Source organism: Micromonospora sp. NPDC005205, assembly GCF_040608275.1.
GTDB lineage: Bacteria > Actinomycetota > Actinomycetes > Mycobacteriales > Micromonosporaceae > Micromonospora.
This window is the reverse complement of the sequence record NZ_JBEXHV010000005.1, coordinates 286,378-344,048: the sequence shown is the minus strand read 5'-3', so window position 1 is coordinate 344,048 and position 57,671 is coordinate 286,378. Positions and strand designations below refer to the sequence as shown.

General features: G+C 71.6%; 47 protein-coding genes and 1 pseudogene (2 of these 48 only partly in view). 17 read left to right on the top strand and 31 right to left on the bottom strand.

Annotated features, from left to right (window positions below; translation table 11 throughout):
- The 3 genes from ABZU43_RS13165 to ABZU43_RS13155 all read right to left on the bottom strand — a co-directional run.
- Positions 1-21: the start of a lysine N(6)-hydroxylase/L-ornithine N(5)-oxygenase family protein gene (locus tag ABZU43_RS13165; protein WP_355006787.1), read on the bottom strand. The gene continues 1,257 nt to the left of window position 1, outside the view; the window shows 21 of its 1,278 coding nt (coding positions 1-21); the start codon lies at positions 19-21; its stop codon lies beyond the left edge, outside the window.
- A 35-nt stretch (positions 22-56) separates the two neighbouring features.
- Positions 57-1,595 carry an aspartate aminotransferase family protein gene (locus tag ABZU43_RS13160; protein WP_355006743.1) on the bottom strand — a complete coding sequence of 513 codons (1,539 nt, stop codon included), beginning with the start codon at positions 1,593-1,595 and terminating at the stop codon, positions 57-59.
- Positions 1,596-1,675: 80 nt separating this feature from the next.
- Entirely contained in the window at positions 1,676-2,707 is a 1,032-nt protein-coding gene (locus ABZU43_RS13155; RefSeq protein ID WP_355006742.1) for an ABC transporter substrate-binding protein, read from the bottom strand.
- A gap of 157 nt (positions 2,708-2,864) precedes the next feature.
- On the opposite strand from ABZU43_RS13155, the gene ABZU43_RS13150 reads away from it, so the two are divergent.
- From ABZU43_RS13150 to ABZU43_RS13135, 4 genes are read left to right on the top strand one after another with little or no spacing between them, the layout of a single operon-like run.
- Entirely contained in the window at positions 2,865-3,893 is a 1,029-nt protein-coding gene (locus ABZU43_RS13150) for an iron chelate uptake ABC transporter family permease subunit (RefSeq protein ID WP_355006786.1), read from the top strand.
- The gene (locus ABZU43_RS13145; RefSeq protein ID WP_355006741.1) at positions 3,890-4,918 is read left to right on the top strand and encodes an iron chelate uptake ABC transporter family permease subunit; all 1,029 of its coding nucleotides are present in this window, start codon (positions 3,890-3,892) and stop codon (positions 4,916-4,918) included. The genes ABZU43_RS13150 and ABZU43_RS13145 overlap by 4 nt, the downstream gene beginning before the upstream one ends.
- 29 nt (positions 4,919-4,947) lie before the next feature.
- Positions 4,948-5,772 (top strand): ABC transporter ATP-binding protein, encoded by an 825-nt coding sequence (locus ABZU43_RS13140; protein ID WP_355006740.1) that lies wholly within the window; start codon positions 4,948-4,950, stop codon positions 5,770-5,772.
- A complete protein-coding gene (locus ABZU43_RS13135; protein WP_355006739.1) occupies positions 5,769-7,817 on the top strand; it encodes a penicillin acylase family protein in 2,049 nt (682 codons plus the stop codon). The genes ABZU43_RS13140 and ABZU43_RS13135 overlap by 4 nt, the downstream gene beginning before the upstream one ends.
- A gap of 61 nt (positions 7,818-7,878) precedes the next feature.
- On the opposite strand, the gene ABZU43_RS13130 is transcribed toward ABZU43_RS13135, so the two are convergent.
- The 4 genes from ABZU43_RS13130 to ABZU43_RS13115 all read right to left on the bottom strand — a co-directional run bounded on the left by ABZU43_RS13130 (position 7,879) and on the right by ABZU43_RS13115 (position 14,532).
- Positions 7,879-11,592: a S8 family serine peptidase gene (locus ABZU43_RS13130; RefSeq protein ID WP_355006738.1), complete on the bottom strand. Its 3,714-nt coding sequence runs from the start codon at positions 11,590-11,592 to the stop codon at positions 7,879-7,881.
- 289 nt (positions 11,593-11,881) lie between these two features.
- Positions 11,882-12,487: a bifunctional 4-hydroxy-2-oxoglutarate aldolase/2-dehydro-3-deoxy-phosphogluconate aldolase gene (locus ABZU43_RS13125; RefSeq protein WP_355006737.1), complete on the bottom strand. Its 606-nt coding sequence runs from the start codon at positions 12,485-12,487 to the stop codon at positions 11,882-11,884.
- Positions 12,488-12,554: 67 nt separating this feature from the next.
- Entirely contained in the window at positions 12,555-13,580 is a 1,026-nt protein-coding gene (locus ABZU43_RS13120; RefSeq protein ID WP_355006736.1) for a sugar kinase, read from the bottom strand.
- 88 nt (positions 13,581-13,668) lie between these two features.
- Positions 13,669-14,532 carry a S1 family peptidase gene (locus tag ABZU43_RS13115; protein WP_355006735.1) on the bottom strand — a complete coding sequence of 288 codons (864 nt, stop codon included), beginning with the start codon at positions 14,530-14,532 and terminating at the stop codon, positions 13,669-13,671.
- A 170-nt stretch (positions 14,533-14,702) separates the two neighbouring features.
- On the opposite strand from ABZU43_RS13115, the gene ABZU43_RS13110 reads away from it, so the two are divergent.
- Positions 14,703-15,881, top strand: a complete 1,179-nt coding sequence (locus ABZU43_RS13110; protein ID WP_355006734.1) for a low temperature requirement protein A — start codon at positions 14,703-14,705, stop codon at positions 15,879-15,881.
- Positions 15,882-15,891: 10 nt separating this feature from the next.
- Here the strand turns inward: ABZU43_RS13110 and ABZU43_RS13105 are convergent, their stop codons facing one another.
- From ABZU43_RS13105 to ABZU43_RS13055, 11 genes are all read right to left on the bottom strand, one after another.
- Positions 15,892-16,464, bottom strand: coding sequence for a nucleosidase (locus tag ABZU43_RS13105; protein WP_355006733.1), 573 nt, complete (start codon positions 16,462-16,464; stop codon positions 15,892-15,894).
- Between the two features lie 37 nt (positions 16,465-16,501).
- Complete coding sequence (locus ABZU43_RS13100; RefSeq protein ID WP_355006732.1) at positions 16,502-19,240, bottom strand: Hsp70 family protein; 2,739 nt, start codon at positions 19,238-19,240, stop codon at positions 16,502-16,504.
- A 102-nt stretch (positions 19,241-19,342) separates the two neighbouring features.
- Positions 19,343-19,801, bottom strand: coding sequence for a GNAT family N-acetyltransferase (locus ABZU43_RS13095; RefSeq protein WP_355006731.1), 459 nt, complete (start codon positions 19,799-19,801; stop codon positions 19,343-19,345).
- A gap of 10 nt (positions 19,802-19,811) precedes the next feature.
- Positions 19,812-20,636 carry a TetR/AcrR family transcriptional regulator gene (locus ABZU43_RS13090; protein ID WP_355006785.1) on the bottom strand — a complete coding sequence of 275 codons (825 nt, stop codon included), beginning with the start codon at positions 20,634-20,636 and terminating at the stop codon, positions 19,812-19,814.
- A gap of 83 nt (positions 20,637-20,719) precedes the next feature.
- Positions 20,720-21,466, bottom strand: a complete 747-nt coding sequence (locus ABZU43_RS13085) for a dihydrofolate reductase family protein (protein ID WP_355006730.1) — start codon at positions 21,464-21,466, stop codon at positions 20,720-20,722.
- Positions 21,463-22,164, bottom strand: a complete 702-nt coding sequence (gene ribA / locus ABZU43_RS13080) for a GTP cyclohydrolase II (protein ID WP_355006729.1) — start codon at positions 22,162-22,164, stop codon at positions 21,463-21,465. The genes ABZU43_RS13085 and ribA overlap by 4 nt, the downstream gene beginning before the upstream one ends.
- A gap of 58 nt (positions 22,165-22,222) precedes the next feature.
- Positions 22,223-23,161: a lysylphosphatidylglycerol synthase transmembrane domain-containing protein gene (locus tag ABZU43_RS13075; protein WP_355006728.1), complete on the bottom strand. Its 939-nt coding sequence runs from the start codon at positions 23,159-23,161 to the stop codon at positions 22,223-22,225.
- Positions 23,162-23,227: 66 nt separating this feature from the next.
- On the bottom strand, positions 23,228-24,046 hold the full coding sequence (locus ABZU43_RS13070; protein ID WP_355006727.1) for a class I SAM-dependent methyltransferase: 819 nt from the start codon (positions 24,044-24,046) through the stop codon (positions 23,228-23,230).
- On the bottom strand, positions 24,043-25,155 hold the full coding sequence (locus tag ABZU43_RS13065; protein ID WP_355006726.1) for a glycosyltransferase family 4 protein: 1,113 nt from the start codon (positions 25,153-25,155) through the stop codon (positions 24,043-24,045). Before ABZU43_RS13065 ends, ABZU43_RS13070 begins: the two co-directional genes overlap by 4 nt.
- Positions 25,152-25,550, bottom strand: coding sequence for a 6-carboxytetrahydropterin synthase (locus ABZU43_RS13060; RefSeq protein ID WP_355006725.1), 399 nt, complete (start codon positions 25,548-25,550; stop codon positions 25,152-25,154). Before ABZU43_RS13060 ends, ABZU43_RS13065 begins: the two co-directional genes overlap by 4 nt.
- 2 nt (positions 25,551-25,552) lie before the next feature.
- The gene (locus ABZU43_RS13055; protein WP_355006724.1) at positions 25,553-26,536 is read right to left on the bottom strand and encodes a zinc-binding alcohol dehydrogenase; all 984 of its coding nucleotides are present in this window, start codon (positions 26,534-26,536) and stop codon (positions 25,553-25,555) included.
- A 203-nt stretch (positions 26,537-26,739) separates the two neighbouring features.
- Between ABZU43_RS13055 and ABZU43_RS13050 the strand changes: the two are divergent.
- Both ABZU43_RS13050 and ABZU43_RS13045 read left to right on the top strand, forming a co-directional pair.
- A pseudogene (locus tag ABZU43_RS13050) lies at positions 26,740-27,849 on the top strand (choice-of-anchor A family protein); the annotation flags it as partial.
- Positions 27,850-28,575: 726 nt separating this feature from the next.
- Positions 28,576-31,584 carry a hypothetical protein gene (locus ABZU43_RS13045; protein WP_355006784.1) on the top strand — a complete coding sequence of 1,003 codons (3,009 nt, stop codon included), beginning with the start codon at positions 28,576-28,578 and terminating at the stop codon, positions 31,582-31,584.
- Between the two features lie 185 nt (positions 31,585-31,769).
- Here ABZU43_RS13045 and ABZU43_RS13040 read toward each other — a convergent pair whose 3' ends face one another.
- From ABZU43_RS13040 to ABZU43_RS13030, 3 genes are all read right to left on the bottom strand, one after another.
- On the bottom strand, positions 31,770-32,654 hold the full coding sequence (locus tag ABZU43_RS13040) for a hypothetical protein (protein WP_355006723.1): 885 nt from the start codon (positions 32,652-32,654) through the stop codon (positions 31,770-31,772).
- A gap of 288 nt (positions 32,655-32,942) precedes the next feature.
- Complete coding sequence (locus ABZU43_RS13035) at positions 32,943-33,302, bottom strand: VOC family protein (protein WP_355006722.1); 360 nt, start codon at positions 33,300-33,302, stop codon at positions 32,943-32,945.
- A 173-nt stretch (positions 33,303-33,475) separates the two neighbouring features.
- On the bottom strand, positions 33,476-34,315 hold the full coding sequence (locus ABZU43_RS13030) for an alpha/beta hydrolase (protein ID WP_355006721.1): 840 nt from the start codon (positions 34,313-34,315) through the stop codon (positions 33,476-33,478).
- Between the two features lie 196 nt (positions 34,316-34,511).
- Here ABZU43_RS13030 and argJ point away from each other — a divergent pair, with 196 nt between their 5' ends.
- Complete coding sequence (argJ, locus tag ABZU43_RS13025) at positions 34,512-35,672, top strand: bifunctional glutamate N-acetyltransferase/amino-acid acetyltransferase ArgJ (protein WP_355006720.1); 1,161 nt, start codon at positions 34,512-34,514, stop codon at positions 35,670-35,672.
- A 66-nt stretch (positions 35,673-35,738) separates the two neighbouring features.
- Here the strand turns inward: argJ and ABZU43_RS13020 are convergent, their stop codons facing one another.
- From ABZU43_RS13020 to argH, 4 genes are read right to left on the bottom strand one after another with little or no spacing between them, the layout of a single operon-like run.
- Positions 35,739-36,584: a DMT family transporter gene (locus ABZU43_RS13020; protein ID WP_355006719.1), complete on the bottom strand. Its 846-nt coding sequence runs from the start codon at positions 36,582-36,584 to the stop codon at positions 35,739-35,741.
- Positions 36,585-36,612: 28 nt separating this feature from the next.
- On the bottom strand, positions 36,613-37,557 hold the full coding sequence (locus ABZU43_RS13015; protein ID WP_355006718.1) for a methionyl-tRNA formyltransferase: 945 nt from the start codon (positions 37,555-37,557) through the stop codon (positions 36,613-36,615).
- A gap of 22 nt (positions 37,558-37,579) precedes the next feature.
- Positions 37,580-38,761 (bottom strand): argininosuccinate synthase, encoded by a 1,182-nt coding sequence (locus ABZU43_RS13010; protein ID WP_355006717.1) that lies wholly within the window; start codon positions 38,759-38,761, stop codon positions 37,580-37,582.
- The gene (argH, locus tag ABZU43_RS13005) at positions 38,758-40,311 is read right to left on the bottom strand and encodes an argininosuccinate lyase (protein ID WP_355006716.1); all 1,554 of its coding nucleotides are present in this window, start codon (positions 40,309-40,311) and stop codon (positions 38,758-38,760) included. Before argH ends, ABZU43_RS13010 begins: the two co-directional genes overlap by 4 nt.
- A gap of 873 nt (positions 40,312-41,184) precedes the next feature.
- On the opposite strand from argH, the gene ABZU43_RS13000 reads away from it, so the two are divergent.
- The 4 genes from ABZU43_RS13000 to ABZU43_RS12985 all read left to right on the top strand — a co-directional run bounded on the left by ABZU43_RS13000 (position 41,185) and on the right by ABZU43_RS12985 (position 45,727).
- A complete protein-coding gene (locus ABZU43_RS13000; RefSeq protein ID WP_355006715.1) occupies positions 41,185-41,961 on the top strand; it encodes an enoyl-CoA hydratase/isomerase family protein in 777 nt (258 codons plus the stop codon).
- A gap of 190 nt (positions 41,962-42,151) precedes the next feature.
- The gene (locus ABZU43_RS12995; RefSeq protein WP_355006714.1) at positions 42,152-43,423 is read left to right on the top strand and encodes an asparagine synthase-related protein; all 1,272 of its coding nucleotides are present in this window, start codon (positions 42,152-42,154) and stop codon (positions 43,421-43,423) included.
- A gap of 59 nt (positions 43,424-43,482) precedes the next feature.
- On the top strand, positions 43,483-44,301 hold the full coding sequence (locus ABZU43_RS12990) for a TauD/TfdA family dioxygenase (RefSeq protein ID WP_355006713.1): 819 nt from the start codon (positions 43,483-43,485) through the stop codon (positions 44,299-44,301).
- A complete protein-coding gene (locus ABZU43_RS12985) occupies positions 44,291-45,727 on the top strand; it encodes a class I adenylate-forming enzyme family protein (protein ID WP_355006712.1) in 1,437 nt (478 codons plus the stop codon). Before ABZU43_RS12990 ends, ABZU43_RS12985 begins: the two co-directional genes overlap by 11 nt.
- A gap of 41 nt (positions 45,728-45,768) precedes the next feature.
- On the opposite strand, the gene ABZU43_RS12980 is transcribed toward ABZU43_RS12985, so the two are convergent.
- Entirely contained in the window at positions 45,769-46,365 is a 597-nt protein-coding gene (locus ABZU43_RS12980; RefSeq protein WP_355006711.1) for a helix-turn-helix domain-containing protein, read from the bottom strand.
- 76 nt (positions 46,366-46,441) lie between these two features.
- Here ABZU43_RS12980 and ABZU43_RS12975 point away from each other — a divergent pair, with 76 nt between their 5' ends.
- The gene (locus tag ABZU43_RS12975; protein ID WP_355006710.1) at positions 46,442-48,016 is read left to right on the top strand and encodes a bifunctional NAD(P)/FAD-dependent oxidoreductase/class I SAM-dependent methyltransferase; all 1,575 of its coding nucleotides are present in this window, start codon (positions 46,442-46,444) and stop codon (positions 48,014-48,016) included.
- 268 nt (positions 48,017-48,284) lie between these two features.
- Positions 48,285-50,009 carry a hypothetical protein gene (locus ABZU43_RS12970; protein ID WP_355006709.1) on the top strand — a complete coding sequence of 575 codons (1,725 nt, stop codon included), beginning with the start codon at positions 48,285-48,287 and terminating at the stop codon, positions 50,007-50,009.
- 74 nt (positions 50,010-50,083) lie between these two features.
- Here the strand turns inward: ABZU43_RS12970 and ABZU43_RS12965 are convergent, their stop codons facing one another.
- Positions 50,084-50,557 carry a hypothetical protein gene (locus ABZU43_RS12965; RefSeq protein WP_355006708.1) on the bottom strand — a complete coding sequence of 158 codons (474 nt, stop codon included), beginning with the start codon at positions 50,555-50,557 and terminating at the stop codon, positions 50,084-50,086.
- Positions 50,558-50,824: 267 nt separating this feature from the next.
- Here ABZU43_RS12965 and ABZU43_RS12960 point away from each other — a divergent pair, with 267 nt between their 5' ends.
- The gene (locus ABZU43_RS12960) at positions 50,825-52,219 is read left to right on the top strand and encodes an FAD-dependent oxidoreductase (protein ID WP_355006707.1); all 1,395 of its coding nucleotides are present in this window, start codon (positions 50,825-50,827) and stop codon (positions 52,217-52,219) included.
- A gap of 27 nt (positions 52,220-52,246) precedes the next feature.
- On the opposite strand, the gene ABZU43_RS12955 is transcribed toward ABZU43_RS12960, so the two are convergent.
- From ABZU43_RS12955 to ABZU43_RS12945, 3 genes are read right to left on the bottom strand one after another with little or no spacing between them, the layout of a single operon-like run.
- Positions 52,247-53,014 (bottom strand): nucleotidyltransferase domain-containing protein, encoded by a 768-nt coding sequence (locus ABZU43_RS12955; RefSeq protein WP_355006706.1) that lies wholly within the window; start codon positions 53,012-53,014, stop codon positions 52,247-52,249.
- Between the two features lie 36 nt (positions 53,015-53,050).
- Positions 53,051-54,391 carry a hypothetical protein gene (locus ABZU43_RS12950; RefSeq protein ID WP_355006705.1) on the bottom strand — a complete coding sequence of 447 codons (1,341 nt, stop codon included), beginning with the start codon at positions 54,389-54,391 and terminating at the stop codon, positions 53,051-53,053.
- Positions 54,392-54,396: 5 nt separating this feature from the next.
- The gene (locus ABZU43_RS12945; protein ID WP_355006704.1) at positions 54,397-54,873 is read right to left on the bottom strand and encodes a hypothetical protein; all 477 of its coding nucleotides are present in this window, start codon (positions 54,871-54,873) and stop codon (positions 54,397-54,399) included.
- Between the two features lie 103 nt (positions 54,874-54,976).
- On the opposite strand from ABZU43_RS12945, the gene ABZU43_RS12940 reads away from it, so the two are divergent.
- Positions 54,977-55,840, top strand: a complete 864-nt coding sequence (locus tag ABZU43_RS12940) for a copper resistance protein CopC (protein ID WP_355006703.1) — start codon at positions 54,977-54,979, stop codon at positions 55,838-55,840.
- A 34-nt stretch (positions 55,841-55,874) separates the two neighbouring features.
- On the opposite strand, the gene ABZU43_RS12935 is transcribed toward ABZU43_RS12940, so the two are convergent.
- Complete coding sequence (locus ABZU43_RS12935; RefSeq protein ID WP_355006702.1) at positions 55,875-56,393, bottom strand: hypothetical protein; 519 nt, start codon at positions 56,391-56,393, stop codon at positions 55,875-55,877.
- Positions 56,394-56,773: 380 nt separating this feature from the next.
- Here ABZU43_RS12935 and ABZU43_RS12930 point away from each other — a divergent pair, with 380 nt between their 5' ends.
- On the top strand, positions 56,774-57,671 hold the start of the coding sequence (locus ABZU43_RS12930; protein WP_355006701.1) for a ricin-type beta-trefoil lectin domain protein. The gene runs 1,508 nt beyond the window's last position; only the first 898 of its 2,406 coding nucleotides appear in the window; its start codon is at positions 56,774-56,776; the stop codon falls past the right edge of the window.

Here is a 57,671-nt window from a genome sequence, read left to right as displayed (position 1 = left end):
GATGAAGTCGTGGGTGGACATCGGGGTCTCCAGGCGCGGGTTCGAGGTCACCGGCGTCAGCCGACGTGGCAGGTCAGGCTGGCGTCGGCGTGGTCGTGCACGTACTGGCCGGCGTGGGTGGCGATCAGGTCGAGCACGTACCCGACGTCGTCGACTGTGGTTTCCGGGTTGAGCAGTGTGAACTTCAGGAAGTGCCGGCCGTCCACCCGGGTCCCGGCGACCACGGCGAGACCGGACGCCGCGAGGGCCTCCCGGGCGTGCAGATTGGCGGCGTCGGCCAACTCGCGGCCGGGGCCGGTGGGCAGGTAGCGGAACACCACGGTGCTCAGCTCCGAGCGGGTCACCACCTCGAAGCGCGGGTCCTCGCTAACCAGTCGCCAGGCGTCGGCGGCCCGGTCGACGACCTCGTCGAAGAGCCCGCCGAGCGCGTCCGGGCCCATCACCCGCAGGGTGAGCCAGAGCTTCAGCGCGTCGAAACGGCGGGTGGTCTGCAAGCTCTTGTCGACCTGGTTGGGGATGCGCTGCTCCACCATCCGGGCCGGGTTGAGGTAGTCGGCGTGGTAGGTGACGTGCCGCAGCGTCCGCCGGTCGCGGACCAGCAGCGCGCTGGAGCTGACCGGCTGGAAGAACGACTTGTGGAAGTCAACGGTGACCGAGTCGGCCCGCTCGATGCCGTCGAGCAGCTGCCGGCGCGTCGGCGAGACGAGCAGACCGCAGCCGTACGCGGCGTCCACGTGCAGCCACACGCCGGCTGCCGCGCAGATCCCGGCCAGGTCGGTGAGCGGGTCGATCGAGCCGAAGTCGGTGGTACCGGCGGTGCCGACGACGGCCATCACCACCAGCCCGGCCTGGCGGCACCGGGCGATCTCCTCGCGGACGGCGGCCGGCCGGATCCGTCGCCGGGCGTCGGTGGGCACCGCGATCACCGCGTCCGGGGCGAGGCCGAGCAGTTTTGCCGACTTCTGCACGCTGAAGTGACCGGCGGCGGAGGTGAGCACGCGCAGTCGGGGCAGCAGGTCGGCGCGCGCTGCGGGGCCGATGGCGTCGGCGCACGCCTCCTCCCGGGCCAGCAGCAGAGCCTGGAGGTTGGACTGGCTGCCGCCGCTGGTGAAGATGCCGTCGGCGCGGGGACCGAGGCCGATCCGCTCGGCCGTCCAGTCGATCAGCCGGCGCTCGATGAGGGTGGCCCCGGCGCTCTGGTCCCAGGTGTCCAGCGAGGAGTTCACGGCGGTGAGCACCGCCTCACCGAGCAGTGCCGGGATGGCCACCGGGCAGTTGAGGTGGGCCAGGTAGCGGGGGTGGTGGAACCAGACGGCGTCGCGCAGGTAGACGTCCTCCAGCTCGTCGAGGGCGGCGCCGGCGTCGCCCAGCGGCCGGTCCAGGTCCACCTGGTCGACCAGGGGGGCCAGCTCGACCGGCGTGATTCCGGTGCCGGGACGGTCCACCGTGGCCACCCGCCGGGCGACCCGGTCGACGCCGTCGGCGATCGTCCGGCGGTACTGCTCGACCGAGCCACCGTGCAGCAGCTGGGCCCGCGCGGCGGTTGACGCCGGTGGCGGCGTGGTGGTCTCGACGGGGTACGTCGGCACGGTCACTGGTGGTCCTTCCACGTTCTGGACGAGGGCAGCCGGAACCCACCCCGGGCGCGGCGGTGCGCCCGGGGATGTGGTGTTCGTCAGCTGACCTTCTTCGCGTTCCGGATGGCGGTGGCGAGGTTCTCCAGCAGCGGTGCGGAGCCGGCGTACGAGAAGCGGGGCACCGCGTCCCACGGGCTCACCTGGTTGGCCTTGACCGCCGGCAGTTGCTGCCAGGTCGGCTTGGCCGTGAGGTCCTTGGCCTGCAGCGCGGTGCCGCGGTTGTCCAGCAGGATCAGGTCTGCCGGGAACTTGCCGGCGCTCTCCCAGCTCAGCGCCTCGAAGTAGTCGCCGGATTCGAGCTTGGTGGGGACCACGATGTCGACGCCCAACTCGGCGAAGTACATCAGGTCGGTGCTGACCTTCGGGTTGGAGACGTAGAAGAGGTCGGGGCTGCCGGAGCAGGCCATCACCTTGATCCCGGGGTTGGCCTTCACCGCCTGCCGGACCGCCTCGGCGGCGGCGTCGAAGCGGGCCTTTCCGTCGGTGACCTTCTTCGCGGACAGGTCCGCGCCGAGCGACTCGGCCAGCGCCGCGTACCGCTCGATGGGCTTGGTCATCGGCACCCGGGCGGTGGTGATCGCCACGCTGGGCGCCAGCGGGAGGATCTTGGCCTTGCTCTCGTCCGGCACGTACCAGAGCGCGTCCGGGTCGTACATGTGGGTGACCAGCAGTTCGGGGCGCAGCGCTGCGTACTTCTCCAGGCTGAACTCGCCCCACACGTTGCCGAGGATCTCGACGCCCTCGACATCAAGGTCGCCGGCCTGCGGCTCGGCCGTACCGTCGGCACGCTTGGTCTCACCGAAGACGCCCACGAGCTGCTTGTCGAGACCGAAATCGATCAGGGCCGCCGCCACCCCGGTGAAGGCCACCACACGGGCCGGACGGGCTGCGGCCTCCACCTTCGTGCCGCGGTCGTCGGTGAACGACCAAGGACCACTTCCGTTGCCGGCGGCGGGTTTCGCGGCGTCGTCAGTGCCACAGGCGGCGAGCAGGGTGGCCAGCGTGGCGGCGCCACCGGCGGCCAGCAGGCCACGGCGGGAGAGGCGGCGGGCGGACAGGGCATCGGGCATGGTGTTGTCTTTCGATCAAGGGTTGGCCGGGGTCGACCGGGGCAGCGGGGTTAGGTTAGCCTAACCTCGGTCATTGTCAACAGCGGTACGCCGTGTCGCCACCACCCCGGAGCCCACACTGGACGCCACACCCACCGTCACCCGACCGGCACCGCGCGTGCCAGCCAGGGCGACGGCCGCACCCCCGAGCCGGCGTGGCCGTCGGGCAGCCCGCGCCGCCGGCCTGGTCACCGCCGTGGCACTGCTCGCGGTGATCGTGGTGCTCAGCATCGCGGTCGGCGCGAAGGCCATGCCGCTCGCCGACGTCTGGTCCGGGTTGCTGCACCGCGACGCCACCGAGTACGCGGTGGTGCACCGGATGCGCCTGCCCCGCACCCTGCTCGGGCTGCTCGCCGGCACCGCCCTCGGTGTGGCGGGCGCTGTCATGCAGGCCCTCACCCGCAACCCACTCGCCGACCCCGGACTGCTCGGCATCAACGCTGGCGCGTCCGCGGCCGTCGCCACCGCCGCCGCGTTCCTGGGCGTCACCGCCGTCGGCGGGTACGTCTGGTTCGCGCTGCTCGGCGCGGCGGCGGTGACCGCGCTCGTCTACACCGTCGGCGGCGGACGCGGCGCGACCCCGGCCCGACTCGCGCTGGCCGGGGCGGCGCTCAACGCCACCCTCTACTCCTACGTGAGCGCGGTGATGCTGCTGGACACCGCGTCGCTGGAGCGGCTGCGTTTCTGGACTGTCGGCTCACTGGCCAGCGCGGACTCCGCGACAGTGACCCGGGTGCTGCCGTTCATCATCGTCGGGCTGCTGGTCACGCTCGGTGCCGCCCGTCCGCTGAACGCGCTGGCGCTCGGCGACGACGCGGCGCGAGCCCTCGGCGCTCGACCCGCGCTGATCCGCGCCGCCGTGATCGTCGCCGTCACCCTGCTCTGCGGCGCGGCGACCGCCGCGTGCGGACCGATCGTCTTCGTCGGGCTTCTCGTGCCACACCTGGTCCGCGCCCTGACCGGCCCGGACCTGCGCTGGCTGCTGCCGTACTGCGCGGTGCTCGCACCCGCGTTGCTGCTCGGCGCCGACGTGCTCGGCCGGGTGCTGGGCCGCCCCGGAGAACTCCAGGTCGGCATGGTGACCGCCGTACTGGGCGGCCCGCTCTTCCTGTGGCTGGTCACCCGCCGAAGGGTGGCCCAACCGTGACTGTCATTCGTACTTCATGGGGGTTGTCGCTGCGGTTTCGGCCCCGCGCGTTGGGTGTCGGGGCCGGCGCGGCGGTGCTCGCGGCCGGGTTCGGTGTGGTGGCCCTGGGCAGTGGTGACTACCCGATGGGTCCGGCGGACGTGGTGCGCACGCTGACCGGCGGTGGCACTGTGGCGGAGCAGTTCATCGTGCTTGAGCTGCGCCTGCCCCGGCTGGTCACCGCCCTGTTGGTCGGTGCGGCGCTGGCTCTCGCCGGCACGGTGTTCCAGTCGCTGGTCCGCAACCCGTTGGGCAGCCCGGACATCCTGGGCTTCACCCAGGGCGCGTCGACCGGGGCGCTGGTGGTGGTCGTCCTCGGTGGCAGCAGCCTGGCGTTGGCCGGCGCGGCGGTCGTCGGTGGTCTCGGCACCGGCCTGGTGATCTACGCGCTCGCCTGGCGGCGCGGGGTGCACGGCTACCGACTCATCCTGGTGGGCATCGGCGTGTCCGCGATCCTGACCGGCGTCAACGGCTACCTGCTGACCCGGGCGCCCCTGATGGAAGCCGCCCGCGCGGTCCTCTGGCTCACCGGCAGCCTGGACGGGCGAGGCTGGGCCAGCGCCGGTCCGCTGCTCGCCGTCCTGGTCGTGTTGGCGCCGCTGGTGCTCGTCGGCTGCGCCCCGGCGCTGCGGATGATGGAGTTGGGCGACGACGCCGCCAGCGCCCTGGGCGTGCCGGTACGCCGACTGCGCCTGGTGCTGCTCGCCGCCGCCGTGCTGCTGGTCTCGTTCGCGGCGGCCGCCGCCGGGCCGGTGTCCTTCGTGGCGCTCGTCGCCCCGCACGTGGCGAAACGACTGACCCGGGCCCCGGGTCCGAACCTGCTGCCGTCGATGGCCGTCGGCGCGGCGCTGCTGGTCGGGGCCGACCTGGTGGCGCAACGCGCGTTCGCCGGGCACCAACTCCCGGTCGGCGTGGTGACCGGCGTGATCGGCGGCGGTTACCTGGTCTGGCTGCTGGCGATGGAACGTCGGGCGGGCCGGCTGTGAACACCAGTGACGCCCTTGAAGGAGCACCCATGCGACCCGGCGATTCCCGACTCGGGGGCACCTCGCTGACCCTCGCCTACGACCAGCGCACCATTGCCGAGAACCTGACCGTGGCAGTGCCCGACCGGTCCTTCACCGTCATCATCGGCCCGAACGCGTGCGGCAAGTCCACGCTGCTGCGCGCCCTGTCCCGGATGCTGCGCCCCAGCGCCGGCGCGGTACTGCTGGACGGACGGGACATTCACGACATGCCGGCCCGCAAGGTTGCCCGTACGCTCGGCCTGCTGCCGCAGTCGTCGATCGCACCGGACGGCATCAGCGTCGCCGAACTGGTCGCCCGGGGCCGCTACCCCCATCAGGGGCTGCTGCGGCAGTGGTCCCGCGAGGACGAGCGGGTGGTCGAGGAGTCGATGGCCGCGACCGGGGTCGACGACCTCGCCGACCGGGCCGTGGACGAGTTGTCCGGCGGGCAGCGGCAGAGGGTCTGGATCGCCATGGCGCTGGCCCAGCAGACACCCCTGCTGCTGCTCGACGAGCCGACCACGTACCTCGACATCGCCCACCAGATCGAGATCCTGGACCTCTGCGCCCGCTTGCACGAGGAGCAGGGCCGCACCCTTGTCGCGGTGCTGCACGACCTGAACCACGCGGCCCGCTACGCCACCCACCTGATCGCCATGCGCGACGGACGCGTGGTGGCCGCCGGGGAGCCGGCGTCGGTGGTCACCGCCGACCTGGTGGCGGAGGTGTTCGGGCTCCCCTGCCGGGTGATCGACGACCCGGAGACCGGCACCCCGCTGGTCGTCCCAGCGGCCCGACGCCGCGCCACCACGCTGGCCCCGGAGCCGGCATGAGGACGGGACGCTTCCGGGACCGCTGGGGAGTGCCGCACCTGCGGGCCGCCGACCCGCTCGCGCTGGCGGTGGCGCAGGGCCGGGTGACAGCGTACGACCGGGCCTGGCAAATCGAGGTGGAGCGGCACCGCGCCCGGGGCACCAGCGCGGCGTTCCTCGGGCCCGACGCGCTCGGCTGGGACCGGTTCGTCCGCCAGGTCCGGCTCGACGACACCGCACGCCGGTGCCACGCGGCACTGGACCCGGCGACCGCCGAGTGGGTGGGCGCCTACGTGGACGGCGTCAACGCCGCTCTCGACGCCGGGGCGGCCCGGTCACCGGAGTTCGCCGCCACCGGGCTGAGCCCGGGTCGGTGGGAGCCGTGGACGCCGCTCGCGGTCTGGCTGGGCCACCACATCCTGTTCGCCGGGTTCCCCGGCAAGCTCTGGCGCGAGCACGTGGCGCAGCGGCTCGGGCCGGACGCCGTCGACAGCTTCGCCACCGACGGGCCGGCCGTGGCCGGCAGCAACGGGTGGCTGCTCGCCGCCGAGCGCACCGGCACCGGGGCCGCGCTGCTCGCCGGCGATCCGCACCGGTTCATCGAGGATCCCGGCGTCTACCAGCAGATCCGGCTGGCCTGCCCGGAGTACGACGTGGTCGGGTTGGCGGTGCCGGGCGTGCCGGGCATCGCGCACTTCGGGCACACCGGTCCGGTGGCCTGGGCGATCACCAACGCGATGGCCGACTACCAGGACGTGTACGCGGAGCGGCTGCGCCGCGACGGCCCCCGGGTCCAGGCGCTCGGCCCGGACGGCTGGCGCCCTGCGCACCGCCACGTCGAGATGATCGAGGTGGCCGGGGCGGACCCGGTCGAGGTCGAGGTGGTGGAGACCGACCGTGGTCCGGTGATCGCCGGTGGGCCGGACGATGAGAGTGCCGTCAGCCTGCGCTACCCGCCCCGGGTCCGGGGTGACCTCGGCTTCGCGACGCTGCCGGAGCTGCTGCGCGCCCGCACCGTGGCCGACGTGGACCACGCGCTGCGGCGCTGGGTGGAGCCGGTCAACGTGGTGCAGGCCGCGGACACCGCCGGAGGGCTGTTGCACCGGGTGGCCGGGGCGGTGCCGGTACGGCACCCGGAAAACGGCCGGCGGGTGGTCCCCGGATGGGACGCCGCGTACGCCTGGCAGGGCTGGCACGCGCCGATGCCCCGTGCCGAGGTGCACGGTCGGGCGGTGATGGCCAACGAGCGCGGGCTGGCGGCGCCGCTCGGGGTGGAGTTCGCCCCACCGCACCGGGCGCGTCGCATCGCCGAGCTGCTCGACGCCCGTCCGGCCTGGACTGCCGACGAGATGGCAGCGGTCCACACCGACACGTACCTTGGCGCGGCCGGGCCGTTGCTGGCGGTCCTCGCGGAGTCGACGGGGCTCGGTCCGGCCGCGGCCGCGCTGCGGGAACGACTGCTGCGCTGGGATCGCCGGATGGCCGCCGACAGCACCGACGCGGCGGCCTACGCCATCCTGCGGGCGGCTGTCGTACGCCGGATCGCCGCCCACCCGGCGCTGGCCGCGTTGGCCGAGCTGCCCGCGTACCCCGAGGTGTTCGCGCCCTGGCTGGCGCTGACGCCGCGGGTCGGTCACGCGCTGGAGCACCTGCTCGGCGCGAGCCCGTTGCCCGGTGTGGACATCGCCGCGCTCGTGGGCGCGGCGGCCGAGGAGGTCGCCGACGCGGCGGCCGAGCCGGTGCTCTGGGGGGACCTGCACCGGCTGGCGGCGTGGCGGGCCCTGCCCGGCCCGGACACCGGGCCCGGCCCCCGGCTCGACGGGGACCACGACTGCGTGTTGGCCACCTCCAGCGTGCCCGGGGTCACCCACTGGTGCTTCCGGGGGCCGGCGGCGCGCTTCGTCTGGGACCTGGCCCGCCGCTCGGACAGCCGCTGGGTGGTGCCCCTGGGCGCCTACGGGGTGCCCGGCGACCCGCACCACGACGACCAGAGCGCCGCCTGGCTGGCCGGCGACCTGCTGCCGGTCAGCACGGACTGGGACCAGCTCGTCGAGGAACTCCACTGACGGCACCGGCCGCCGCTCGGGGTGATTCACGCACCCCGACCGGCGGCCGGTCACCACGCTGTCAGCGCAGGCCGAACGCCCGGCTGATGCTCTGGCTCACGGTGTTGCCGGCGCTGTCACGCGCCGTGGTGCGCAGGCTCACGAAGCCGACCTTCGCCGGTGCGGCCAGCGAGGTGCGCCAGCCGTCGCCGTGCCGGGTCAGCCGCTGCTTCTGCCAGGTCGCCCCGTCGTCGTAGGACACCTCGACGGTCACCGCACCGATCCTGTTGGTGACGCCGGGCAGGTGGGAGGCGACAACGGTCAGCGGTGCACGTCGCGACGCCCTGCCGGCAGAGTCGATGGCCACCTGGTAGTCCAGCTGGATCATCGGCAGCACCCCGGCCGACTCCTCCCCGGTGACCGCCGAGTGGAAGCCCCACTCGGTGCGGGTCTGCCGGGAGTACGGGTTGGTCCACGCGGCCCTGTCGTTCTCCACCACGAGCCGGTACGGCAGTCGCTGCTGGGCCAGCCCGGGAACCTGGAGGTACTCGGCGTTCCCCCAGTCCAGCTCCTTGTCGCCCTGGTAGAGGGTGGTCCGGTTGACCATCTTGTAGTTCGCGTACGCCTCACCGATGTGGCCGCCCCCGTCGCCCCACCCGGGCGCGGGCAGGTAGACGGTGTCCAGGTAGCGGACCGGCACGTAGCTGCCGCCCATCCGGGGTCGCTGGATCGGCCCGAACCAGGTGACGGCGCTCGGCTTGCCGGCCGGGTACGTGGTCGTCGCCATCAGGTGCTGACCGGTCTCGCCGGCGATGAACGCGTCGTCGACCCACCGTTGATCGGCGCTCACCCAGTCGGTGCGGCGGCCCTGCGCCGGTGCCGGCTCCTGGTTGCTCGACGCCCAGCCGCGCCAGATGTCGGTGCGGAACTCCAGCGCCTTGCCCTGCCGGTAGTTGCGGAACTCCACGTCGACCCGGGCCAACTGCCGCTTCGTGGGCCGGTAGGTGAGGTCGGCCGGCACGTTACCGGTCCAGTGGTGCGCCACGTCGTACAGGTAGGTGGTCTCCGGGTGCGACTCGACGGTGAGCCGCACCGCGCCCCGCTCCAGCGCGGCGATGAGCTGCCCACCCTCGTCGGCGCCGAGGGTCGCCACGGTCACTGGGGCCGGGCTCTCCGGGCTCCACGGCGCCTCGTCCCACGGCTGGAGCCGACCGATGCCGTCGTTCACCACGAGCAGCAGCTTCGCCCCGGCCGCGGCGGCGGCATGCGCCTGGCTGGCGATGTCCACACTGTCACTGCGGCGCACCACCACGGCCCGGTCCCGGACCGGCCGCTTGGCCAGCCCCGCCGCCGACGCGTCGGCGACGTAGACCGCGTCCAGCTGACGCCGGCCGGCCGGCAGCGCGGGGGTCGCCCGCTTCACCAGCAGATCGTCGTACGAGCGACCGCCGGCCGAAACGGTAAGGGCCGGCTGCTCCAGCCGCCACCGGGCACCGAACTCGAACTCGCCGTCGGTCACCGGACGGCTCGTCGGCAACGCCCACATGCTGTCGTACGAGTCGTCGGGCAGCACCTGGCTCTCGGTGAGACCGTTCTTCGTGGACCGGTGAATGTCCATCCGCAGCGCGCTGGCGGTGGCCTCCTGCGGCACCCGGGCCTGCACCTGTCGGGCCGCGCGCGCGTCCAGGGTGACGGTGCGGTCACGGTCCAGGAACACGTCGGTGAAGCTGAGCATCGCCATGCCCTTGGAGTGCGGCCCGTGCACACCCCGCACGTCCGCGGAGATCCAACCGTTCCAGCTTCCCACCGGCAGCCGCAGCGTGGCGGTGCCGCTCTCGGGCAGGTCCACGGCCGTGAAGAGGGTGTCGGCGGTGAGGATGACCTTGCCGACGAGCGGCTTGCCGTCGCGGTCCTTGGCAACCAGCGTCAGGTTCTGCCGCTGACCCTCCTTGCCGGCGCCGATCAGGGTGCGCCCACGCACCGCACCGGTCTCGTCGGTGGCGACGATCATGCCGCTGACCTGCTTCTCCACCGGCAGCTTGTCGTACGCGGCGGTCACCGTCACGGTGGCGGCGCCGCCCGCGGGCACTGTCACCCGGTCGGCGGAGAGCGCGAACAGCCCGGCCGGCGCGGTGGCCGCGTCGAGGGCCAGGTTCAGGTCGACCGACGCGCTGCCGAGGTTGGTGTAGGTGACCGTACGGTCGACGGTCGCGCCCGGCTGCTGCGGCCACGCCTGGAAACCGGAGTAGGCGCTCGGGGTGGCGAAGACGGTGGCGTGCGCGGCGGCGACGGCGTCGACCCGGCCGGCACCCGCCTGGTACGGGGTGTAATCGGGGGTGGCCTTCACCGAGCTGACCAGCGCTTCCTTGATCCGCTGACCGGTCCAGTCCGGGTGCGCGGCGGCGACCAGCGCGGCCGTGCCGGCCACGTGCGGGGTGGCCATCGACGTGCCGCTCATCAGCGTGTAGTCGCCGGAGCCGCCCCGCACGAGGTGCGAGCGGGCCGCCAGGATGTCCACGCCGGGGGCGGTGATCTCGGGCTTGAGCCCGCCGTCGCCGGCGCGTGGCCCCTGGCTGGAGAAGTCGGCGAGGTGGTCGGTGTCGTCCACGGCGCCCACTGTGAGCGCGGAGTTGGCGGCACCCGGGCTGCCGATGCTGGCCGGGCCGCTGTTGCCGGCGGCGATCACGAAGAGGGCGCCGGTCTCGGCACTGAGTCGCTCGACCGCCTGGCTCATCGGGTCGCTACCGTCGGTGGCCTCACCGCCCAGGCTCATGCTGACCACCCGGGCCTTCTGCTCACGGGCCGCCCACTCCATGCCGGCGATGATCCACGAGTTCTGTCCACTGCCCTCGCTGTTGAGCACCTTGCCGATGTGCAGCCGGGCACCCGGGGCGACGCCCCGCTCGGCGCCACCGGACGCGGCGCCGGTGCCGGCAATCGTCGAGGCGACGTGCGTGCCGTGGCCCTTGTAGTCGAGGATGTCGGGCTCCTCGGGCACGAAGCTGCTGGACTCGGCGATCTGCCCGACGAGATCCGGGTGTTCGGCATCCGCACCCGAGTCGAGCACCGCGACGTCGACACCGGTCGCGGTGTTGCCCTCGGCCCACAGCTTTGGCGCGCCGATCTGCGCGGTGGACTCGGTCAGGTCCGCGTGCACCCGGCCGTCCAACCAGACCTTGGCGATGCCGTTCGCCAGGGTCGGGGCGTCACCCGTACGCCGGGTCGAACCGGCGGTCAGCGCGGTCCAGAACCGGTCGGCGGTGGCACGCTGGCGGGTCAGCGCCGCGCCCTGCACGCTGTCCAACTGGCGGACCAGCGTGGCGCCGTCGACTGTGGGGCGGGTGCGGTTGCGGGCCGCCGCGTCGGTCATCGTGACGATCAACGGAAGCGCGTCGGTGTGCGCGTCGTCGTAACCGTCGGCGATGAGGTCGGTGACGTTGAACAGTTGCCGGTCCAGCACGCCGCTCGTCACATAGGACAGCACGGCGTCCGGGTAGACGTAGGTGTCGCCGTCGCGCACGGTGCGGTGGAAACTCGGGGTGCTGCCGTCCGGCCGGCGCACTGTCGACACCGTGCTGCCGTCCGCCGCGGTGGTGACGGTGACCGTGTCACCGGTGATCAGGGTGACGGTGGACGCGCGTCCGGCGGCGGCCGGGGGTATGCCCGCCGGGCGGTCGGGGTTGTTCGGCGGGGCGGCGGCCGCTCCCGCGCCGGGTGGGGTAAACCCGGCCGCCAGGGTGAGGGCGGCGCCGAGGGCGATCAGCCCGGATCGGCGGCGCCGGTGAGACAGAGCCACGATGACCTCTTTGTGTCGAGAAGTGGTACGCACCACAGCATCGACGCAGATCCCACCGGCACCGCGCCCCCAACCCCGACGCACCTACGCCATGGCACAACCCCGCCACCCCCGCCCCCGCGCGCCCCGACCCCACTCTGCCGCGCCGATCTTGCACTTTCTGTCCCGACCAAAGTCGCGAATCGGGACGCACCGGCAACCGTAAGTGCAAGATCGACGCCGGGATGGAGGGGGCGCGAGGGCGAGGGAGGGAGGGAGGGAGGGAGGGGGAAAGGTTGGGGTTGGGAGGTTAGGCGGGGCGGGTCAGTTTGGCTAGGGCGTCTAGCTGGGTGGGGTCGGAGAGGGCGGAGCCGACGGCCACCACGCGTACGCCCGCTTGCAGGAACGCGCCGGCGTTGCTGGCGTCCAGGCCGCCGGTGGCGACGAAGCGCAACTGCGGCAGCGGGCCGGCGACGGCCTTGAACCAGGCCGGCCCGAGGGCGATCGCGGGGAACGCCTTGAGCCAGGTGAGGCCGTGCCGCAGTGCCTGCTGGGCCTCGGTCGGGGTGGCCACGCCGGGCAGGTGCGGCAGGCCACGTGCGGCGGCGGCGTCGGCGACCGCGAGGTCCAGGCCGGGCGCGACGGTGAACCGGGCGCCCGCGTCGGCCGCCGCGGCGACCTGTTCGACGTCGAGCACGGTGCCGGCACCGACGATCCGGTCGCGCTCGGCCCCCGCCTCGACGGCGGCCCGCAGCGCCGGCACCGCGTCGGCGGTGGCCACCGGAACCTCCACCACGTCGATGCCGAGGTCCCAGGCGCGCTCGGCGAGCCGAACGGTCTCGGCGACCGGCAGGCCGCGCAGGATCGCCATCACCCGGGCGCCGCCGAAGATGTGATCGAAGTCCGGTGTGGTCATGGTGCACTCCATCCGATGTCGCGGTGGGACTGTTGCTGCTGGTCGGGTCGCAACCCGGCGGCCCGGCTCAGGTCGTCGCCCCCGGCTGGGTCAGGTCGAGCGGCGACCAGGCGTCGGCGGGGGCGTCGACGAGTTTCTCGAACCAGGTCCACGGCGGTACGGGGGCGTTGTCGCCGCTGCTCGTCAACGCCTGGGCCGCGACGAGGTGGCCGAGGCGCAGCCGCCGCACCGGGTCGAGGTCGCGTAGCAGCCCGGCGAGGTAACCGGCGGCGAACGCGTCTCCGGCGCCGACCGGCTCCACCACTGTCACCCGGGGCGCGGACACGAAGACCGGTTCGGCGTCGCGGACCAGTGCGGTGGCGCCCACCGCGCCGTCCTTGACCACCACCGTCTGCGGATCGGGCAACAACTCGCGTACGGCGGTCGGGTCGGTGGTGCCCCAGAGGGTCTCCGCCTCGTCCTGCCCGACGAAGACGAGGTCGCAGCGGTTGGCGAGGTCGCGTAGCACCGGTGCGGCCTGCTCGGCGGACCACAGTCGGGCCCGGTGGTTGACGTCGAAGCTGACCAACGCCTGCGCCAGCGGCCGGTCGGTCACCGCGTGCTCGACAAGCGCCCGGCAGGACGCGGAGAGCGCCGGGGTGATTCCGGACAGGTGCAGCACCCGGGCACCGGCCAGCGCCGGGTCGGCCAGCGTGGCAGGGTCCATCCGGGCAGCCGCCGAACCGGCCCGGTAGTAGTGCACGGCGGTCCCCTGCGGACCGGGGTCCTTGACGTACAGGCCGGTGGGGGCGGTCGGGTCCACGCAGACCTGGTCGACGCGGACGCCGGCGGCGGCGACGTGCCGGACGACGGCCCGACCGAAAGGGTCGTCGCCGACCCGGCTCACCCAGGTCGTCACGTGTCCCAGGCGGGCCAGGTAACCGGCCACGTTGGACTCGGCCCCACCGACCGAGACGGCGACCCGCTCGGCGCGCTCCAGCGGCTCTCCCGGCGCGGGGCAGAGCACCACCATCGTCTCCCCCACGGCGACCACCTCGATCGATGGAAGGCCGGCCGGAACAGTCGGCTGGTCAGGTCGGGGGGCGGTCGGCATCGGGCACACGTCCTCGCGGCGGGGTGCTGGGCGTCGCCGAGCCTAGGTGTCCCGCGCGGGACGGGCAACCCGTCATACGTCACACCGGTCAGGGCAACGTCAGCCCGTACGCGGCCAACACCTCCGCGATCGGCTGGTAGTAGGTGGTGCCGCCGGCAGTGCAGTTGCCGGTGCCGCCGGAGAGGATGCCGAGGATTTTGCCGGTGGAGGCCACGTAGAGCGGTCCGCCGCTGTCCCCCGGTTCGGCGCAGATGTTGGTGCGGATCAGGCCGTAGATCACGCCGGTGGCGTAGTTGACGGTCTGGTTGAGACCGGTGACGGTGCCGCAGCGCACGCCGGTGGTGCTGCCACTGCGGCACACCGCCTGACCGATGTACGCGCTGCCGGGGCCATTGATGGTCACCAGGCCGGGGTAGGTGTAGACCGCGCTCGGGTGGGCGATCCGGCCGGTGTAGCGGATCAGCCCGTAGTCGTTGGTGGGGTAGCTGGTTGCGGTGCGGGTGCCGAGCACCGTGGTCTGGGCGCTGTCGGTGTACCAGGTGGCGGCGGCGGTGGTGCAGTGCCCGGCGGTGATCACGTAGTAGGTGCTGCCGCTGCGCGCGTTCGCGCCGAGCGAGCAGCGCGCGCCACCCCCGCCGTAGATGCCCTGCCCGCCGGCGATCAGCGGGCGCAGGGTTCCGGGTTCGCGGCGCAGCAGCACGCCGGCCCGGTCGGTCACCAACCGCAGCGCGGCCACCTCGCTGGGGGCCACTGTGTCGTCGACGGTGAGGGTCATCCGACCGGTGGCGGGGTCGAGACCCCAGGCGGTGCCCGCGGTGCGTACCCCGGTCAGCGTGGCCGTCGGATCGGCGGCGGGCGCGGCGGCCCGGTCGGGGACGGCGGCCTGCGCCGCGCCAGGAGCGACGAGCAGCAGGGCGGTCAGGACGAGGGCGACCAGCGGGGAGCGGCGCATCCGAACCTCCGAAGAGATCGAGACTATTGGATGCGGTCAAGCATCGCCCGGCCTCCGACGCCCTGGCAACCTCCGGCCGCCCGCTTCCCCGACCGGCGGGAATCGTCGATCCGGGGACGGGCCGCGCCGGCACCGCCGATAATCCTCGAAGACACGGCGGGAGGCCGGGCATGAGCACCGGAGGCACCGCGGCACTGGTACGCCGGCCGGACGGGTCGACCCGGGCCACCTTGCTGGAGTTGCTCTTCGACGTGGTCTTCGTGGCGGCCCTCGCGCTGACCTCGACGCTGTTGACCGAGGCCCTTTCCTGGTCCGGCGGCGCGAAGGTGCTGCTGATGTTGACGGCCATCTGGTGGACCTGGTCGGTCACCGCCACCACCACCGAGTTCTACGACCCGCAGCAACGCCCCATCCAGGCCATCCTGATGATCGCCATGGTCGGCTCGGTGGGGATGGCGGCGTCCCTGCCCATGGTCACCGACGGGCACGCGTTGATCTTCGCGGTCGCGTACGTCGGTACGCACGTTTCTCGCGGGATCATCCTGATCACGACGCTGCTGCGGCAGCGCCACCGGGCGGCCACGATCCGGGCCACCCGGTTCCTGTTCTGGTTCGTGGTGTCCGGCGTCTTCTGGATCACCGGCGGGGTGACCGGCGACGTGAACTGGCCGCTCTGGACCATCGCCATCGCGATCGACCTGCTCTCCGCGGCGGCCCGCTACCCGACACCCCGGCTGGGCCGGGTGCCGATCGACCAGTACGAGCGGACCACCGGGCACCTGGGCGAGCGGTACCAGCAGTTCGTGATCCTGGCCCTCGGCGACATCATCCTGGTGCCCACCATGCGGGTCAGCCGCACCGATCTCGACGGCGTCCGGGTCACCGCGTTGTTCTGCGCCTTCGGCCTCATGCTGCTGATGTGGCAGGTCTACGTCTTCCGGGCCGGCGAGTTGCTGGAAGCCGGGGCGAGGGCGGGCCGGCCGGCGCGGGTGGCCCCGTACACCCATCTGGTGATGCTGGCCGGCGTGGTCGGCACGGCGGCGGCGTTCGACCTGGTCGTCTCGCAGCCGACCGGGACGACACCGGCGCGGTGGCTCCTGCTGATCATCGGCGGTCCGATCCTGTTCGTGGTCGGCCGCGCGCTGTTCACCCTGCTGGTGTCGACGAAGGTGCCGTGGTGGCGGATGAGCTGCCTGATCGCGCCGCTGCTGGTGCTGCCCTGGGCCGGCCACTGGCCACCGGTGCTGGTCACCGTGGTCGTGGCGCTGGGGCTGACGGCTCACGTCCTGCTCCCTGGAGCGGCCCGGGAGACCACGCCGGGCCTGCGGTTTCGACAATCCGCCGACTGACCCTGCTCACTCAGGCGACGTGTCGGGCGGCCCACTCGGCGAGGTCCCGGGCGCACGCGTCCACCGACTCCTGCCAGCTCCGGGCCGCGGCGTCGCCCGCCTCGTCGCTGACCTGCTTGACCAGCCGGCACGGCACGCCGGCCTGCGCCGCGGCCCACGCCACCGCGTACCCCTCCATGTCGACCAGGTCGGCGCGCTGCGCCAACCGGTCCCGCTCCGCGTCATCGGCCACGAAGGTGTCACCGGTCGCGAGCACCGCGCCCTCGGCGGCCAACGACAGCGGCGCCCCGTAGGTCTCGCCGGTGAGCGTGCGCAGCAGGTCGGTGTCCAGGTCGTGCTGGAGCACTGTGGCGACCTCGTGGATGCCGGCCAACCCGGGGCGCAACGCGCCCGCCGTACCCAGGTTGAGCACCAGGGCGGGGCGCGGACCCGCGGCCAGCACCGCGGCCACCGCGCTGGCGGCGTTCACCTTGCCCATGCCGGTGAGCAGGACCGGCAGCTCGGGCGGCAGGTAGCGGGCCTCCTCCCCCACGGCAAGAACCACCAGCGGACGATCGGCGCGGACCGTACCTCGAAGATTCACCGGAGCATCGTACGAGCCGACCGGTGGGCCGTCGACGTCAGTCGTCGGTGAAGCGGTACAGCACGAAGTCCTTCTCCGCGCCGCAGGCGATCACGCGGGTGTTCCACGAGCAGGAGGAGCTGCGCACGTCCTTCAGCTCACCCAACTCGTCGACCTCCCCGGACTCGGCCCATACCCCGGCCAGCACCCGGTTGTCCGCGACCACGCTGGGCGCCTTGGCGAAGACCAGCAGGTTGCCCGCGTCCAGGCGGACCGCCACCCCGCCCCGGTCCCGCAGCACCGGCTTGCCGGCGGCGTCGAAGACGGTGACGGTCGGCTCCGGCAGCTCCCGTTGGGCGAGCACCTGCTCACCCAACGGGACCAGACCGGTCACGCCCGGCGCCGGCCAGCGGATCATGCGCTCACCCTCGGTGACCGCCACCACCTCGGTGCGCGCGACGTCATTGTTCGGCACCTGCAACAGGCAGGCTCGCCGCTCACCGCAGGCCACCAGTTCCTTCGGGCGGTACTCGTCGTTGCCGGAGCGGTGCAGCACCACCGGCTCGGCGTCGGAGTTCAGGTCGTACGCGAGCAGCTGGTAACCACCCTCGTTGGCGGCCACGTACAGGCGGTCCTCGTGGGCGACCACCAGGTCGTCGAGGTCGGCGACGCTGCCCCACTGGCGCAGCACGGCGCCGGATGCCATGTCGAGCAGCCGCACCGACCGGTCCGCACCCACCTGGACGAGTCGCCGCCCCTTGCTCGTCCACGGGTTGCGGGGCGTGCCGTCGAGGAAGGCCGGCCCGCCCGCCGCCGCGTCGGTGCCGACCGGTCGGACCACGGTACGGCCACCGGCGTACTGGCCGCGGGGGTTGGGCTCGGTCCACTTCGCCGAGCCGTTGGTCAGGCGCAGACCGACCAGTTCGTCGGCGGTCCGGTCCACCAGCACCGCCGTGTCGTCGGCGAAGTAGACGTCGTCGTCACCACGCAGAACGCGCTGCCAGCGCTGCTCGCCGGTGCGGCCGTCGAGAACGGCCAGCGGTCGGGGGGTGCTGTCGCCCGGCGCGTCGGCGAGGACCGCGACCGCCCCGGGAACGGCAATGATCGCCTCCCAGTCGTTGGCCCGCACGTCGGTCTGCTCGCGCCACAACTCGCGGCCGTTGCCCGCGTCGACGGCCACCACCTCCAGCCGGTCGTCCGGCAGCGCAAACGCCAGGTAGGCCCGGTCGTCGAGCACCGCCGTCCACATGTCGAGCGGCCGTTCGGTGCCGGCTGACACTCGGGGCAGCTCGCGCAGCGAGGCGAACTCCAGGTCCGGGTAGCGGTCCCAGGTCAGGTAGAGCGTCGCCGCGGTGGCCACCCCGGCCAGGGCCAGCACCGCGCCGAACACCACCCAGCGCGCCCGAGGCCAGCGGGTCGCGCCGGCCGGCGGGGTCGGGGTGGCGCCGGCCAGGCCCGACCCCGGGGGCGAGCCCGCCGGCGGGGTGGATCCCGGCCAGGGCTGCGACGGTACGACCGGCGCGGGGGCTCCGGCCGGGGCGGGCGGGCTGACGGGGCTCGGCATCGGCGGGCTGACGGGACGTGGCGCGGGCGGGCTCACCGGGGCCGGCGCGGGTGGTGCGAGCGGCGGTCCCGCGTACGCCGGGGCGGGGAGCGACTTGCGCAGCGGCAGGTCGGTCAGGGCACCCTCGGCCACCGGCAACTCGGGCTGGTCCAGCACCGTCGGCGCGATCCCCAGCTCGGCGTGGAGCATGCGGGCCACCAGCGGGATCCGTGACGACCCGCCCACGAGGAACAGCCCGTCGAGCTGATCGGGTCGCAGCCCGGCGGCGGCGATGACCTCCCGGGCCCGCTGCACCGCCCGGCGCAGCAGCGGCGTGGCCACCCGCTCGACGTCCGCCCGGGTCAGCTGGATCGTCTCGGCCACTCCCGGCACCGCGACCGGGGCGACGGAAGACCGGGACAGGGTTTCCTTCGCCCCACGTACCTCGTCTGTGAGCCGGACCTGGTCGCGGCGCTGCGCCGGATCCGCCGGTCGGGTGAGCCGGGCCCACTGCCCGGCGTGCCGCTCACCGACCAACTCGCCGACCCGCCGTACCAGCGCGGCGTCGAGGTCCAGACCGCCCAGGTCGGGCAGGCCACCGTCGGCGACCACGCTGAAGCCTGAGTCGCCCCAGGGGTCCGCGCCCTCGTTGCGCAGCACGGCGACGTCGAGCGTCCCGCCACCGAAGTCGAACACCGCGATCGCCCCGCCGACCGGCACCGGACGGTGCAGAACCTGCGTGTAGTACCGGGCGGCGGCCACCGGCTCCCGCAGCAGCCGGGTGCCGGGCGGCGTCGGACCGGCGAGGGTGTGCTCTGCCGCCTGCGGCCAGCCCGCCCGCAGCAGCGCGTCGGCGAGGACCTGCCGCCGCGTCGCGTCCCAGGCGGCCGGGCAGGTGACCACTGCCGGCGGCAGGAAACCCACAGCGTTCACCGCCGCCCGGCCGACCGCCGCCAGCACCGCGGCGAGCAGCTCGGCCGGCGGGTACGCGCGGTCGCCGAGCTGCACTGTCGGCTCGTCCACCCGACGCTTGGGGTTCGCCTCGAACCGGGCCGGGTCGGCCTGCGCCAACCGGCGGGCGTCCCAGCCGGTGTGCAGGGTGCCGTCCGGGTCGGCGTAGACGGCGGACGGACTGAGCGGTTGACCGTCCATCAGCAGCGGACGGGTCCGCCCGTCCGGCCAGCGCAGCACCGCCACAGTGTTGGACGTGCCGAGGTCGATGCCGAGGGCGAAACCCTCGTGCTGGCCTGCCATTGCCCGATACCTCCGCCGCGACGAGGGGAACTCGACCCCGCATCGTACGCAGGCCCCGCCGCACCGCTGATCACTCGGTCCGGGGTGGTCGACGGCGTCCGGTCAGTGGGTGGAGTGGACGCCCACCACCTCGTCCTCGCTGGTCTCCCCAGTGAGCTGGAACCCGAGTTTCAGGTAGAACTGCTCCGGGCCGTCCGGCCCCGGCTTCCACGTCGTGTAGACGCGGTCGTGCCCACGTCGGCGGGCCTCGTCGCGGACGGCCTGTACCGCGAAGCGGCCGTACCCCCGGCCCTGGTGCTCGGCGGCGATGTTCAGCCGCCACAGCCCGGAGCGCCTGTCGTCCGACTGGGCCGGATCCCACACGACGTCGAAGAAGCCCATCAGGAAGCCGACGGTCTCGTCATCCTCGACGATCAGACGCGGCCACGCGATCTCGGGCCGCACGTACGCCTCGGCGAGGGACCAGGCGACCGGAGACGAGAACTTCTCCTGGTCGGGCCGCACGCTCACCCGGCAGGCGGCCTCCACATTGTCCTGAGTGATCGTCTCCAGTCGCGGCACGCCGGTCAGCCTACCGAGCGGGGCTGAGCAGCAGGCCGTCGAGCAGACCGCGCAGACCGAACTGGAACCAGGTGTCCAGGTCGGTGTCGGGTCTGGTCTGCCCGGCCGCGGCCAGCCACTGTCGGTCCCGGGTACGGCCGGTCCGCTCCAGCCGGGTGCGGGTCGCCGACCACCAGGCGTGGTAGGTGGTGTCCCCGGGGTCACGCCGAATGAGCAGGGCCATGCCCTGGACGTAGCCGCTGAGCGCCAGGTAGGCGCGGAACGCCTCGACCGGTGCATATCCGGCGCTGGTGAACGCCGCCACCACCCGGTCGACCATGGCGAGTACCGCCGGCCCGGTCGGCGGCCGGTCGGTGGCGAGGATGGCCAGCAGCCAGGGATGGCGGCGGTACATCGCCCACTCGTCCCCGGCCAACCGTTCGAGCCGTTGGCGCGGATCGCGCGGTGGTGGCTCGGTGCCGGGCGGGTGAGTGGCGGTGATCTGCTCGGCCATCGCGGCGAGGAGGTCGGCCCGGTTCCGGACGTGCCGGTACACGCCGTGGGCGGGCAGGCCGGCGCGTTGGGCGAGGACCCGCAGCGAGACGGCGTCCAGGCCGCCGGCGTCCGCCAGCTCGACCGCGAGGGCGACCAACCGGTGGCGCGGGTCGCCGCCGGTCGGCGCGGGCAGGTCCCAAATCCGACGCGGGCCGCTGGTGGGGCCGTGCTCGCGACGTCTCCGGTACGCGCGAGCCTGACAGCTCCGGGAGCAGTAGCGGCGCGGGCGCCCCCGGCCGGGGCCGACGGGCAGTTCGGCCTCGCACTCGACACACCGGTCACCGAGCACGCCGCCTCCCATCTCGCGCAACGCGCTACGAGGCTAGCTCGTCGGCGCGGCCCGCCGGGTCGATCATGAGGTTGGCGGGCGCTGCGGAGATCGGATCAGCCGCCAACCTCATGATCAACCGGCAGGGCGGGTGGTGGGTCGGCGGGGCAGCGGTCGGAGAGGGCGTAGCGGAGCAGCACCACGTCGCCGATCTGACGGGCCTCGGCCAGGCGGGCACGTCGACCCGGGTGCCAGGGAAAGCTGCCCTCCCCCACGAACCGGGGCGCCCGACCGTCACCGACGAAGAACGGGGCCACCACCAGGTGCAGTTCGTCGGCGAGACCGGCGGCGAGGAACTGGGCGTGCACCGTCCCACCGCCCTCCACCATCAACCGCTTCACGCCCCGCGCGGCCAGGTCGGTCAGCAGCCACCCCGGGTCGACAGGCTCACCCGCGTCGATCACGGTGGCCAGCCGGCCGACCCGCTCATCGGTCTTCTCCAGCGCGCCCGTGGCGCAGTAGACGAGCCGGGCCGAATCACCGGCGGTGAAGAAGCGGGCGGTCGGGTCGAGGTCACCCTGCGCGGTCAGGGTGACCTTGGTGGGTGAGGCGGGCCGACCGGCCGCCACCCGCTCGTCGCGGCGGCTTGGCGAGCGCACCAGCAGTCGAGGGTCGTCTCGTCGGACGGTGCCGGCGCCGACCAGAATGGCGTCGCAGCTGGCCCGAACCGCGTCGACGCGGTCCAGGTCCTCCTCGTTGGACAGCAGTAACCGCTGCTCGGAGGCATCATCGATGTACCCGTCGATGGAGGCGGCACAACTCAACAGCACGTACGGCCGCGTGGGCCCCGGCCGCCAACTCATCGGGAGACGGGCCGCTCAGGAGTACGACCCGCGAGCACATCCGCCGCCTCGGCCGCCTCGGCCGCCTCGACCTCCGCCGCCTTCGCGGCCTTGGCCGCCAGGTAGCCCGCGTTGGCCGGCGAGAGGAAGACGCTGGTGAGCACCCGTTCGGCCACGTCCACGCCCAACCGGGTCAACTGCTCGGCCTTGTCCGGATTGCTGCTGAGCAGTCGGACCCGCGGCACACCCAACGTGGCAAGCATCTGCGCGGCGACGGTGTAGTCCCGCTCGTCCTCGCCCCGGCCCAGCGCGACGTTGGCCTGGTAGGTGTCCAACCCGGCGTCCTGCAACGCGTACGCGTCGAGTTTGGCGTACAGGCCGATGCCCCGGCCCTCCTGACGGAGGTAGAGCAGGAAACCGCCGGTCTCGGCGATCCGCTGCACCGCCTCGCGCAGTTGCGGCCCGCAGTCGCAGCGTTGGCTGCCGAACACGTCGCCGGTCAGGCACTCGCTGTGCGGGCGGACCAGTGGGGCTGCTCCCCCGGTGGCGAGCCGGTCCAGGGCGCCCGACCAGTCGCCGAGGCCGAGGGCCAGGTGCTCCCGACCGTCCACCAGGCCTTTGAAGGTGAACACCCGGGCCGTCGTGGTGTAGCCGTCCGGGAACGCCAGCGGCACCGTGACCTGCGTGCGGATCGTGGCAACGGGCAATGCTTCGGGCATGGGACTCCTTTGTCCGGCGCCACCGTCCTCCGGCGACGCGTACCGTCTCACAACCGACTCAACATCCGCCGCCGGAGGCGGCTTCCCGGGCGGCGACCGGAATTCGACGTCGACGGGCCAGCAACACCGCAGCCCCGGGCAGACTGGCCACCAGGATCAGCGCGCCGTAGACGGTGGCGGTGGCGACGCCCTCGGCCGCGCTGAGGCCGGCCGCGCCGAACACCCATGCCGCCACCCCCTCTCGCGGCCCGAAACCGGCCACGTTCAAAGGTAGGCCCATCGCGAGCAGGGCGAGCAACGTCAACGGCAGCAGGCGGGACAGCGGGGCGTCCGATCCGGCGGTGCGCGCCGCCACCAGGAAGGTGGCCAGGTGACCGGCGACCATCACGGCCGAGGCGACCAGCACACCGAACCAGGTGCGCCGCGCCAGCAGCCCCGACCGTACGTCCGCCACGGCGGTGCGCAGTGCCGTCGCCCAGCGCGACCCGCCACCGTTCGGGAGGAGCCGGGCCAACAGCACGACGGCCAGCCCACCGGCGACGAGCAACGCGGCGGCGACCGGCAGGTACGCGCGGACCGGGGACGGAAAGGCGGCGAGCACCACCAAAGCAACCCCGACCAGGACCACCTGCCCGGCGGCACGTTCCCAGACCACCGCGCGGATGCCCCGGCTGACGTCACCGGCGTCGCGGCCGTGGCGTACCGCGCGGTGCACGTCGCCGAGCACCCCGCCGGGCAGTGTGGCGTTGAGGAAGACGGCCCGGTAGCAGTGCGCCACAGCGGTCGCCAGTGGCAGGCGTACGCCGAGACCGCCGGCGACCAGACTCCATCGCCACGCCGCGCAGACCGTGGTGAGCACCCCGATGACCAGCGCCGCAGCCAACGCTGGCGCGTCGATCAGTCGTACCCCGGCGAGGAACGGGCCGCTGCCCACCTGCCACAGCAGGACGGCGAGCAGACCCACCCCGCCGACCACTCGTGCCCAGGCCCAGAACATCGGCGCCGGCCTCCCCTTTGAAGATCGTCCACTTGCCCTAGTGCACGTACCCAGGGTGTGAACGGTTCATCCACCCACGAGGAGGTCAGTGTGTTCGACGAGCACCGTGAGCCGGCCGGCCGCGGCGTCGGCCAGCCGACGGCGGGCGTACGCCTGGGCGGGTCCGGCCAGGTCGGGGCGCTGCTCGCAGGCGGCCGCGAGCCATCCTCGGAACCATTCGGCGATCAGGTCGGCCTGCTCCGGGCCGAGACGCCACGGGCTGGGCCGTTCCCGCACGTCGACGCCGCGCCGGGCGAACGCGGCGGCGGTGGCGGCGACGGCATCGGGGCCGAGCAGCCGCCGGCCCTCGACGGTACGCCGCTGGTGGTCGTTGAACGCGGCCTCGACCGCCTCGTCGAGTGGGTCGGCCGGGGTGAACCGGACCTGCCCGGTCACCGAGATGGCGAACAGGGCCGGCCGGCCGACACACGCCGCCACCACCCGCTCGACCTCCTCCGCGGTGAGCATGTCCAGCAGCGCGGACGCGGTGACCAGGGAACCGTCCGCGAGGTCGGCGGCGGTCAGCCGGGTGAGGTCGCCGCAGCGGGTGTGGACGGTTACCGGGGCACCGTCGGCGGCGGTCACGCCGGTCATGCCCTCGGCGGCGCGGGCCAGCAGGTCGGCGTCCCGGTCATGCAGGATCCAGTGCTGCGGGCCGGACAACCGGGCGGCCAGCCAGCGGCTCATCGAGCCGGTGCCACTGCCCAGGTCGTGGATCACCGTGGGACCGTCACCGGTCAGCCGGGCCCGGACGGCATCCAGCAGGTCCTCGGCGCGCGCCGCCGCGTCGGCCGGTTCACGCAACCGCAGCCAGTCGGCGAACGGCAGGGTCTCCTCGGCGGTCATTCCGCCACCTCCTTCAGCACCTCGGCCAGCAGCGCGGTCGTCACCGGCCAGTCGGTCAGGGTGTCGCGCCGGGCGAGAGCGGCGCGCCGCAGCCGGGCGCGCAGCGCGTCGTCGCCCAGCCACCAGCTCAGCGCGCCGGCCAGCGCGGCCGGATCGTCCGCCGGGACCAGCAGCCCCGGCAGGTCGCCGTCGGGGGCACGGCCGAGTGCCTCCGGTAGGCCGCCCACCTGGGTGCCCAGCACCGGCAGGCCACGGGCCAGCGCCTCGGTGACGACCATGCCGTACGTCTCGCCCCGCGACGGCAGCACCAGCAGGTCGGCGTCGGCGTACGCGGCGTCGAGCGCCGCCCCGGTCAGCGGGCCGGTCAGCCGGACCCGGTCGGCGAGGCCCGCGCCGACGAGCCGGTCGCGCAGCCGGTGCACCAGCTCGGGCTCCCGGGTCAGCGTGCCGGCGCAGACCAGCGTCCAGGGCGTCTCGGCCAGGACGCACAGGGCGTCGACCAGCACGTCGTGGCCCTTGTGGCGGGTGACCGCGGCCACGCAGAGCAGCCGGTCACCGGTGGCCGAGCCGGGGGGCACCGGCGGCGCCGGCGTCACCCCCGGCGGCGCGACCCGAACGCGGTCGGCGGGCAGCGGATGGCGGAGCAGCAGGCGGCGACGGGTCCACTCGCTGGTGGCGACGACGGCCCGCGCGGTGGCCAGCGCTCGCGCCTCGGCCTCGTCGTCGAGCGGCATGTGCACGAGGACGACCAGGCGCAGCCGGCGGGCGTGCGGGGCGAGCAGGTCCGGCACGGCCGAGGCGATCAGGCCGTCGAGCAGCACCACGGCGTCGTCAGGCGCGGCGGCCAGCAGAGCCGCCAGCGCCGCCCGGTCGACCGGATCGGGGTGCGGCCACGCCCCGGGCACCGCGTGCTCACGCACCGCCCAGCCGCGCTCGCCGAGCCCCGCACAGATCCGCCGGTCGTAGGTGTTGCCCCCGCTGGGCGTGGCCGGGTCGTCGATGTCACCGGGCAGGACGACGTGGACCGTGCGGCGGCGCTGGCCGAGGTCCGGGGCGCCACCGGGCCCTCCGGGCCGGTCGAGCGGCTGCGCCCGGCCCGCGTCGGTCACAGCGACCGTTCGTAGCTGGCCCAGGCGATGTGCGACTCGTGCAGGGTGATCGTGATACCGGTCAGGTCGCGTGCCCCCGCGCCCAGCTCACCGGCGTGCACCCGATCGACCAGCCGGTCCGCGACGGTACGGGCCAGCACCTCCGTTGTGGTGTTCACCCCGGCGAAGGCCGCCTCGTCATCGAGGTTGCGGTAGGTCAGCTCGGCCAGCACGGCCCGCAGCTGCTCGGTGGCCAGGCCGATGTCCACCACGATGCCGTCGGCGTCCAGGTCGGGCCGGCGGAACGTCGCGTCCACCACGAACGTCGCGCCGTGCAGGCGTTGGGCCGGTCCGAACACCTCGCCTCGGAAACTGTGGGCAATCATCATGTGATCCCGAACGGTCACGCTGAACACGGTCACTCTCCGTCTTCGTAGGTGATGAGGTGGCAGAGCGCGGGCAGGTCGCCCGAGGTCAGTCTGGCGAGCACGTCGGGCAGCTCCGCGAAGCGCGACGCGCCGGTGATCAACGCGTCGAAGGCCGGGTCGTCGAGCAGGTCCAGGGCGAGCGCCAGCCGGTCGGCGTAACTGCGCCGTCCTCGTCGGGCGGGTGCCACCATGCCGACCTGACTGCTGCGCACGCTGAGTCGACCGGAGTGGAACGAGCCGCCCAGTGACACCTGCACCGGGCGGTCGCCGTACCAGCTCAACTCGATGACGGTGCCCTCCGGCGCGAGCAGGTCCAGCGACTGTTGCAGGCCGGCGGCGGTGGCGCTGGCGTGCACGACCAGGTCCCGGTCACCGCGGGCGTCGGACGGGTTGGCGAAGTCGACGCCGAGCGCCCCGGCCACGCCGGCCCGGCGCGCGTCGGTGTCGACCAACTCGACCTGCACGCCGGGGAACCGGGCCAGCAGCGCCGCGACGCAGCAGCCCACCATGCCCGCGCCGATCACGGTGACCCGGTCGCCGACCAACGGCGCCGCGTCCCACAGGGCATTGACAGCGGTCTCCACAGTGCCGGCGAGCACCGCTCGGGCGGCCGGCACCCCCTCCGGCACCGGCACCACGGCACTCACCGGCACGACGTACGCGCTCTGGTGCGGGTGCAGGCAGAACACCGTCCGCCCGAGCAGTTCCGGCGGGCCCTGCTCGACCACGCCGACGCTGAGGTAGCCGTACTTCACCGGGCCGGGGAACTCGCCCTCCTGAAACGGCGCGCGCATCGAGGCGTACTGGTCGGCGGGCACCCGGCCGGCGAATACCAGCGTCTCGGTGCCCCGGCTGACCCCGGAGTAGCGGGCCCTAACCAGCACCTCGTCGGGGCCCGGGGCGGTCAGCGACACCGGCTGGATCTCGGCCACGCCGGGTTCGCGCACCCAGCAGGCGTACGCCTCGCGGATCACCGTCGCGCACCTCAGCTCTGCTCCGGGGCCGAATCGATCGGCCGTGTCGGGGTCCCCGGTCGGGGGTTGTCGATCATAAACACGGAACTTCGGTACGCACAGTTCGAAGCTCGCCCACCGCATCTGCCATTCGGACAAAAGCGGCATAGCGGTGTTTTTGTCCCTATAAGCTCCCCTGGCACATTCGAACCAACGGGGGCGTGATGAGGATTTCGTGGTGGGGTAGCCGCAGGTCACGGGCGGCGGCGCTGACAGCTGTCGCGGGTGTGTTGGCGCTCAACAGTCTGCTGGTGCCGGCCGGCCCCGACCGGATCAACCCGGTGCTGGCCGCCGTCGACGAGGCAATCGGGCCGGTCGACCCGGTCGCCGAGGCGCTGAGCTTCGGTGTGATGACCGAGGGCAACGCCACTGTGAACAACGACGAGAACGAGGGAACCCTCGCCGTCGGCGGTGACCTCACCTTCGGCAACTACCAGCTCGCCGGGGCGACAGCCGGATCGTTCGTGGTGCCCGGCGACGCCAACCCCAGCGCCCTGGTCGTGGGTGGACGGGTCGACTTCGCCGGCAGCGTCGGCGGCAGCCGTCTGCAGGTGCTCTCCAACGGCTACGCCAAGGTCGGCAACCTGACCGGCACCGTCGTCCGAAACACCGACAACAACGGCGCCCAGGTCAACACCCGGATCCTGCCGACGAACGACTACGACGCCTCGCCCCGGGTGGAGCTGGTCACCCGGCAGCCGGTCCCCAGCGTCGGGCCGACCTCGCCGATCAACTTCGCCGGCGCGTTCACCGCCTTCCGGAGCACCACGGCCGGCCTCGCCACCTGCGACAACACGGTCGTGCTGCGGACGCCGAACGGTGACGTGCTGCCCCGACCGATCCCGCCGGGCAGCAACGCCGTCGTCACGTTGACCCCGGGCGTGACGAACGTGCTCAACCTGAGCGCCGCCGACCTGGCCAACATCCAGATCCTGACCTTCGCGAGCCAGCCGACCGCCGCCACGCCACTGCTGGTCAACGTGGACACCAGCGGCGTCGGCAACACCTTCGCCTGGACCGCCCCGAACTTCGCCGGGATTGGCGGGCCGCAGGCGCGCTACGTCCTGTTCAACTTCCCGACCGCCACCGCGCTCACCCTCACCCCGAACGCCGCCACCGTCGAAGGCACCATCTACGCCCCCAACGCCAGCCTCACCGACCTCTCCTCCAGCAACACCGAGGGCAGCGTCATCACCCGTACGCTGGACCACCGCGGCGGCGAGATCCACTACTTCCCGTTCAGCACCACGCTCGCCTGCGAGGGCGCCACCCCGGCCGACATCGCCCTGATCAAGTCGTCGACCACCACGCTGATCACCAGCGTCGGCCAGCAGGTGCCGTACTCCTTCCACGTGGTCAACACCGGCGGCGTCCCGCTGACCACCATCTCCGTCACCGACGTGCAGACACCACCGTCGTCGAACACCAACCTCGGCCCGATCACCTGCGCCGCCACCACACTGGCGCCCGGAGCGCAGACCGCCTGCACAGCCACCTACACCGTCACCCAGGCCGACCTGGACAACGGCGGGGTCACCAACGTCGCCACCGCACAGGGCAGCCCACCCACCGGTCCGCCGGTCGTCTCCGACCCGAACTCCCTGACCATCCCGGCGCAGGCGCTCACCGCCGCCGTCACAGTGGTCAAGTCGTCCACCACCACGTCGATCACCACGGTCGGGCAGCAGGTGCAGTACCGGTTCCTGGTCGCCAACACCGGCGGACTGACCCTTACCAACGTCGCCGTCACCGACGTGCAGACCCCGCCGTCGTCGAACGCCAACCTCGGCCCCATCACCTGCCCGGTCACCACCCTCGCCCCCGGCACGAGCACCACCTGCACCGCCACCTACACCGTCACCCAGGCCGACCTCGACAACGACGGGGTAACCAACGTCGCCACCGCGCGGGGCACCCCGCCCGGTGGCGGTACGCCGGTCACGTCGCCGCCCTCGACGCTGACCATCCCCGAGGCCGGCCTGCTCGCGTCGATCGCCATCATGAAGACCTCGACCACCACGTCAATCACTGCTGTCGGCCAACAGGTGCCGTACCAGTTCCACGTGCTGAACACCGGCGGGTTCACCCTCACCGGCGTCAACGTGACCGACGTGCAGACCCCGCCGTCGTCGAACGCCAACCTCGGCCCCATCACCTGCGCCGCCACCACTCTCGCTCCCGGCGCGCAGACCCTGTGCACAGCCACCTACATCGTCACCCAGGCCGACCTGGACAACGACGGCGTCACCAACGTCGCCACCGCGCACGGCACACCGCCCAGTGGCGCCCCTGTCGACTCGACGCCAGCGACGCTGACCATTCCGGAAAGCGGTCTGGTCGCCTCCATCGCGATCCTGAAGTCGTCCACCACCACGTCGATCACCGCTGTCGGGCAGCAGGTCCCGTACCGGTTCGACGTGGTCAACACCGGCGGGTTCACCCTCACCGGCGTGACCGTGACAGATGTGCAGACCCCGCCGTCGTCGAACGCCAACCTCGGCCCCATCACCTGCGCCGCCACCACCCTCGCGCCCGGCGCCACCACCACCTGCACCGCCTCCTACACCGTCACCCAGGCCGACCTGGACTTCGGCTCGGTCCGGGACAGCGCGACAGCGCAGGGAACACCGCCCGGCGGTCGGCCGCCCGTGCAGTCGCCGCCCGCGACGCTGACGATTCCGAGCGACGTGGTCGTCCCCGGCATCTCACTGGTGAAGTCGTCCACCACCACGCAGATCAGCAGCGTCGGCCAGCAGGTGCCCTACCGGTTCCTGGTCGCCAACACCGGCGGCGTGACGCTCAACGGCGTGAACGTGACAGACGTGCAGACCCCGCCGTCGTCGAACGCCAACCTCGGCCCGATCACCTGCGCCGCCACCACCCTGGCACCGGGCGCGAACACCACCTGCACCGCCACCTACACCGTCACCCAGGCCGACCTCGACAACGACGAGGTCACCAACGTCGCCACCGCACACGGCACACCGGCCGGCGGTGACAACCCGATCGACTCGGCACCCTCGACGCTGACCATCCCGGCGGCAGACGTGATCCAGTCGATCTCGCTGCTGAAGTCGTCCACCACGGTCTCGATCACCACGGTCGGGCAGCAGGTGCCCTACCGGTTCCTGGTGGCCAACACCGGCACCGTGACGCTGTCCGACGTGAACGTGACAGACGTGCAGACCCCGCCGTCGTCGAACGCCGACCTGGGGCCGATCACCTGCGCCGCCACCACCCTCGCTCCCGGCGCCAACACCACCTGCACCGCCACCTACACCGTCACCCAGGCCGACCTCGACAACAACGGGGTCACCGACGTCGCCACCGCACACGGCACACCGCCCGGCAGTGAGACGCCCATCGACTCCGCGCCGGCGACACTGACCATCCCGGACGCGGGGATCGTCGCCAGCATCCAGGTGGTGAAGACCTCCACCACCGTGTTGATCAATACCGCGGGGCAGCAGGTTCCGTACCGGTTCCACGTGGTCAACAACGGTGGGCTGACGCTGACCAACGTCAACGTGACCGACGTGCAGACCCCGCCGTCGTCGAACGCCAACCTCGGCCCGATCACCTGCGCCGCCACCACCCTCGCCCCTGGGGCGAGCACCACCTGCACCGCCACCTACACGGTCACCCAGGCCGACCTCGACAACGACGGCGTCACGAACGTCGCCTCCGCGCACGGCACACCGCCGGGCGGGGGTACGCCTGTCGACTCGCCGCCGTCGTCACTGACCATCCCGCAGTCCGGGCTCGTCGCCAACATCGAGGTGATCAAGTCGACCACCACGGTGGCGATCACCGCGCCGGGTCAGCAGGTGCCGTACACCTTCCTGGTCGTCAACACGGGCGGCTTCACCCTCACCAACGTCACAGTCAACGACACTGTGCTGCCGCCGTCCGAGCGCGGTGTCCTCGGGCCGATCACCTGTGGTCCAGAGAACATTCCGAACGGCGCGGTGACGTTGTCGCCGGGCGCCTCCATCCAGTGCCGGACGACCTACACGGTGACCGCGGAGGACTTCACCGGCTCGTCGCTGCGCAACGCCGCCACTGCCACCGGTACGCCGCCGTTCGGGCCGCCGCCGGTCTCCCCGCCATCGCCGGTGGACATCCCGATCCCCCACCCGGCGATCGCCATCACCAAGTCGGTGACGCCCACTGTGGTGTCCGCGGCCGGTGACGTGGTCACGTACCGGTTCGTGGTGAGCAACACCGGCACCACGTCGCTCAGCGCGGTGACGGTCGACGAGACGGACTTCTCCGGCACCGGGACGCCCGGGGCCATCACCTGCGGCACGCCGCCGGTCGCCAACGGCACGGTCACCCTGGCCGCCGGGGAAAGCACCACCTGCACGTCGACCTACGCGGTCACCGCCGCGGACATCGAGACCGGCCGAATCACCAACACCGCGGTCGCGGCCGGCACGCCCCCGACCATTCCCGGTCAGGACCCACCCGCACCGGTACGCTCCGCGCCGGCCTCGGCCGAGGTCACGGCCACCCGGGGCGCGGCGATCACTGTGGTGAAGTCGAGCAGCACCGACAAGATCGTCCGGCCGCGGCAGCACGTGCCGTTCCAGTTCGTGGTCACCAACACCGGTCAGGTGCCGCTGACCGGCGTGACGATCACCGACGCCCTGACCGCACCGGCCTCGGCGGCCAACCTCGGCCCGATCACCTGCGGTCCGGAACGGGCGCCGAACGGCGCCGTCACCCTTGCCGCTGGTGCGGCGGTGACCTGCACGGCGACGTACACGGTCAGCAAGGCTGACTACCACCACGGGTCGCTGCGCAACACCGCGACGGCGACCGGCACTCCGCCGGACGGACCGGCGCCGATCTCACCAGAGTCCACGATCACCATTCCGGTGAAGGGCAAGCTCCCGGTTACCGGAACGTCGTTCCCGGCCGGGCTCTGGATGGGTGCCGGGGTGCTGGCGGTGCTCCTCGGCGCGGCGCTGCTGCTGGTCGTCCGGCAGCGCAGACTCCGCGCCTGACGCGGACCTGATCGCGGGGGTCGGACCGGAGGGGAACCGGTCCGGCCCTCGCGGCACGTCGCCACCACCGCACGGCAGGGGGCTCGCTCCAACGCGCGATCAACGAACTGGCCCGACGCCTTCTCGGGTGCACAGGCTTATCAGGTCACGAGCCTGACCGGCACAAGCCGTGGTGCTGACTGTTGTCAACAGTTGATCCAGCGCACCGGGCGTAGTCGGGAGCCGTTGATGGAGCCAACGACGACGCCGTTGTCGGCGATCCCCCAGCCGATGGGGATTTGGACACCCGGGATGGCACCGCCCAGGGCGACGAGCCGGTCGCCGTGGTCGACGACTCGGTCGCCGAGCACCGAGCCCCGACTGTTGACGTCCTGCGTCGATACCAGTGCCGGGTTCACGGCGGACGCCACGCCAGTACGCAGGTCCCAGCGCACCAGGGCGCTGTCCCCGTCCTCACTGCCCGTGCCGATGCTACCGACTGCCCAGGTCCCCCGGGCCGCGACGATCCCCGACCACCGGGCCCCAGGGGCGGTGAGCCGGTCGGTCCTTGCGTCGGGATGGCGTACCCAGCCGAAGCCGCCGGCGGTGCCGATGATGGTGCCGTCGTCGAGGATCTCCCTCGCGCTGGCGTTGGACGGGGCGTCGATCACCTCGACGGTGCCCGGCCGGTCGGCGGGCCAGAGCAGCGGCAGGGTCGTCTCGGTCTGCTCGACGGCACCCAGGCCAACGATGTCGCCGCGTGAGTTGATTCCCAGCGCCAAGGTGTTGGAGACCGTCGGCAGGACGGGTAACCACTCCAGGCGCCCGTTGCGGTAGCGCCACGGGCGGTAGACGTTGTCGACGAAGGCACTGCCGACGGCAACGCCGTACCGATTGATGTTCTCGACCTGATGCAGGGCTCCTATGGTGACGACGGTGAGGCGGGGTTCGTCCCCCACGCCGGGCCCAGGTCGGCGCGGCGGCCCGGCCCAGAGCAGCAGGAGCGGCTGCGTATCGTCGTCATCGATTCGGTAGCCGATGCCGGCGATGAACCGACCAGTTGGGTCGACCGTCAGAGCTCGACCAGTCATGTCCGCTGGTAAGGGCAGTTTTCGTAGCGCGCAGACCGGGACGGGCCAGCGCTTCGGCTCGGCAGTGGCAACGCCGGGCAGGCCCAGCGTTGCGGTGAGGGCGCCAGCGGTCAGACTGACGAGAAAGCCGTTCCGAACAGTCCGGGTCATCTCTACTCCCAGTGACGTGTTGTGGTGGCGCACTCACCGAATCACGTCGATGTCAACGTCGGAAGTGCTGCCTACGGCTAGGCGACGCTGATTTCCGACACCGCACAGCCGCGACGTCGCGGAGGCCGAGGCAGGGGGTCACATGTCGGCTTCGAGAGCGCAGGTGATGCCGTCCGGGTCCTGGAACCACGCGATACGTCCACCCCCGGCCCGCGCGGTGATCCCCTTGGCGTCGTGCTCGAACTGCTCGTAGCGAACGAACTCGACGCCGGACGAGGAGAGCTCCTCGACGATCTGGTCGATGTCGTCGACGTACCACGTCGCCAGCGTCGCCGAGGTCTTCCCGGCAGTGACCGACTGGTACACGTTCAACGCCGGCCCGCCACCGGAGCCATAGACGCGGCTGCCGTCGACGATGGTGGCGCTGGGGCCGGACCGCAACGCCCGCAGGCCCAGCGCGCCCTCGTAGAAGGCCACGGCCCGCTGAATGTCGGACACGGCGACCGAGGTTCTGAGGTGGTACGCGCTCAAGGGCATGAACCACTCTGGCAGGTACCCTCCGAATCTTGGCGCCGAACCGACGACCTGTTCCGGTGCCCGTCGATCACGGCTGCGTGTATCACCGAGCCGGCGGCATGGCAACCGCGACCCGGCGATGCGGGCTCAGGCCACTAAGCGCTAAGGACTCGGCTGAAGAACGCCAGAGTGTCGCGGATCAGCGGCTCCAGCGGCACCCCGGCGAAACAGTGGTCGGCCCCCTGCACCACCGACAACTCGACCTCGGCTCCCACCGCGGTCAACGCTGCGGCAAGTTCTCTGCTCTGCCCCACCGGCACGACCAGGTCCTGGTCGCCGTGGATCAGCAGCATCGACGGGGCCTGATCGGAGACGTAGGTGATCGGACTCGCGGCCCGGCCCAGATGCGGGTTGTCTGGCAACGGGGCACCGATCAGAAGTGACTCGGGTGAGTCGGCCGCGTCGTGGTCGATAGTCCCGGACGGGTGTGCCTGTGACTGCATGGTCAACAGGTTCGACGGCGCGTACCAGCAGACTGCCGCCCGGACGCCGGTGTCGTCCCGGTCGTCCCCCGTCAGCGTGACCATCGAGGCCAGATGCCCACCGGCCGACTCGCCCCACACGCCGATCCGCTCGCCGTCCACGCCGACCTTGTCGCCGTGTCGGCGCAGCCAACGCACCGCCGCCTTGACGTCGTCGAGTTGAGCGGGGAAGTGCGCTTCCCCGCTGAGCCGGTACTGCACGGAGGCGACAGCGAATCCGGCCCGGATGGCGGCGGTGAACGGATCCACAGTCATCAGCCAGTCCGGCGGCTGCTTGGGCGAGCCGAACAGCCACGCCCCGCCGTGGATCCACACCAGGACCGGGGCCGGTCGGGGTGCCGTCACCGGCACGACGAGGTCCAACGTCAGCGGGCGGAAGCCCGGGACTTCGTGCACGACGATGTCGCGGTGCTCAATCCGGTCGTTCCGGCGCGGGGGTTCCGACTCGGTCATCGCGCCATGGTCGCACCGACGGCCAGAGCGTGCCGACCAGCCGACCAGCCCCGGACCGGAACCACCAGCGTCGGTACGCTCCGCGCCGGCCTCCCCGAGGTCACGGCGACCCCGACGGACAGACAGCCCATTGATACCGTGGGTTACGAGGGGTGTCTGTTGCGTTCGGGGCCAGGACCGGGCCGAGATGAGAAGGATGGAGCAGCACATGATCGTTCCGCAGGGGTTCCGCGCGGTGGTCGCGAACGCCGGGCTCAAGGACGACGAGGACGACTTCACCGCCCTGGTCTCCGAGGTGCCTGCGGTCAGCGCGGCGGTGTTCACCCGCTCCCGGTTCGCCGGCCCCAGCGTCGTGCTCAGCCGTTCGGCGGCGTCGACGTCGTCTGCCCGCGGCGTCGTGGTGCTCTCCCGCAACGCGAACGTGGCCACCGGCAAGGAAGGGCTGGAGAACGCCCGAGAGGTGCGGTCCACAGTGGCTCGCGCCGCCGGTCTGGACGACGACGAGCTGCTCATCGCGTCGACCGGGGTGATCGGGAAGCAGTATCCGATGCCGAGGGTCCGACAGCGCCTGGCCGAGCTTCGGTGGCCCTTTCCGCCTGCCGATTTCGACAGGGTCGCGCGGGCGATCATGACCACCGACACCACGCCCAAGGTGGTGCGGGCCAGCTGTGGAGCGGCGAGCATCGTCGGCGTCGCGAAGGGCGTCGGCATGATCGAGCCGAACATGGCGACCCTGTTGACGTTCTTCTGCACGGACGCCCGCATCGAGCCGGCCGACCTGGACCGGGTGTTCCGGGCGGTCATCGCTCGCACCTTCAACGCGGTCAGCATCGACACCGACACCTCCACCAGCGACACCGCGGCCATCTTCGCCAACGGCCTGGCCGGGCCGGTCGCTCTGGACGAGTTCGAGCAGGCGTTGTATTCCGTCGCACTGGACCTGGTGCGGATGGTCGCCCGCGACGGTGAGGGTGCCAGCAAGCTCCTCGAGGTCCGGGTCGGCGGTGCCCGCGACGGCGAGCAGGCCAAGCGGGTGGGCAAGGCCATCGTCAACTCGCCCCTGGTCAAGACGGCCGTGCACGGCGCGGACCCGAACTGGGGTCGGGTAGCCATGGCCATCGGCAAGTGCGAGGACGACGAGGACATCGACCAGCAACGGGTACGGATCGGTTTCGGCGGTATCGAGGTCTATCCGGCGCAGGCCACTGAGGAGACCCTGGTTCGGCTGCGGCGCCACCTCGAAGGCGACGACGTCGTGATCGAGGTCGACCTGGGGATCGGCGCCGGCGCTTTCACCGTGTACGGGTGCGACCTCACTGACGGATACATCCGGATCAACGCTGACTACACCACCTGAGCGACGATGCATCCGGGCGGTACCCGACGAGGTACCGCCCGGATGGTCGTGGTCGAGCCGCGCGGGTCAGCGGGATGCCAGCAGGAACACCCCGACCAGCGCCAGGACGACACCTGCCCACTGCACCCGGGTGGCGCGTTCGCGCAACACGACCCGCGCGAGCAGGAGCGTGCTGACCGGGTAGAGCGATGCCAGCAGGCCCACCACGGACAGGTAGCCCTCACGGACCGCCAGCAGATACAGCACGCTCGACAGCATGTCCAGGCCACCGGAGAGCAGGGCCAGCAGCACCGTGTTGCGGGGAGCTCTGATCGGCCAACGACCGATCGGCCAGGCGAGCAGGAGCAGGGTCAACGAGGCGCATCTGGCGGCCACCAGTGGCCACAGCCCCGACCCGTCCCCGGTACGGGACAGCAGCACGAAGAACAGGCCGAAGCCTGCACCGGCCGCCAACGCCCCGGCCACGGTCCGCAGGTGCGATTGTCGACCCGGCCGGTCACCGCCCGACGTGACCGAGACGCAGGGGATGGCGATCAGTCCGCAGGCCAGTCCGGCCGCCCCGATCACCGACACGGTGTCACCACCGGCCAGGCCGACGAGGACGGGCAGGATCGCGGCCATGGCGGCGGTGGTCGGAGCGACCACGCTCATCACTCCGTGGGCGAGGGCGTGATAGAGCAGCATGGCGCCGACGCTGCCGGCCAACCCGGCCAGTGCCCCCCAGCCGGCGTCGGCGGCCCGGAGGTTTCCGCCGCCAACGGTCCCGACGAACACCACGGCGGTCGCCAGCCCTGCCATGTTCGACCAGAGCACGACGGTCACCGCCGCGGCGCGCTTGGTGGCGAAGCCGCCGACGAAGTCGGCGGCTCCCAGAACCGTTGCCGAAGCCAGCGACATCAGAATGCTGAACATGTTCCGCCTTGGGTTGTCGGTGGCCGGATCAGTGAGATGTCAGATAGCCCCCCATGGACGTGAAGTAGGCGCGCGCCGGCAGCTCCGTGCCATCTTCCGTGCGCACCTGGAGGATCCTCAACCCCTGCTCGCGTCCGGTGTGGGCATCCGGCCCGCACACCACGACCACGCCGTCTCCCTCGGGGCAGAAGATCCGGCCCGGCGTCCCTCCGTAGCGCTTGGACGACACAGCCGCTGCGGTAACTCGCAGGCGGACACCGTTGTGGTAGGCAAAAGCGTTCGGGTAGGGGTCGCTCTGCGCCCGGATCAGATTGGCCAACCGGTCGGCCGGCCACGTCCAGTGGATCCGGCTGTCCTCCACCGATCGCTTGTGGAAGAACGTCGCCTGGGCCGGGTCCTGGCTGATCCACTGCCCGGTGCCGCTCTCGATGAGGTCCAGCGCCGACAGGGTGATCTCCGGGAAGATCTCGATGGTGCGCTCGAACAGGTTGGTCACAGTGTCCTTGTCGCTCACCTGGACCCGGCGCTGCAACACGATCTCGCCGAGGTCGAAATCATCGTTCATGAAGTGCACGGTGACCCCGACCTCGCGTTCACCGTTGATCATCGCCCAGTTGAGTGGGGCGAAGCCGCCGTAGCGAGGCAGCAGGGCGTCGTGGACGTTGATCGCCCCGTGCCGCGCCAGGCCGTACACGGCCGGCGACAGCCAGGTCCGCCAGTCCGACGACACGATGATGTCCGGGGCCAACTCCCGCAGCCGTGCGGCGACCTCGTCGTCATTGGCGTACTGACGGACCAGGATCGGCAGGTCGTGCTTCTCGGCCAGGTCGACCACCGAGTCGTTCCAGATGGTTTCGTACTCGTGCCCGCTGTCGGGATGGGTGATGACCTGCACCACCTCATGGCGGGAGTCCATCAGCGCCTGCAGCACTCGATGCCCCCACGTCTGGTAGCCCATGAACACTACTCGCACGGGTGTCGCTCCTCTCTGCTTCTCAGGCCCGGTGACCGGCGGTCAGCGGCAGTGACCACACGTAGGCGAAGCCGGCACCCGCCTGGTGATCGAACTGGTCGCCGGCTTCGTAGGTGGCCATCGCCCGGCTGTAGCGGGAGTTCGGCGACGACCGACTGACCACCGTGCAGTTCCCCTTGAACAGGTCCACGGCGATCTCGCCGGTCACCGCGGGCTGAAGGGTCGCCACGAATCCGTCGAGGGCCCGACGCAGATCGCTGAACCAGTACCCGTAGTAGACGAGTTCGGCGTATCGCAGGGCGATGGACTGCTTGTGGTGCAGTGTTTCGCGGTCCAGCACCAGCGACTCCAACTCCGCGTGCGCGGCCATCAGCACCGTTGCCGCCGGCGCCTCGTAGATGCCCCGGGTCTTGAAACCGACGATCCGGCTCTCGGTGATGTCGATCCGACCGATGCCGTGCGGCGCCGCGAGCGCGTTGAGGCGGCCGACCAGAGCGCTCAGACCCAGCGACTCACCGTCGAGGCTCACCGGAACGCCCCCGGCGAAGCCGATCCGTACCCGGGTCGGCTCGTCCGGGGCCTGGCGAGGATCGCCGGTCAGCTGCCACGCGTCGGCCGGCGGCGGCTGGGCGACATCGTCGAGCTCGCCACACTCGATACTGGTCCCCCAGACGTTCGTGTCGATGCTGTAGGGCTTTTCCTTGCCGACAGGCACCGGGATGCCGTGCTTGTCGGCGTACGCCAGCTCGTCCTCGCGGGTCTTCAACTCCCAGTCGATCACCGGTGCCAGCACCCTCAGCGACGGGTCGAGCGCCGCCACACTGGTGAAGAAGCGGACCTGGTCATTGCCCTTGCCCGTGGCGCCGTGCGCTACCGCGTCCGCGCCGACGGCGTGCGCGATCTCGACCATCCGCTGTGCGATCAGGGGTCGGGACAGCGGCGCGGCCAGCAGGTACTTGTTCTCGTACCGGGCGTGTGCCTGGAGGGCGGGCAACGCGAAGTCGGTCAGGAACCGATCGGTCAGTGGCTCCGCCCGCACCTCGGACGCGCCGGTCCGCAGGGCGCGCTCGCGCACGTCCGGTACGGATTCGAGCTGCCCGATGTCGGCGCAGAAGGCGATCACCTCGGCGTCGTACCGGTCGCGCAGCCAGTGCAGCGCCACCGAGGTGTCCAGGCCACCGGAGTAGGCGAGAACGATCTTCATGACTGCTCCTGTTCAGGGTGGTCGTGCGCGAGTTCGTCGAGGACAGCGGCGAGTGTCTTGTCGATCGGGGCGCCGCCCGCCACGTCGTCGGCGCCGCGCAGCGTGCCGGCGCGGGCTGCGGCCAGGCCGTCGCGACGGGTACGGCTCCAGCTGCGGTGTGCTGTGGAACTGGTGCGCAGCTCCGCTGCGACGTCCCTCACGCTGGCGGTGGAGGTGCCACCACCACTGGTGTAGCCGTTCATGGCGTTCAGTGGCGCGAGCAGCTCACGGAGCACGTCCACGGCGACCGGATGGCCTTCGTCGGCCAGCATCGACGACACCAGCTCGAGGTCGCGCAGCGTCGCCTGCCGGCTGATCAGCTGACCGACCACCTTGCCGACGATGTGATGCGACTGGCGGAACGACACCCCGGCCGCCGACACGAGATAGTTGGCGAGCTCGGTGGCGGTCGAGAAGTTGTCCCAGCACAGCTCCTCGCCGCGCTGCGGGTCGAAGCGAAGAGTGCGGGTCTGGCTCTCCACCACGCGCAGGGTGGACAGGTACGAGTCGATGCTCTGCCACAGGAACGGCTTGTCCTCCTGGAGGTCGCAGCTGTACCCGAGCGTGACACCCTTGACCGCTGTCAGCAGTTGCATTAGTACTCCGGTGGCCCGGCCGGACCGTCCGCGTACCAGCTCGGCGACCACCGGGTTCTTCTTCTGCGGCATGATGGAGCTGCCCGTGGTGAAGGCGTCCCCCACCTCGCAGAGCCGGTACTCGTGACCGCTCCACATGACGATCTCCTCCGCCATGCGTGACAGGTTGTTGCTGCCGAGGGCGAAGGCCGCAGCCGCTTCGATCATGTGGTCGCGGGCGCTGGTGGCGTCCAGGGCGTGGCTGAGCACCCGGTCGAAGCCCAGGAGCTGTGCGGTCGCCTCGCGGTCGAGCGGGAATGAGGTGCCGGCGAGCGCGCAGGCTCCGAGCGGTGACTCGTTGACCCGACCGAAGGCGTCCCGCAGACGGCGCACATCACGCAGCAGCGCGCTGGCGTGTGCCGTCCGCCAGAAGGCGACGCTGATCGGCTGGGCGGCCTGGCTGTGGGTGTACCCCGGCAGCACCGTACGGAAATCCTGATCGGTGAGCTGCGTCAGCCGGTCGATCAGGTCGAGGTTGGCGTCGATCGCCTCGAGGAGGACGTCGCGGAGGTACATCCGGGCATCGGTGGACACCTGATCGTTGCGGGACCGGGCCGTGTGCATCCGGCCACCGACGTCCAGCCCCAACTCCTCGATGACCATCTGCTCGACGTTGAGGTGGACGTCCTCGTACTCGGCTCGCAGCGTGAGCGCGCCGTCTCGATGTTGCTGGTCCAGCTTGACCAACGTCGCGACGATGGATCGCGCCGCATCCTGCGGGACGATGCCCTGACGAGCCAGCAGCAGCACGTGTGCGATGTTCTGCCACAGGTCGTGTGGGATCAGCCGGACGTCGATGTCAACAGTGAGCGTGTAGTCGAGTACCTCGGGTGTGATGTCTTCCTCGAAGCGACCGCCCCAGAGCTTCTGGGTCATCGGACACGCCTTTCCGGGCCCGTCGGGACCTCATGTCGCAACGCCATGGCTTTTGTTTTTGCGCAGGCGTCATCCATTCCGCGGCCAATTGAGCGCAGAATTGTCGAACAATTGTTTTCTATTGAGGCGGTGCAGCCCGGCTCACCGGCCAGTGCGGATTGGGGCAGCGATTACCACAGGTCGACGACAAAGGCGACCGGGAAATGCCCCCGAACTTCGGGAGGAGGTCGCGTCGGATGCTCGTGGCTTTATGGCGACCGCCTATTTCCGTTTGTCACAACCCCGACATCTGGCGGGCCAACCCTCCATGCAGTCGACCAACACCCCCGGACCGAGTGGGAACCGGTACGGGCAATGGCGTCGACGAAAGCAGCGCTTCCGTCGAGCTGATCACTCTTTGTCTGATTTCAAACACCCCGCGTGTTGTTCACGTCTCTGAACTGCCGATATAGCCATGCCCCAGCCCGCACTGACCGTCCACGTGCGACCACACTATGTCAGGGGGCGTTGGGGCGGGTGCCCCTTCTCGCCATCTGGGAGCGATTCTCGATGTGGTGGAGACAACACCCCCGACGGTGTGCAGAAATTGACCGAAACATGCGCCGATCGCCAGCGGGGCCCGGCTTTGGTCGAACAACGAAGCTTCGAAATTGCGGCTATTGACATTGAGCGCGATGATGCCCAAAATGAGGGTTATCTGAGCAAGGTCGGCGTAGTAATGGCCCGCCATTGCCACCAGCCGCGTTCCTGTCGTACCGTGCTTGACGATCCCGCCGCTCTTCGCCGTACGCCGGCGTGTCTTGAGCTGCCCGGCCGGTCTTGCGGCACCGATACGCCGGGAGCGACACCAACCAGTCGGAAGAGCGGAAGCGAATGTCAGCGGAATTGAGCACGCAGACCTATTTCAGCCTCGACGTCTCCGAGGGCGTGGCCGTGGTGGAGTTCTCCGAGGGCCACCGGCACAACATGTGGTCGATGCCCCGGATGCGGGCGCTGACCGGGACGGTTCGCGAGCTCGACGCCCCGGACGTCCGTGCGGTCGTGCTGTTCAGCGGCGTCGACAGGTCCTTCGGCGTGGGGGGCGACTTCCACGAGACGTCGACGTTCCGAGGCGGCGACGAGGTTGATGAGTGGATCGATCACATCACCGACCTGTACGTCGCCTGTCTACAGCTCAACCGCCCACTGGTGGTGGCGATCGACGGCTTCGCGATCGGCATCGGCCTGCAGATCGCGCTCACCGCGGACTACCGGGTGGGCAGCGACCGGTGCGTGCTGAAGATGCCGGAGTTCCAGGTGGGCATCGCCTGCACCTTCGGTGGATACATGCTCGAACGGTCCGTGGGCCGCAGCGTCATGCAGCAGATGCTGATGTCCAGCGGGGACTGGTCGGCGGAGCGGAGCCTGCAGGACAAGTTGCTCCACGACGTGGTCCCGGTGGATCGGCTGTTGTCCGTCGCCGTGCAGCGGGCCCGGTCCTTCGCGGCCTACCCGACGGCCGGTTTCCGGAGCACCAAACCGTACCTCAACAGGGAATTCGTCGACGGGCTCGAACAGCTTCGAGTCATCGGCAAGCAGGCGCACCGCGCGGCATTCGCCGCCGGTGAGGCGCAGCGCAACATGCGACAGGTCATCGACAGCGGTCGGTGACGTCGCAGACCATCGACGCGGAAGGAACACCATCATGGCGGCCAGCAGGTGGGCGGCGGTCGGAAACTGCGATCTGACCCCTCTGAAACGGATAAGTCCCGCTGTCCACGTCGGTGACCTGAGAGTTCACACCAGCGGGTTGGCGGGTGACAACCCACGCACCACGCCGTTGGAGATCGATGTGCGGACGATGTCGGTCCGGTCCCCGAACGGCGGCGCCACACCCGCCACGACCGAGCCCGACAGGGCGCGGATCCTCGTCGACGAGGACCGCGTCGTCGTACGGACCACAGCGCTGAACGAGGATGCCGTCTACCTGGCGTTCAACCGGTCTCAGGGCAAGCTCGCCTACTTCACCGACCTGTTCCTGGCCCCGCTGATCCTGCCCGCGCTCGGTCTGCCCGTCGAGGTCCGCCCGGAGGGACCTCAGCCGCGCAGCGACGAGACCGCACTGCTGCACGTCAGCCGGGTACCGTTCGGCGCGGTACAGGAGGGCAGGCGGCTGCGCGACGGGTGGACCGTACGCACCGCACTGGCCGACGATCCCCTGCGGCATCTGCGTCGTCCCGGGCGTACCGACGCGCTGCAAGCCGGAGAGGATCAGGTCAGTGCCCTGCAGGAGCAGATTCGGTCGGTGACCCGAGACCGACCGCTCGACCGGTTCGCGACCCTCCTGTCCGGCGGCATCGACTCCGGCACTGTCACAGTGCTCGCCGCCTCGGAGGGGCTCGCCCTGACGCCGTACAGCGCCGGCACTCCCTGGGGTGACGAGTTCGACGACGCCGCGGAGCTGGGCGATCACCTGGGTCTCTCCGTGCGCCGGGTCGAGCTGTCCGAGGAACGCATCCTGGCTGCTGTACCGCAGGCCATCCGAGGGCTGGGTGTCACGGAGCCCGAGGTGGTGGAGGTCGCGCTGACCGCGACGGCGCTCTACGACGGGACCGAGATCCCGCCCGACGAGGTGCTGCTGACCGGATATGGGAGCGACCTCATCAACGCCGGCATCTACCGTCCGTTCAGCACGCCGGAGGAGCTGATCGATCAGACGATCGCGGCGATCCACCAGACCCGGTTCACCAACGAGTTGTCCAGCCGGCTGCCGTTGGCGTACGGCCGGGAAGTCCACCACCCGTTCTGGGCGTGGCCGGTGATCCAGGTGGCCCTGGACACGGCGCCGGACTGCAAGGTGCGCGACGGGAGGGAGAAGTTCCACCTTCGCCAGGCCATGAGCCGACGGGTGTCGCACGACATCGCCTGGCGTCGCAAGATCGCCGTTCATCACGGCGGCGGTCTGCAGCGAGGAGTCGTGAAGCGACTCGAGACCGATGCCCCCGGCGTCGACCGGGCCGCGATCTACCTTGCCTGTTTCCGCGAACTGGTGAATCTGGCGCAGGAAGGCTCGATCGACGACTGGGACCCACTTCAGGTGTACGAGCGCGGCATCGCCGACGCCCGGCGCTGACCACCCCGAAGCCCGCTGACCGCGGCCGCGTCACCCATCCCAATGCCACACCTCAGGAGATGACCTTGAGCCTCACCCCGTCAGGTCTCGGGCTGGTACTCGACCCCTCCCCCACGAACAATCTGGCGAGCGCCTGCCGCAGTGCCGCGACCCGGACCGGTGCGGCCCTCGTACGGGGGCTCGATCTCGACGAACCGGCCTTTCAACGCCTGGTGCATGAGCTCGGCGACACCGTTGAGCACAAGTTCGGCGAGGGCCGCGCCGACCTGCTCAAGTTGAACGCCTCAGCAGACGAGGGGAAAGTGGTCACCGGGCGCGGCCCACTCCCGCTGCACACCGACGGCATCCTGGTAGGAGAGCAGACGGATCTGATCGTCCTCTACGCCAGCGAGTTCCGCGACGAGCCTGGGTCCGGCGAGACGACGGTCTGTGACCAGTTGGCGGCGTGGGCCGAGATGCCGGACGACCTGCGGCAGACGATCGAGACCGTAGGGCTGGAGTATCTGGTCGAGGACCGGGGTTACTTCCCGACGGTCCCTGACGACTGGTACGAGATCCCCACCGTCCGCGACTACGGTCGGGTTCGGTCGCTGAACCTGACGTTGCCGTTCCCCGCCGGCGCCAACCATGGCTGGCAGGTACGGGTCAAAGGCGGCGACCAGACCACCACCGACACCTTCTTCACCCAGCTCAGTGACTTCCTGCACCGCCCCCGATTCCTCTACCAGCACCGCTGGCAGGTGGGCGACCTTCTCGTGATCGACAACCAGCGCACCCTGCACGGGCGCACCGCGATCGGTGCCGACGGCGTGCGGCTGCTTCTGCGCGGACAGGTCACTCTGAACACGGCGCGCCGGGATGATCTGCATGCTGCATGAGGCGTTCCAGGAGGTGGTTCGGACCCACCCGGACGGGGTGGCCGTGCAGGCAGTCGGCGGCGAGGAGCTCACGTACGCCCAGCTGAGTGACCTCGTCGACCGGGCGTCCGTCAACCTGCTCGGTGTCGGGGTGCAGCCCGGTCACCACGTCGCCACCCGTCTGCACAACGGCCCCGCGTACGTCGCGACCATTCTCGCCCTGGCTCGGCTCGGCGCGGTGCACCTGCCGATCAGTGTGCAGTCGGACCGGGATCGGCTCCGCTGGTCGCTGGCCCAGGTCCCGGTCCGATTCCTGATCCACGAGCAGCATGACGACCTGTTCGAGACCCCGGTCGACACCCTCGCCGTCAACACGCTCCTCGCCGAGCCCGCCCCGCGCACCGTCGAGGCGCTGCCGGTCGAGTCTCGGGCCGGCGTCTTCCGGTTGCTGGAGACCACCGGCTCCACCGGGATCCCCAAGCTCGTCGCCTGGCGTCAGGAAGACCTACTGGCCGACCGGCGGCAGTGGCTGTCCTATCTCCAGGTGACCGCTGAGGACGTCTTCCTCACCATGCATCCGTTGGATGTGGCCCATGGTGTCGATGTGCACATGTTTCCGGCGCTCCTGGCCGGCGCCCGGCTCGTGTTCTCCGACCCTGCCGCGCCGCCGGACCGGCTACTGAGCGCTCTCGCCGAATCGGGCACGACGATCTTCAGCGCCCTGCCACGCCACTATCAGCTGCTTGCCGACAGCAGCTCAACAGCTCTGCCGTCGCTGCGGCTCCCGCTCTGCGGCGGGGCCTATCTCAGCCCGGAGGTGATCACGCAGGCACGCCGACACCTCGGGATCCGGATCCGTCGCATCTACGGGTCGACCGAGTTCGGCATCGTCCTGGGCAACATGGACGACGTCGCGCAGGAGTCCCGCGGCATGTATCCACTACCAGGAGTCGAGGTGGCGCTGGAACCGCTCTCGGCGCAGACGCCGGCGCTCGGTGAGATCCTGGCCCGTTCGCCGCACACCAGCATCGGATACGAGGGCAACCCGGTCGAGACGGCACGTGCCTTCCGGGGCGGCTGGTACCGGACCGGCGACGTGGGCGAGCAGACGGAATCCGGCGAGTACCGCGTGCTGGGCCGGGTCGCCGACGTCCTGGCCACCACGTCGGGACGACCGATCTTCGCACCTCAGCTCGAAGGCGTGCTGGAAGCCGACGCGGCGGTGCGGGAGGCGGCGGTCGTGCCGTCGTCGGCGGCCGATGACGGGGCGGCTCCGCTGGTGGTGGTGACGCCGGCAGACGGAGCCCCGGCGTCGGACGTCGCCACCGCGGCGCGCCGCCTCCTGCGCGAGCACGGTGTGGCTGACCGGGTACGGGTGGTCGACGAGCTTCCGCACACGCCGGTCGGAAAGCTCGACAAACCAACCATCCTGCGACGGTGGGGCTGAGCAGCTCCTGGAAACTCCACCGCCGACGGGGTCGGGCTCGACTACTGCTGCTTGTCGGGCGTGGCCGGGCGGGCGCGGACGTGCAACCGCTCCCCCTGCGGGCCGAAGAGACTGAGGGCTTCGGCGGTGCCGGGGCCGGGGTTGAAGAACAGGTGCGGGACGCGGGTGTCGAACTCGGCCACCTCCCCCGGGGTCAGCGTCAGATCACGATCACCGAGCAGCAGGCGTAGCCGGCCGGAGAGCACGTAGAGCCACTCGTACCCCTCGTGGGCCTGCGGGATTCGGCCCCCGGCGGACGGGTCGGGCGGGAAGATCTGCTTGAACGCCTGGACGCCGCCCGGTCGGCGGGTCAGCGGCAGGTACGTCACGCCGTGGATGACGATCGGTTTGGGGCGTACCCGGGGGTCGCTGGTGGCGGGGGCGTCGACCAGTTCGTCCAGCGCCACCTGGTAGGCCCTCGCCAGCGGAAGCAGTAACTCCAGGGTGGCGCGACGGCTACCGGACTCCAGCCGGGACAGGGTGCTCACCGAGATGCCGGTCAGCTCGGCGAGCTGGGTCAGCGTGGTCCCACGTTGGTGACGCAGGGCACGCAGCCGGGGGCCGACGGCCGCCAGCGCGGCGTTGTCCTCGTTTGCCATAACGGCAAGGATAGTTGCCACCTTGCCGACGGCGACGGATGGTGGGCGCAGCCGACAGAGCAAGAGGGAGATACCGGTGGACGAGACATACGACGTGGTGGTGGTGGGCGGCGGCGCCGCAGGGCTCAGCGGAGCCCTGGCGCTGAGCCGGGCCCGACGGTCGGTACTGGTGATCGACTCCGGTGAGCCGCGCAACGCGCCGGCCGACCGGGTGCACAACTACCTGGGCCGGGAGGGGACGCCGCCGGGCGAGCTGCTCGCCATCGGACGGGCCGAGGTGTCCGGGTACGGCGGACAGTTCCGCACCGGACGGGTGCAGGCCGCGACCCGGGACGACGACGGGTTCCGGCTCAGCCTGGACGGCGGGGGTTCGGTACGGGCCCGCCGGCTGCTGGTGACCACCGGACTGACCGACGAACTGCCCGACGTGCCCGGCCTCGCCCAGCGATGGGGTCGCGACGTGCTGCACTGCCCGTACTGCCACGGCTGGGAGGTTCGGGACCGCCGGATCGGCGTCCTGGCGACCAGCCCGTTGAGCGTGCACCAGGCCGAGATGTGGCGACAGTGGAGCCCCAGCGTGCTGCTCCTCCTGCACGACGCGCCGGCGCCCGACGCGGAGACCGCCGAGCGGCTCGCCGCCCGCAGCATCGCGGTGGTGCCCGGCCCGGTCGCCGCCGTGGAGGTGACCGACGACGCGCTGACCGGTGTACGGCTCGCCGACGGCCGGGTGGTGGCGCTCGACGCGATCGTGGTGGCGACCCGGCTGACTCCCCGCTCCGATGTGCTGGTGGGGTTGGGTCTGGCCCCGGAGGAGGTGACGATGGGCGAGCACGTCATCGGCGCCCAGATCCCGACCGACGCCACCGGCGCGACGACTGTCCCGGGCGTCTGGGTGGCGGGCAACGTGGCCGACATCCGCGGTCAGGTGATCACGTCCGCCGGGGCCGGCCTGACCGCGGCGGCGGCGATCAACGCCGATCTCATCGCCGAGGAGACCCGCGAAGCGGTGGCCGCGTACCGGCAGTTGGTGGCCACGACGTTCGAGGAACCGGCGTGGGAGGAGCGCTACCAGTCCCGCCCTTCGGTCTGGAGTGGCCGGCCGAACCCGCAACTGGTCGCCGAGGTCACCGACCTGGCCCCGGGGCGCGCCCTGGACGTGGGCAGCGGCGAGGGTGCCGACGCGGTGTGGTTGGCCGGGCGCGGCTGGCAGGTGACGGCGGTGGACATCTCCACCACGGCGTTGAGCCGGGCCGCCGCGCACGCCGAGACCGCGGGCGTGCGCGACCGGATCGAGTTCACCCACGCCGACCTACGGGACAAGCCGCCCACCGAGGAGGCGTACGACCTGGTGTCCGCGCAGTTCATGCACCTGCCGCCGGAAGAGCGGCGGGAGTTGTTCGGCCGGCTGGCCGCCGCGGTGGCACCCGGCGGGGTCCTGCTGATCGTCGGGCACCACCCCTCGGATCTGTGGGGGTCGGCGCACCGGATGCACATGCCGGACATGATGTACACCGCGCAGGACGTGGCCGCCGATCTGGAACCGGCCCACTGGGAGGTACTGGCGGCCGAGGAACGCTCCCGCCTCGCCACCAACCAGAACGGTGAGGACATCACCCTCCACGACGCGGTCCTGGTCGCCCGCCGACGCTGACCTCGCGCGCGCGTCGCCGTGCGGTCACCACGTCGACCTGCGTCGATCATGGAGTGGTGCGGGATGACAAAGGGTGGTGGAGCGCCACCTTTCCGGCAGCATGAGTCCATGGTCGGCGCGGGAACGGGGCAACGCGGGACGGCAACGTGAGAGGTGGTGGGGCAGGACTTCGCATGAGGTCCGGTCAGCGGTAGCGTTGCGCCACACTGACGGCCCGTGGGGCAGGCGATCGCCGACCCTGACGCCCCGATCGTACGGAGGATGGTGCATGTCCATCGGCGCTGAGCCGCACGCAGCACGCGACGATGCGGCCTCCCGGCCGAGCTTCGAGCTCGCCCTTCGCGGATACGACAAACGCCAGGTGGACCGGCACCTGGAGCAGCTCGACGGCCAGATCGCGATGCTGAGCGGAGAGCACGGGCGCTCCGCCGTCCGCGTCCGTGAACTGACCGCCGAGGTGCAGCGACTGCGCGCCGAACTGGCCGAGCTTCAGGAGCAACCTGTGCAGGTGGACCGCGCCTCGTTCCACGATCTGGGCCCGATGGTCGGCGAGATCATGGCGCTCGCCGAGAAGCAGGCCGGCATCATCACCGAGTCGGCCACCGACCGGGCCAACGAGCTGCGCAGCGAGTCCGAACGGATCCTCGCCGACACCCGTGAGCGGGCCGCGCAGGCACGTCAGGACCTGTCGGAGGAGTTGGCCGCGCGGCGGGCCGAGCAGGAGCAGGCGCACGAGGAGCGGCGCGCCCACGCCGAGGCCGAGTTGACAGCGATCCGCGAGCACGCCGAGCAGTTGCGGGCCGACGGTGAGGCCGCGCACGAGCGCGCCCAGCACGAGGCCAAGCGGATCACCGAGCAGAGCGCGCAGCAGCTCAACCAGACCAGGGTCGCCGCCGACGCGCTGATGAAGTCGGCCCGTACCCAGATCCAGCAGGAACTCCAGTCGGCCCGCTCCAAGCACCAGCAGGAGATGGCCCAGTGGCAGGCCAGCGTGGAGCGAGAGGTCAACGAACGGCGTACCGCCGCCGAGCAGGACATCGCCGAACAGCAGGCCGCCGCCGAGCAGGAGCTGGCCGAGCAGCGCAGCGCGACCGAGCAGCAGATAGCCGCGCTGCTCGCCGAGGCGCAGCAGCACGTGACCGAGCTGCGCAACCGCGCCGACGAGCAGGCCGCCAGCCATCAGCAGCAGCTCGCCGCCCTGCAGAAGGAGCTTGAGGAGCGCCGGCAGGAGGCCGCCGACCTGAACGCGGAGCTGGACACCGGCCGTCAGCAGCTCGCCGAGATCCGCCAGGAGGGCGAGACGCTGGAGAACGAGCTGTCCCGGATGCAGCAGCGACTCAGTGAGGTCCGTCGGGACCTGACCGCCGAGAGCGCCCGGTTGGACGAGGCCCGGCGGGCTGGCGACTCCGCCGAGCGGCACGCCAAGGAGGTCCGCGCCCGCGTGCAGCGGGAGGCGAAGCGGGTGGCCGACCTCGCCGCCGCCGCGGTCATGGCCGCGGCAGCCGGCGGTACGGAGACCGCCGAGTACCCGATGGTGGGCTCCCGCTCCAGCGCCGACCGACCCGCCCCGGAGCGCGTCGAGCGGCTCACCGTCGACCGCGTCGACCGGTACTCCGCGGAGCGCCCGACAGTGGACGATGCGGACACCGATCGCGCCACTGCCGACCGCGCCCCGCTCAACGCCACACCTGCCGATCGGGGCTCTGCAGAGAACGGCTACGCCGACCTGACCCCGGTGGAACAGGCCAGTGGCGACCAGGCCCCGGCCGAGCACGCGAACGGCGACCGGGCACCGGTGGAGCAGGCAGACGACGCGCACGCTGCGGCGGTCGCGGAGGAGTCGACGACGTCCGACCGTACGGCGGCCCGGGAGGTCAGCGCCGACGACGCCGAGCGGACCTTCCCTCGGCACATCGGCACCGACGCACCGACGCCCGTGCCGTTCCTGGCCTTCGGGCAGCCGGTCAGCGAAAATGGCGCCGCCCGGCACTGACCTCAGCAGCGGTTGCACCCGGGCCCGGAGCGGATCCGCACGGGCCCGGGCCGAGCGTCCGGCCGATCAGCCACTCACGAGGGAGACGGGGCGGACCGAGCGAGGTACCTCCGCAGCTCGGCGACCTCCTCGTCGGTGACGGTGGGGGCGAAGTCGAGGTATTCGCTGGGATAGATGGCGGTGCCGGAGCCGGTCACCGTGACGAACCAGGCGCCCTCGTGGCCGAACCAGTGCGCCTGTCCGACCTTGCCGAGGTCGACCAGGTCGTCCGGCGCGGCGGATTCGCCTGCCGAGATGATGCGCACCCACTGCCCGTCGCGCCCATACGGAGGCTGAGGGATCACCATGTCCAGGTACTCCTCGTCGACCCGCTCCGCCGTCACCCCGTACAGCCGAGCGGCACCCTCGCGTGCCACAGTGCGCACCTTCCTCAGACTGCCGGTGGCGCCGACCAGCACCTCCCCGTCAGGTCCGTCGACCAGCACCGCGTACGAGCGATCCGGCTCGTGGCGAACCCGTGCACGGAACCGCGGCGGGATGTCAGGCATCCAGCAATGATCCCCCACCTGGCTCGCCACGTGGGTACGCCGACGAAGCTCATGGACGATGGCTGACCAGCGGTGATCAAGTGATGAAAAGTAGCTCGTAGGAGGTTCGGAGACCTACTTTTCATCACCTGATCAAGGAACGGGTGATGGCTCGGGCGGATTCTGCGAGGAACCGGGTCGCCTCGCAGGTCGGAGCTGGCAGGCTGGGCTGGCCGCCGCGCACCAGCGGTGGCCGCCGGCCCGACCGGTGACCGAGAGGAGCGCCCGGTGACCGACCAACCGGAGGAGTTCGACCTGCTCGTCGTCGGTGGCGGCAAGGCCGGCAAGACGTTGAGCATGGACGTGGCCCGATCCGGCCAGCGGGTCGCCATGGTCGAGCGCGGCATGATCGGCGGCAGTTGCATCAACGTCGCGTGCATCCCGACGAAGGCGCTGGTGACCAGCGCGCGGGCCGCCCGTCAGCTGCGGGACGCGTCGGCGCTCGGCCTGACAGTGGAGGGCGGCCGGGTCGACATCGACCTGTTGCGCGCGCACAAGCAGGACGTGGTGGAGGGGATGGTCGCCGCCAACCGGCAGCAGTTCCTCGACTCCGGTCTGCACCTGGTGATCGGCGAGGCCCGGTTCGTCGGCCCACGAACCGTACGGGTGACACTCGCCGACGGCGGCGAACGACTGCTGCGCGGCAGCGACGTGGTGATCAACACGGGCACCCGCCCCCATCTGCCGTCGGTGCCCGGGATGACCGAGGCCGGGGTGCTCACCAGCGACGAGTTGCTGCGCCTGGACCGGCTGCCGGCCCGGCTGGTGGTGCTCGGCGGCGGCACCGTCGGGGTGGAGTTCGCGCAGATGTTCGCGTTGTTCGGCAGCGCGGTGACACTGGTCGAGGGTGGTCCACGGCTGCTCACCCGCGAGGACCCCGACGTCAGCGACGCGGTGATGCGCGTCTTCCTCGATGATGGCATCGACGTACGGGTGGGTGTGGCTGTCGCGCGCGTCGACCGGGAGGCCGACGGCTCGCTCCGGGTGACGCTGGACGACGGCAGCGTGGTGATCGGGGACGACGTGCTGGTGGCGGCCGGGCGGGAACCGGTCACCGACGGGCTCGGCCTGGACGTGGCCGGCGTACGGCTCAGCGAGCGGGGCTTCGTGGACGTCGACGAGCACCTGCGTACCAGCGCCGAGCGCACCTGGGCGGCCGGGGACGTCGCCGGGAGCCCGCAGTTCACCCACGTCTCGTTGGACGACTACCGGATCATCCGGGCGAACCTCGCGGGAGGCCAACGCAGCACCGCCGACCGGCTGATCCCGTACACCGTCTTCACCACCCCGGAGCTGGCGCGGGTCGGTCTGACCGAGACCGAGGCGCGCCGCGCCGGGTACGACATCCAGGTCGCCCACCTCCCGGTCGCCGCCATCCCCCGGGCACGCACCCTGCGACAGACCCAGGGCATGTGGAAGGCGGTCATCGACACCAGCAGCGATCGGATCCTCGGTGCGTCGTTGCTCGGTGCCGAGGCTGGTGAGGTGATCACCTCGGTGCAGCTGGCCATGCTCGCCGGAATGCCGTGGACCGCCCTGCGGGACGCGGTCATCACCCACCCGACCATGACCGAGGGTCTCAACCTGCTCTTCGCCTCGCTGGTGTCCAGCCCGGTCCGCTGAGCGCCGCAGGGCCCGCCCAGGCGACCGCTACCCGGCGATCTCGTCGCGTACCCGTTGTTGGAAGGCGCGGGCCTGCGCCCCGGTGGGCGGTGGCCCGCCGTGGCGTGCGGCGACCGCCTGACGGATCACCTCGGCCCGGTCGTCGGCGTCGATCAGCCGTTGGCCGGCGGCCACCTTCGCCAACCAGACGCCGTCGCGGTGGCGCACCAGTGAGCGGCAGGCGCCGAGTACGGCGTCCTCAGTGCCGGGCGCGGGTTGGTCGGCCGGCGGGGTGGGCAGGGCGAGCCACCAGGACAGCGCCTCGATGAGCAGCCGGCGCAGGTCGGCCGGGGCGAGGTCGGCGAAGGCCTCCCCCGCCGGTGGCCCGAGCAGTGGGAGTCCACTCTGGTGCAGGATGCTGCGGTCGAGGCCGTACCAGAATCGGCCGTCGGTGACCGGGCGGTCGGCGGGGTCGAGGGTGCGGCGGAACGGCATGGCGACCCCGGTGTTGAGTTCGACCTCGAAACCGGGGTCGGGGGTGCCGGAGGCGGCAACCGCGCGGTCGTAGACGACCAACTCCAGCCCGCGTGCGGGGCAGGGCAGCGCGTCGTGCCGCAGCCGGGCGACCAACGTCTGCTTGACGGTGCGGGTGAGCGGCCCGGCGCTGAGCAGCGCCACGTCCACGTCGCTGCGGCCGGGCTGGTACGCCCCGAGCCCCACCGAGCCGGCCGCGTACGCGCCGACCAGGTCGGCGCCGAGCACGTCCCGGGCGGTGCTGACGAGGTCGTCGAGGTAGCGCTGAAGATCGGAGTCCACGGGGCATGATGGCGCACGGGTCGGAGCCGGGTGGGATCACCCCGCGTAGAGCAGCAGCAGACCGGCGACGGTGTACGCGACCATCAGTGCCAGCAGGGGTAGTTGGCCGGCCACCGCCCGGGCCCGGGGGAACAGGTACAGCGCGCGGTCGTGGGCGAGCAGCGTGCCGAGCAGGTGCCCGAGGATGATGACGGTGATCTGGACGCTCGCCACCCCGGAGGGCGTGATCAGCGCGGTCTGCGGCTCCCAGCCGACGGTGCCGAGCCAGTTGGCGCCGGTGCCCAGGGGGTCGGAGAGCAACGCGACGGTGCGCTGGCCCTCCAGGATCAGCAGCGAGTAGTAGTGCGCCACCACGTACCCCACCGCGATCGGAACGATGGAGTGGGCGATCTCGCCCGGCACCTGACGGGCATCGGTCGCTGCGGCGCGACCGATCCGCGCCGCGGCGCCGGTCGCGGCGAGGTACGCCACCGCGACGGCGGCGATGACGAGGCTCAGACCGGCGCTGCCGGTGACCGCCGGGTGCAGGCCGTTCTCCTGGCTGAAGCGCAACCAGCCCGGCGCGTTGGAGAGGCTGTCGTACATGGTCGAGCCGAGCAGCACGATCACCACGGCGACCAGCCCGGGGCGGGGTCGCAGGCCGGCGATCCCGTCGAGCGGGTTACGCCAGACCAGCACGCCGTCGGCGGCCCGGCCGAGCGGGGCGAGGTGACCGATCACTGTGCTGTACGCCTCGAACGGGTCGGCGTGGTCGAACCAGCCGGCGCCGAACAGCACGGCACCGGCCAGCAGGACCACCGCGTACCCGGTCAGCCAGGCGGTGATGACCGGCAGGGTGGCCCGGTCGGGGGCGACCAGTTCCAGCCAGACGAACCCGAACACTGTGGCGGCGGCCGGCCACCAACCGACGCTGTCGGGCAGCTCACGGAGCCCACGGTTGGGGTCGCGCCGCGCCGCCAGCGCCGCGAGCAGGTGCACGGTGCGCAGCGGGTTGACCGCCCGCCAGATCGGACCGAGCAGCAGCGACAGCGGGGCCAGCCCGACCCAGAGCAGCACGTAGAGCGCGCCGGCGGTCGGGTTGTCAGCGGTGTCGGGCCCGCCCAGCAGACCGAGGCAGAACCAGGCGGCGGCGAGCAGGCCGAGCCCGCGCAGCGCCCACCGGAATGCAGGCGCGTCGACGAGTCGGGCGAGCCACCGCGGCACCGGGCGACCGCCGGTGGCGTCCCGGTCGAGCCGGGGTTCGCGCCAGAGCAGGCCCAGCGCCACGAACGTGACGACGAGGGTCAGCGCGGCGGCGACGACGAGCTGCGGCAGGGTGATCGGTAGGTCCTGACGACCACCGACGCCGTGTGCCAGCAGCGTGGGAGCGGCCGTCATGTCGTTCAGCGGACGACGAGCTGGAAGAGCACCAGCTCGGACTCGTGCGTCTCCACCTCGAACAGCCCGGTCTTGTCGGCGCGGAACTCCACCGAGCCGGGCGTGCCGGCCGGCAGCCGGGCGCCCAGGTCGTAGCCGTGCACGTGCAGCTCGTCGGCGACGTCGGAGGTGACGGTGATCCGGACCGACTGCCCCTTACTGACGGTGACCCGTCCGGTCGGCGGGTCGACCCGCTTCTTCGCGATCGTGACGGTGATCTGTTGGTCCACCGCCGCGGTGCTGGCGGAAGCGCTGGGGGTGCTGGCCGCCGTCGGGGTCGGCCCGGTGGAGGTGGCGCTCGACGGGGCGACGGACGTGGGTGCCGCCGAGGGGGCGGCCACGGAGGGGTCGTCGTCCTGCCCGCAACCGGCGAGGAGCAGGGCGCCGAGGGTGGCGGCGGCGAGGGCGGCGGCGGTCCGGGCAGCGGGGGTACGGACGAACACGGGCGGACTCCGAACGACGCGAGGGGGACGGGTGTCGGGTTGATCGTCGGGGAGGAGAACTCTACGTCTTGTTCGGTGCCGGGGAAATGACCATGATGAACGAATGCGATCGAAGCTCGTCACTGTGCGTAAGGCTCTCAGCCGTGTCGTGGCGGCGCTGGCGGCGACCCTGGTGGTGTCGCTGCTGCTGCCGGTCGCCCCGGCGTCCGCGCACGGTCAGCTGGCGACCTCCACGCCTCTGAAGGGCACTGTCGTCCGCGAGCCGCTGACCCAGTTGGCGTTGTACTTCACCGAGAAGCCGGCGTCCAACGCGCACTTCGCCATCAGCGGTCCGGACGGGTCGCGAGTGGACAACGGGTGGTCCTACGGCGAGCCGAAGCGCCTGGACAAGCCGGTCACCGAGTACTTCATGGTCAACGGCGTGTTCGAGCCACGGCTCTACCACACCGGCTTCCCGGCCATGGTCACCGTTGCGCACTGGCCGGCGAAGGGCCGCTACACCGCGAGCTACCTCTCGGTCGCCTCGGACGGTGAGGCGGTGCGGGGCGAGGTGACCTTCGACTACCAGGGCCCAGGCACTGCGGCCCCGGCCGGCTGGTCCGCGCCCACGGCGGGGCCGGATCCGGCGCTGCTCGCCCAGGCCGAGGGCGAGGGCTCGACCAGTTCCGGGGCCACCGGCAGCCCGATCGCCCCTACCGGCGCTGCGACGGGCGACCCGGCCGGCGCCGCGAAGGAGCAGGGGGACGGCGGGTTCCCGGCCTGGTTGGTCCCGGCCCTGATCGTCGTGGTGGTCTCCGCGATCGTGCTGGTGGCGGCCCGCCGTCGACCCGCCATGCCGGGGGCCACCACGCGAAGCGGCCGGCCGGCCGGCTCGGCAGGCAAGGGCGGCACCCCGGGCCGCAAGGCCGCCACCCCGGCCCGCAATCCCGTCGATCGATCCGGCCCGGCCCGGCGCGGACGGCGGTAGGCCGGCGGCCCGGCCCGGCACGTGGCAGTGGGTGTCAGGGCCGAGCCGTCTCCCAGTGCGCCGGACGGCCGCCCGCCCCGCCCAACCACGTCGACAGCGGCCCCTGGTGCCGTCCCACGGATCGGCGCATGGCATTGACCAGGGCCAGTTGCGCCCGGGTCGGGGCCACCATCGCCTGCTCGAACTGATCCTGCGACAGCGGCGCGGTTGTCGTGTCCACTCCCGTGGCGACGTCCAGGAGTCGCTGCACCGCGTGGCCGAAGGCGTCGATCTCGGCGGTGACCGCGCTCGGGGCGACGAGGCTGGCTGACATCAGCGCGGCGCTCCACACCCCCCAGTCGTAGTCCCACCCCGTGCGTCCCAGGTGCGCGCGCCGCAGGATCATCGTGAACGTGGCGTACTCCCGCAGCAGGTCCTGGTAGGCCACGAGTTGCCGGTCCCGTAGCCAGTGTCGGTCCTGTGCACTGCGGGTGAGCATCCCGCCGACGACAACGCCGACGGTCGCCGAGAGCGCGCCGCCGAGCGTCGTGACAGCGACTTCCAGCAACGCCATGACACCTCCGTGGTGACCGTCGAGTCCGAGCATCGATGATCGCCGGCCTCGTCGTCAACGGAGGAGAAGGGCGTGGACCGCTTTGTCGACGGCCAGTGGCGGGCCGTCGGCGGCACCGCTGACTGCCCGGCGGCAGGCCGATCGGCCAGACATTCTTCGCGTAACATGGCGAACTTTCGCATGGACATCGGTAACTTTTGATGCATCGGAGCGAAGCCATGGACAGTCCAATCGAAACCCCTTAATGTTCCGAGCCATCCACCCGGTGTTTCCGCAACGTCACTCGTCGGCGTCGAGGACGTTACGGAGCCGGGCCGACGGTCATCCTCACCGCTGATCCACGCCGACCGTCGGACACTCCACTGCCTCCTGGAGGAACGATGGGCACACGCCTGCTACGCCGACTCCACCATCCCGTCCTGGGTGCGCTGGCACTCGTCCTCACCGCCGGCCTCTGGGCCGCCCCCGCCAACGCCGCCCCCGCACAGGAACCTGGCGTCACGCTGCGCGTCTTCGACGTGCAGGTGCCGCTGTCCGAGTTGTGCACCCTCAAGCCCGCCCAGACCCCGAACGTGGACAAGCTGATGTCCACCATCAACTGGACCTCGGCGGCCGACTTCGGCTTCGAGGACAACTTCGTCTCGCAGGTGCTCGGCAACATCACCACCGCCCAGGCCGGCAGCTACACCTTCCGGCTCAGCAGCGACGATGGCTCCAAGCTGTCGATCGACAACGCCGTCGTGATCAACCACGACGGCCTGCACGGCGCGACCCCGCCCAAGGAGGGCACTGTCACCCTCACCGCCGGCCTGCACCCGCTGCGCATCGACCACTTCGAGCGTGGCGGCGGGCAGCAGATCACCCTGGAGTGGAAGACGCCCGGTTCGTCGACCTTCGTTGTCGTACCGAACTCGGCGCTGAGCACCGAGGCCGGTGTGGTCCGGGTGACCGCACCCGGACGCAAGGAGTGCGAGGGCGTCTCCGACACCCCCGGTGACGGCCTGCCGCTCACCGGCGTGCACCCCGGCTACACGCTGACCAACCTGCGGCCCAGCGGCTTCCAGCCGAAGGTCACCGGCATGGACTGGCTGGCCGACGGCCGACTGGTCATCAGCACCTGGGGCGGCAGCGACCAGTCCGGCACCTCCCAGGACGGCGAGGTCTGGATCCTCGGCAACACCGGCGGATCGACGAGCCCGGGAAACGTGACCACCAAGAAGATCGCCGGCGGCCTCAAGGAACCGATGGGGCTCAAGGTCGTCGACGGGGTGGTCTACG

Bases quoted from the DNA above. Each gene is read 5' to 3' on its own strand.
- ABZU43_RS12980 (WP_355006711.1), bottom strand. From the start codon at position 46,365: ATGGCAAACGAGGACAACGCCGCGCTGGCGGCCGTCGGCCCCCGGCTG.
- ABZU43_RS12990 (WP_355006713.1), top strand. From the start codon at position 43,483: ATGACCTTGAGCCTCACCCCGTCAGGTCTCGGGCTGGTACTCGACCCC.
- ABZU43_RS13110 (WP_355006734.1), top strand. From the start codon at position 14,703: ATGAGCACCGGAGGCACCGCGGCACTGGTACGCCGGCCGGACGGGTCG.
- ABZU43_RS12950 (WP_355006705.1), bottom strand. From the start codon at position 54,391: ATGACGGCCGCTCCCACGCTGCTGGCACACGGCGTCGGTGGTCGTCAG.
- ABZU43_RS13000 (WP_355006715.1), top strand. From the start codon at position 41,185: ATGTCAGCGGAATTGAGCACGCAGACCTATTTCAGCCTCGACGTCTCC.
- ABZU43_RS13135 (WP_355006739.1), top strand. From the start codon at position 5,769: ATGAGGACGGGACGCTTCCGGGACCGCTGGGGAGTGCCGCACCTGCGG.
- ABZU43_RS12935 (WP_355006702.1), bottom strand. From the start codon at position 56,393: ATGGCGTTGCTGGAAGTCGCTGTCACGACGCTCGGCGGCGCGCTCTCG.
- ABZU43_RS13085 (WP_355006730.1), bottom strand. From the start codon at position 21,466: ATGAGTTGGCGGCCGGGGCCCACGCGGCCGTACGTGCTGTTGAGTTGT.
- ABZU43_RS13140 (WP_355006740.1), top strand. From the start codon at position 4,948: ATGCGACCCGGCGATTCCCGACTCGGGGGCACCTCGCTGACCCTCGCC.
- ABZU43_RS13115 (WP_355006735.1), bottom strand. From the start codon at position 14,532: ATGCGCCGCTCCCCGCTGGTCGCCCTCGTCCTGACCGCCCTGCTGCTC.
- ABZU43_RS13010 (WP_355006717.1), bottom strand. From the start codon at position 38,761: ATGAAGATCGTTCTCGCCTACTCCGGTGGCCTGGACACCTCGGTGGCG.
- argH (WP_355006716.1), bottom strand. From the start codon at position 40,311: ATGACCCAGAAGCTCTGGGGCGGTCGCTTCGAGGAAGACATCACACCC.
- ABZU43_RS12965 (WP_355006708.1), bottom strand. From the start codon at position 50,557: ATGCCTGACATCCCGCCGCGGTTCCGTGCACGGGTTCGCCACGAGCCG.
- ABZU43_RS13100 (WP_355006732.1), bottom strand. From the start codon at position 19,240: ATGGCAGGCCAGCACGAGGGTTTCGCCCTCGGCATCGACCTCGGCACG.
- ribA (WP_355006729.1), bottom strand. From the start codon at position 22,164: ATGCCCGAAGCATTGCCCGTTGCCACGATCCGCACGCAGGTCACGGTG.
- ABZU43_RS13075 (WP_355006728.1), bottom strand. From the start codon at position 23,161: ATGTTCTGGGCCTGGGCACGAGTGGTCGGCGGGGTGGGTCTGCTCGCC.
- argJ (WP_355006720.1), top strand. From the start codon at position 34,512: ATGGAGCAGCACATGATCGTTCCGCAGGGGTTCCGCGCGGTGGTCGCG.
- ABZU43_RS13090 (WP_355006785.1), bottom strand. From the start codon at position 20,636: ATGGGAGGCGGCGTGCTCGGTGACCGGTGTGTCGAGTGCGAGGCCGAA.
- ABZU43_RS12985 (WP_355006712.1), top strand. From the start codon at position 44,291: ATGCTGCATGAGGCGTTCCAGGAGGTGGTTCGGACCCACCCGGACGGG.
- ABZU43_RS13120 (WP_355006736.1), bottom strand. From the start codon at position 13,580: ATGCCGACCGCCCCCCGACCTGACCAGCCGACTGTTCCGGCCGGCCTT.
- ABZU43_RS13045 (WP_355006784.1), top strand. From the start codon at position 28,576: ATGAAGACCTCGACCACCACGTCAATCACTGCTGTCGGCCAACAGGTG.
- ABZU43_RS12940 (WP_355006703.1), top strand. From the start codon at position 54,977: ATGCGATCGAAGCTCGTCACTGTGCGTAAGGCTCTCAGCCGTGTCGTG.
- ABZU43_RS13125 (WP_355006737.1), bottom strand. From the start codon at position 12,487: ATGACCACACCGGACTTCGATCACATCTTCGGCGGCGCCCGGGTGATG.
- ABZU43_RS13070 (WP_355006727.1), bottom strand. From the start codon at position 24,046: ATGACCGCCGAGGAGACCCTGCCGTTCGCCGACTGGCTGCGGTTGCGT.
- ABZU43_RS13040 (WP_355006723.1), bottom strand. From the start codon at position 32,654: ATGACTGGTCGAGCTCTGACGGTCGACCCAACTGGTCGGTTCATCGCC.
- ABZU43_RS12995 (WP_355006714.1), top strand. From the start codon at position 42,152: ATGTCGGTCCGGTCCCCGAACGGCGGCGCCACACCCGCCACGACCGAG.
- ABZU43_RS13155 (WP_355006742.1), bottom strand. From the start codon at position 2,707: ATGCCCGATGCCCTGTCCGCCCGCCGCCTCTCCCGCCGTGGCCTGCTG.
- ABZU43_RS13030 (WP_355006721.1), bottom strand. From the start codon at position 34,315: ATGACCGAGTCGGAACCCCCGCGCCGGAACGACCGGATTGAGCACCGC.
- ABZU43_RS12970 (WP_355006709.1), top strand. From the start codon at position 48,285: ATGTCCATCGGCGCTGAGCCGCACGCAGCACGCGACGATGCGGCCTCC.
- ABZU43_RS13020 (WP_355006719.1), bottom strand. From the start codon at position 36,584: ATGTTCAGCATTCTGATGTCGCTGGCTTCGGCAACGGTTCTGGGAGCC.